General features: G+C 48.1%; 43 protein-coding genes (1 of these 43 running past the window's edge). 30 read left to right on the forward strand and 13 right to left on the reverse strand.

The window, feature by feature from the left end:
* Positions 1-159 precede the first annotated feature (159 nt).
* Positions 160-1,509, reverse strand: coding sequence for a CHAT domain-containing protein (locus ACJ2PR_RS16025; protein ID WP_446858553.1), 1,350 nt, complete (start codon positions 1,507-1,509; stop codon positions 160-162).
* Positions 1,510-1,774: 265 nt separating this feature from the next.
* Between ACJ2PR_RS16025 and ACJ2PR_RS16030 the strand changes: the two genes are divergently transcribed.
* From ACJ2PR_RS16030 to ACJ2PR_RS16040, 3 genes are all read left to right on the forward strand, one after another.
* A complete protein-coding gene (locus ACJ2PR_RS16030) occupies positions 1,775-3,238 on the forward strand; it encodes a protein kinase domain-containing protein (RefSeq protein WP_446877736.1) in 1,464 nt (487 codons plus the stop codon).
* Between the two features lie 281 nt (positions 3,239-3,519).
* Positions 3,520-4,224: a GUN4 domain-containing protein gene (locus tag ACJ2PR_RS16035; RefSeq protein WP_446877737.1), complete on the forward strand. Its 705-nt coding sequence runs from the start codon at positions 3,520-3,522 to the stop codon at positions 4,222-4,224.
* Between the two features lie 32 nt (positions 4,225-4,256).
* A complete protein-coding gene (locus ACJ2PR_RS16040) occupies positions 4,257-5,168 on the forward strand; it encodes a COP23 domain-containing protein (RefSeq protein ID WP_446877738.1) in 912 nt (303 codons plus the stop codon).
* Positions 5,169-5,187: 19 nt separating this feature from the next.
* Here the strand turns inward: ACJ2PR_RS16040 and ACJ2PR_RS16045 are convergent, their stop codons facing one another.
* Entirely contained in the window at positions 5,188-6,126 is a 939-nt protein-coding gene (locus tag ACJ2PR_RS16045) for a toll/interleukin-1 receptor domain-containing protein (protein WP_446877739.1), read from the reverse strand.
* 280 nt (positions 6,127-6,406) lie between these two features.
* Here ACJ2PR_RS16045 and ACJ2PR_RS16050 point away from each other — a divergent pair, with 280 nt between their 5' ends.
* From ACJ2PR_RS16050 to ftsE, 4 genes are all read left to right on the forward strand, one after another.
* A complete protein-coding gene (locus tag ACJ2PR_RS16050) occupies positions 6,407-8,167 on the forward strand; it encodes an FHA domain-containing protein (protein WP_446877740.1) in 1,761 nt (586 codons plus the stop codon).
* A 259-nt stretch (positions 8,168-8,426) separates the two neighbouring features.
* On the forward strand, positions 8,427-9,074 hold the full coding sequence (locus ACJ2PR_RS16055) for a hypothetical protein (protein ID WP_446858547.1): 648 nt from the start codon (positions 8,427-8,429) through the stop codon (positions 9,072-9,074).
* Between the two features lie 544 nt (positions 9,075-9,618).
* Positions 9,619-10,452, forward strand: coding sequence for a WecB/TagA/CpsF family glycosyltransferase (locus ACJ2PR_RS16060; protein WP_446877741.1), 834 nt, complete (start codon positions 9,619-9,621; stop codon positions 10,450-10,452).
* 4 nt (positions 10,453-10,456) lie between these two features.
* Positions 10,457-11,173, forward strand: a complete 717-nt coding sequence (gene ftsE / locus ACJ2PR_RS16065; RefSeq protein WP_446858545.1) for a cell division ATP-binding protein FtsE — start codon at positions 10,457-10,459, stop codon at positions 11,171-11,173.
* A gap of 26 nt (positions 11,174-11,199) precedes the next feature.
* On the opposite strand, the gene ACJ2PR_RS16070 is transcribed toward ftsE, so the two are convergent.
* Both ACJ2PR_RS16070 and ACJ2PR_RS16075 read right to left on the reverse strand, forming a co-directional pair.
* Positions 11,200-11,391 (reverse strand): DUF2949 domain-containing protein, encoded by a 192-nt coding sequence (locus tag ACJ2PR_RS16070; RefSeq protein WP_446858544.1) that lies wholly within the window; start codon positions 11,389-11,391, stop codon positions 11,200-11,202.
* Between the two features lie 383 nt (positions 11,392-11,774).
* On the reverse strand, positions 11,775-12,143 hold the full coding sequence (locus ACJ2PR_RS16075) for a VOC family protein (RefSeq protein WP_446877742.1): 369 nt from the start codon (positions 12,141-12,143) through the stop codon (positions 11,775-11,777).
* Between the two features lie 201 nt (positions 12,144-12,344).
* Here ACJ2PR_RS16075 and ACJ2PR_RS16080 point away from each other — a divergent pair, with 201 nt between their 5' ends.
* Positions 12,345-13,427 (forward strand): class I fructose-bisphosphate aldolase, encoded by a 1,083-nt coding sequence (locus ACJ2PR_RS16080; protein ID WP_446877743.1) that lies wholly within the window; start codon positions 12,345-12,347, stop codon positions 13,425-13,427.
* Positions 13,428-13,793: 366 nt separating this feature from the next.
* Positions 13,794-14,960 (forward strand): pyridoxal phosphate-dependent aminotransferase, encoded by a 1,167-nt coding sequence (locus ACJ2PR_RS16085; protein ID WP_446877744.1) that lies wholly within the window; start codon positions 13,794-13,796, stop codon positions 14,958-14,960.
* A 260-nt stretch (positions 14,961-15,220) separates the two neighbouring features.
* On the opposite strand, the gene ACJ2PR_RS16090 is transcribed toward ACJ2PR_RS16085, so the two are convergent.
* Entirely contained in the window at positions 15,221-15,496 is a 276-nt protein-coding gene (locus ACJ2PR_RS16090) for an acylphosphatase (protein ID WP_446858538.1), read from the reverse strand.
* Positions 15,497-15,601: 105 nt separating this feature from the next.
* Between ACJ2PR_RS16090 and ACJ2PR_RS16095 the strand changes: the two genes are divergently transcribed.
* Complete coding sequence (locus ACJ2PR_RS16095; protein WP_446877745.1) at positions 15,602-16,519, forward strand: cobalamin-binding protein; 918 nt, start codon at positions 15,602-15,604, stop codon at positions 16,517-16,519.
* A gap of 259 nt (positions 16,520-16,778) precedes the next feature.
* On the opposite strand, the gene ACJ2PR_RS16100 is transcribed toward ACJ2PR_RS16095, so the two are convergent.
* Positions 16,779-16,964, reverse strand: a complete 186-nt coding sequence (locus ACJ2PR_RS16100) for a hypothetical protein (RefSeq protein WP_446858920.1) — start codon at positions 16,962-16,964, stop codon at positions 16,779-16,781.
* A gap of 52 nt (positions 16,965-17,016) precedes the next feature.
* Here ACJ2PR_RS16100 and ACJ2PR_RS16105 point away from each other — a divergent pair, with 52 nt between their 5' ends.
* The 3 genes from ACJ2PR_RS16105 to bioF are packed head-to-tail and all read left to right on the forward strand — an operon-like array spanning position 17,017 to position 18,776.
* Positions 17,017-17,382: a DUF1823 family protein gene (locus ACJ2PR_RS16105; RefSeq protein WP_446858919.1), complete on the forward strand. Its 366-nt coding sequence runs from the start codon at positions 17,017-17,019 to the stop codon at positions 17,380-17,382.
* 21 nt (positions 17,383-17,403) lie between these two features.
* A complete protein-coding gene (locus tag ACJ2PR_RS16110) occupies positions 17,404-17,622 on the forward strand; it encodes a hypothetical protein (protein ID WP_446867736.1) in 219 nt (72 codons plus the stop codon).
* The gene (gene bioF / locus ACJ2PR_RS16115; RefSeq protein WP_446877746.1) at positions 17,619-18,776 is read left to right on the forward strand and encodes an 8-amino-7-oxononanoate synthase; all 1,158 of its coding nucleotides are present in this window, start codon (positions 17,619-17,621) and stop codon (positions 18,774-18,776) included. The genes ACJ2PR_RS16110 and bioF overlap by 4 nt, the downstream gene beginning before the upstream one ends.
* Positions 18,777-19,060: 284 nt before the next feature.
* Here bioF and ACJ2PR_RS16120 read toward each other — a convergent pair whose 3' ends face one another.
* The gene (locus ACJ2PR_RS16120) at positions 19,061-19,930 is read right to left on the reverse strand and encodes a hypothetical protein (protein WP_446877747.1); all 870 of its coding nucleotides are present in this window, start codon (positions 19,928-19,930) and stop codon (positions 19,061-19,063) included.
* 323 nt (positions 19,931-20,253) lie between these two features.
* Here ACJ2PR_RS16120 and ACJ2PR_RS16125 point away from each other — a divergent pair, with 323 nt between their 5' ends.
* Complete coding sequence (locus tag ACJ2PR_RS16125) at positions 20,254-20,523, forward strand: hypothetical protein (protein WP_446858914.1); 270 nt, start codon at positions 20,254-20,256, stop codon at positions 20,521-20,523.
* On the opposite strand, the gene ACJ2PR_RS16130 is transcribed toward ACJ2PR_RS16125, so the two are convergent.
* On the reverse strand, positions 20,520-21,026 hold the full coding sequence (locus ACJ2PR_RS16130) for an SAM-dependent methyltransferase (RefSeq protein WP_446877748.1): 507 nt from the start codon (positions 21,024-21,026) through the stop codon (positions 20,520-20,522). The genes ACJ2PR_RS16125 and ACJ2PR_RS16130 overlap by 4 nt on opposite strands.
* A 480-nt stretch (positions 21,027-21,506) precedes the next feature.
* On the opposite strand from ACJ2PR_RS16130, the gene recQ reads away from it, so the two are divergent.
* Both recQ and ACJ2PR_RS16140 read left to right on the forward strand, forming a co-directional pair.
* A complete protein-coding gene (gene recQ / locus ACJ2PR_RS16135; RefSeq protein WP_446877749.1) occupies positions 21,507-23,759 on the forward strand; it encodes a DNA helicase RecQ in 2,253 nt (750 codons plus the stop codon).
* Positions 23,760-24,255: 496 nt separating this feature from the next.
* Entirely contained in the window at positions 24,256-26,991 is a 2,736-nt protein-coding gene (locus tag ACJ2PR_RS16140) for a DUF3352 domain-containing protein (RefSeq protein ID WP_446877750.1), read from the forward strand.
* A 303-nt stretch (positions 26,992-27,294) separates the two neighbouring features.
* On the opposite strand, the gene ACJ2PR_RS16145 is transcribed toward ACJ2PR_RS16140, so the two are convergent.
* The 4 genes from ACJ2PR_RS16145 to ACJ2PR_RS16160 all read right to left on the reverse strand — a co-directional run bounded on the left by ACJ2PR_RS16145 (position 27,295) and on the right by ACJ2PR_RS16160 (position 31,524).
* Positions 27,295-27,987, reverse strand: coding sequence for a DevA family ABC transporter ATP-binding protein (locus tag ACJ2PR_RS16145; protein WP_446877751.1), 693 nt, complete (start codon positions 27,985-27,987; stop codon positions 27,295-27,297).
* Positions 27,988-28,005: 18 nt separating this feature from the next.
* Positions 28,006-29,178 carry an ABC transporter permease DevC gene (devC, locus tag ACJ2PR_RS16150; protein ID WP_446877752.1) on the reverse strand — a complete coding sequence of 391 codons (1,173 nt, stop codon included), beginning with the start codon at positions 29,176-29,178 and terminating at the stop codon, positions 28,006-28,008.
* A gap of 20 nt (positions 29,179-29,198) precedes the next feature.
* On the reverse strand, positions 29,199-30,305 hold the full coding sequence (locus tag ACJ2PR_RS16155; protein ID WP_446867744.1) for an efflux RND transporter periplasmic adaptor subunit: 1,107 nt from the start codon (positions 30,303-30,305) through the stop codon (positions 29,199-29,201).
* 139 nt (positions 30,306-30,444) lie between these two features.
* Complete coding sequence (locus ACJ2PR_RS16160) at positions 30,445-31,524, reverse strand: hypothetical protein (RefSeq protein ID WP_446877753.1); 1,080 nt, start codon at positions 31,522-31,524, stop codon at positions 30,445-30,447.
* Between the two features lie 388 nt (positions 31,525-31,912).
* On the opposite strand from ACJ2PR_RS16160, the gene ACJ2PR_RS16165 reads away from it, so the two are divergent.
* The 11 genes from ACJ2PR_RS16165 to ACJ2PR_RS16215 all read left to right on the forward strand — a co-directional run bounded on the left by ACJ2PR_RS16165 (position 31,913) and on the right by ACJ2PR_RS16215 (position 54,270).
* Positions 31,913-33,247 carry a ParB N-terminal domain-containing protein gene (locus ACJ2PR_RS16165; RefSeq protein ID WP_446877754.1) on the forward strand — a complete coding sequence of 445 codons (1,335 nt, stop codon included), beginning with the start codon at positions 31,913-31,915 and terminating at the stop codon, positions 33,245-33,247.
* 627 nt (positions 33,248-33,874) lie between these two features.
* On the forward strand, positions 33,875-34,162 hold the full coding sequence (locus ACJ2PR_RS16170) for a hypothetical protein (protein WP_446858905.1): 288 nt from the start codon (positions 33,875-33,877) through the stop codon (positions 34,160-34,162).
* Between the two features lie 305 nt (positions 34,163-34,467).
* A complete protein-coding gene (locus tag ACJ2PR_RS16175; RefSeq protein ID WP_446877755.1) occupies positions 34,468-39,372 on the forward strand; it encodes a beta-ketoacyl synthase N-terminal-like domain-containing protein in 4,905 nt (1,634 codons plus the stop codon).
* An 8-nt stretch (positions 39,373-39,380) separates the two neighbouring features.
* Complete coding sequence (locus tag ACJ2PR_RS16180) at positions 39,381-40,121, forward strand: hypothetical protein (protein WP_446877756.1); 741 nt, start codon at positions 39,381-39,383, stop codon at positions 40,119-40,121.
* A gap of 25 nt (positions 40,122-40,146) precedes the next feature.
* The gene (locus ACJ2PR_RS16185) at positions 40,147-41,886 is read left to right on the forward strand and encodes an SDR family NAD(P)-dependent oxidoreductase (RefSeq protein ID WP_446877757.1); all 1,740 of its coding nucleotides are present in this window, start codon (positions 40,147-40,149) and stop codon (positions 41,884-41,886) included.
* Between the two features lie 50 nt (positions 41,887-41,936).
* Complete coding sequence (locus tag ACJ2PR_RS16190) at positions 41,937-47,867, forward strand: PfaB family protein (protein ID WP_446877758.1); 5,931 nt, start codon at positions 41,937-41,939, stop codon at positions 47,865-47,867.
* Positions 47,868-48,004: 137 nt separating this feature from the next.
* On the forward strand, positions 48,005-49,648 hold the full coding sequence (locus ACJ2PR_RS16195; RefSeq protein WP_446877759.1) for a PfaD family polyunsaturated fatty acid/polyketide biosynthesis protein: 1,644 nt from the start codon (positions 48,005-48,007) through the stop codon (positions 49,646-49,648).
* A gap of 212 nt (positions 49,649-49,860) precedes the next feature.
* The gene (locus ACJ2PR_RS16200; protein WP_446877760.1) at positions 49,861-50,214 is read left to right on the forward strand and encodes a phosphopantetheine-binding protein; all 354 of its coding nucleotides are present in this window, start codon (positions 49,861-49,863) and stop codon (positions 50,212-50,214) included.
* Between the two features lie 27 nt (positions 50,215-50,241).
* On the forward strand, positions 50,242-51,624 hold the full coding sequence (locus tag ACJ2PR_RS16205) for a thioester reductase domain-containing protein (protein WP_446877761.1): 1,383 nt from the start codon (positions 50,242-50,244) through the stop codon (positions 51,622-51,624).
* Between the two features lie 28 nt (positions 51,625-51,652).
* Entirely contained in the window at positions 51,653-53,050 is a 1,398-nt protein-coding gene (locus tag ACJ2PR_RS16210; protein ID WP_446877762.1) for a phthiocerol/phthiodiolone dimycocerosyl transferase family protein, read from the forward strand.
* Positions 53,047-54,270 (forward strand): glycosyltransferase, encoded by a 1,224-nt coding sequence (locus ACJ2PR_RS16215; RefSeq protein ID WP_446877763.1) that lies wholly within the window; start codon positions 53,047-53,049, stop codon positions 54,268-54,270. Before ACJ2PR_RS16210 ends, ACJ2PR_RS16215 begins: the two co-directional genes overlap by 4 nt.
* A gap of 70 nt (positions 54,271-54,340) precedes the next feature.
* On the opposite strand, the gene ACJ2PR_RS16220 is transcribed toward ACJ2PR_RS16215, so the two are convergent.
* Entirely contained in the window at positions 54,341-54,739 is a 399-nt protein-coding gene (locus ACJ2PR_RS16220; RefSeq protein WP_446877764.1) for a hypothetical protein, read from the reverse strand.
* A 658-nt stretch (positions 54,740-55,397) separates the two neighbouring features.
* On the opposite strand from ACJ2PR_RS16220, the gene ACJ2PR_RS16225 reads away from it, so the two are divergent.
* The 3 genes from ACJ2PR_RS16225 to ACJ2PR_RS16235 form a co-directional block, all read left to right on the forward strand.
* Entirely contained in the window at positions 55,398-55,745 is a 348-nt protein-coding gene (locus tag ACJ2PR_RS16225; RefSeq protein ID WP_446877765.1) for a YsnF/AvaK domain-containing protein, read from the forward strand.
* 155 nt (positions 55,746-55,900) lie between these two features.
* The gene (locus ACJ2PR_RS16230) at positions 55,901-56,833 is read left to right on the forward strand and encodes an S-layer homology domain-containing protein (protein WP_446877766.1); all 933 of its coding nucleotides are present in this window, start codon (positions 55,901-55,903) and stop codon (positions 56,831-56,833) included.
* Between the two features lie 95 nt (positions 56,834-56,928).
* Positions 56,929-57,671 carry the 5' portion of a formate/nitrite transporter family protein gene (locus ACJ2PR_RS16235; protein ID WP_446877767.1) on the forward strand. The gene runs 118 nt beyond the window's last position, so only the first 743 of its 861 coding nucleotides appear in the window; it begins with the start codon at positions 56,929-56,931; the stop codon falls past the right edge of the window.

Genomic DNA, 57,671 nt, shown 5'->3' on the forward strand with positions numbered 1-57,671 from the left:
GGGGGCTGAAGCCGATTGAAACGAAGCGATTCCGGACTTGTGTGTACACGGTAGTCTTTATTAACGGGGGCAGAGAGAATCCCGGCATAACATCCCTTATCCCTCCTCGCGAAGCGGATTACCCCCAAAGGGGGAACAGATCATCGAAACTCGTCCCTCTCACCACGGATTCCCGATTACCGTAAACGCTGCCCAATAATAAGGGTGAGACAAATCGGTTGTCGCAAACCCTTCTAGCTCAGACGGCAACCTCACGCCTCTCGCTTGCATTGCCACACTCGTTTTTAGATTTACCCGCTTTTTCAACAAATCAAGTTGAGCCTGCCGCAAACCGTCGGCCTTGATCGGGGCCGTCTTGAGATGACGATAAAACTCACTCATCAAAACCAGCGTCCCCGCATCGCTGACTGACCAGAGACTGGCGATCGCCGCCTGCGCTCCCGACTGGACTGCAAACCCCGCAAACCCTAACTCTGCCCGCGGATCGCCCAATGCCGTTCGGCAAGCACTCAACACCAACAACTGCACGGCGGGAGCGCGCAAATTGAGAAACCTAACCTGATCAATTCTCAGTTGAGAATCCCAAAATTGGATATAAGACTCGTCTGCCTCGCCGGGCAAAAATTCTGCATGAGTGGCGAGATGAATGATGCCAAAGGGAGTCGCAGCGCGTTGGGCTTTGAGATTAGCCAGCGTAAAGTCTTGATTGAGCAGCGATTTACCTCGCCAAAGATTGCCCGTAATGGCAGAAAGCTCAACTGGTACAGCAGGCAGCGGCGCTTGATTTTTGAATTCTGATGCACCCATCGCCAAGATTTGAGTTCCTGCTAGGGAGGCGGCTCGACGATCGAGCAGATTAAACGCCGGAATAATCCCCAAACTGTACTTCTCAATCAGAAATTGTCGTCCATCATACAGGGCTGCTAAAGGCGCACTCCGCAGACCAGTTCCCAAACAGAAGATCAGGTGATCGATGCGCTGTGCCCTTAATTCGGACTCTAGTGGGGCAATCATCCAATTATAAAGTTGACGAGCCGCCGGAAGATAGTCACCCGGATCGCTCTCACGATTGACCACACCCAACCGAAACTCTTGCATCACTTGCAGCAACACTGTGCGATTGGCAGCCGAAACGCGACGATGAATGGGAGCCGCCCCCGGTGATACCAAAATTAACTCCAGAGCCGTCGGAGTCGGAATCATGTAAAAGAGCGCCGATCGTTTGCCCGTTTCACTCGAAAGTCTGCCTAATGTGCGAGCGATCGCGTCGGCTTCTAAAAGTTGGCTCGTCAATCGCCCTTGGTAATAATCTTCGTACTGCTGTTTCCAGCCTGTTTCTACGAGTCGAATGGCCGCTGGGATGTCTTTGCGATCGAGGGCCTGCTTTAATTCCTGTGGATTGGGACGAGGCGTAACTTTTTGCACCGCCCATCCCCGCAAGGGTGAATACAGCCCAATCAGCAAGCCGACCGTCACCAAAAACAACAGAATTCGCCTAAATACTTTCATTGCGTGTGTCCCTCTTTGTGAACAATTGTTCCACCGAGTCAAAGATTGGCTTTATCTCTTTTGCTCTATCTCTGATGAATCAGCTCCGCAGCCCTGTAATTCAGAAAAGAGAAAAATCACTTGAGCGTTGTACTCGCATGAGTCTTAATGATGGCTAAAATCGAATAGAGTGTTAAAGTTTAAGTACTTTTTCCTCCAAAAATTACAACGATTAAGTTGTGTATGTTATGAGAAGTTCAGAAAACGATGATCGATTAAGTCATCCATGATAGGTCAGGTATTAAGAGGACGGTACCGAATTATCGAAGAATTGGGACAGGGCAGCTTTGGCGAAACCTACATTGCTGAAGATCTTGACAACCGATTTAAACCTCGGTGTGTGGTTAAACACCTTAAACCTGCCAATCGTGATCCCGTTTTTCTAGAGTCTGCTAAACAACTATTTGACCGAGAAGCGGCAACACTGGCAGGACTGGGGAAGCAGGATCAAATTCCCCAATTATTAGCTTCCTTTGAGGAAAATCAAGAGTTTTATTTGGTACAGGAATTAATTGTTGGGCACCCATTAAGTGTTGAATTACCCGCAAATCATCGTTGGCAGGAAAGCAAAGTAATTCAGCTTTTAACTGAGGTTCTGAGTGTTTTGAAGATTGTGCATCAGCAGGGAGTGATTCATCGAGATATCAAGCCAGATAATTTGATGCGGCGGCAGTCCGATCGCAAGCTCGTGTTGATTGATTTTGGTGTCGTCAAAAAAGGCATTGTGGAAACGGGAAGCCAGGAACCAAAAAATCGAACGATTGTAGCCGGAACCTATGGTTATTTATCTGCTGAGCAAGAACGAGGTGATCCCAAGTTGAATAGTGATCTTTATGCCCTTGGCATGATTGCAATTCAAGCACTCACAGGAGTTCATCCCAAGGATTTGAAAACCGATTCCAAGACTGGAGAATTTGCTTGGCAACACCTGGCAACTGTTAGCCCAAAGCTGGCTAAAGTGCTGAATAAAATGGTGCGAGTCAATTACGCAGACCGTTATCAAACAGCAACTGAGGCATCAAAAGCGGTTCAAGAATTACAACCTAAACCTCTTAATTGGAGACTAATTAAGGTTGCAGGAGGGACAGTTGCAGCGAGTCTTCTAATGGTTGTTCTTGGAAACATTATCTCACTTCCTGGTGTCAACCCGCCTCCTACGGCATCTCCTTCGACAAGTCCAGGATCATCTGCACCAATAACTCCTCAACCATCAGGCGATCCCCAGAGGGTAAAAGAAGGCTACATCAATTTAGAGGAAGCTTTGAAAAAAAAAGATTTGAAAGAAGCGGATCAAATTACTTATGAACTGATGTTAGAGATTGCAGGTTCTCAATCCAAAAAGCAGGGACGGTTTGAAGAGAATGAGTGGAATAACTTTTCCTGCCCTGACCTTGGAAAGATCGATCAGCTTTGGCGTGACGCGACTCAGGGAACTCAAGGGTTCAGTGTGCAAAAGAAGATGCTAATTGAGGCAAAAGAAGTTCCACTGGATTATCAAGTCCGAGTAGGTTGGAAAGATGAAACAGAGAAGTGGTTAGTTAGACCAAAATATCAACCAGTTGAGCAGACTGTGGTTTACGAAAAAGAACCCGATTTCCAAAATCCTCCCCCTGGTCATCTACCTGCAAAGCTGGCTTGGTGGGATACAAGGGATCACAGATTTGAAAGAATCTATGCTTGTAAACTTTAAGAAATTCTTAAATTATACGATCGAGCGAAAAAGCTACGTATTACTACTCAGTAGTGTGGTATTGTCATGTTGCGTTCTGAAATTCGCAAGCTCCGAAGCATAAGTTGCAAAGTCTAGCCGATCAAGTTGTAGGGAAGTGAGGTATCAAAAAAGCAACTTTAGGAAGGTTAAGTTGGCTTCTTGATAGTCTTGTCTTGTCTCACCCATTGGCATGGTAGTTTCCCTCAACTAGCTATCCAGTTAAATAATTTGTACTGCTTCCTTAGACTGGTGGAAAAGTAATGAAATCAAGCATCGGTTTCTCGATTGTTTCTCTTGGAACGATAGCTTCAATTTGCTTGAGCAATGGTTTAGTTGCTCATGTAGAAGCACAGACAAGTAAAGGTGTTTTAACCTCACAACCCATTTTAGTTTCGCAGGCAGACAAGCCTAAGCCTACGGTTGAATCGAGTCCTATAGTTCAACCTACCCCTGAGTCCGCTCCCTCTAATCAGCCTTCTGACAAACCTTCTACTGAACAAGTTGATAACGATCCCTTTAAGGAATTGAAGCAAGCTTTAGAGCAGAAAGATTTCAAAGCAGCCGATCAAGCAACCTACAAACTAATGCTGGAGAGCGCAGGGCAAAAGTCAAAGGAGCAGGGTCGTTTTGATCAGCAAGAGTGGGAGCAGTTTCCTTGTAGTGATTTGCAAGCGATCGATAAACTCTGGGTTGATGCTACTGGGGGAACTCAAGGGTTTAGTGTACAAAAGAAAATGCTAATTGAGGCAAAAGAAGTTCCACTGGCTTATCAAGTCCGAGTGGGTTGGAGAGATGCGTCAGGAAAATGGTTAGTTACACCAAGGTACAGCGGTAGTAAAAAGACCGTTATTTACGACAAAGAGCCAAACTTTAAAAGCCCTCCTCCCGGACAGCTACCTGCAAAATTTGCTTGGTGGGATGCAAGAGACCGCAGATTTGAAAGAATCTATGCTTGCAAGTTGTAAAAGATTTCGCATAACTGAACTAGGGAAAAAAGATGAAGCTTTGGAACCATTATTTTCTTGTATTGTTAGGAACTTTAAGTTTCCTCAGTTTGACCAGTCAACAGAGTATGGCGGCGGAATTGCAATCTAGCAAGGACATTCTAACTTCGCAAGCTAGTCCTCAGACAACGACTGAACCCTCCATACCTGCTCAACCAGCCAGTACGGTACCTGAAATTCAGCAACCCGAACGAATTCCAGTATTACCAACTCCTGACTCAGAACTACTCTCTCAAAAAGCGCCAGTACTACCAACTCCCGACACGCCAGAACCTGTCTCCACACCAACAGTAGTGAGGCAACCTACCCAGCGACCTCAACCGATAAGTGTTGCATCTACATCATCGGAAGTGATCAGTGCGCCAGTTGAGGTTGCGTCAACTTATGAATCTAGTACCTCTGAGCCTAGTACCTCAGCAGAAGATGCCCCAGTTTCCGTTTCCCCTCCTGAAGATGCTCCCCGTACCCCTAGTACAATGAACCAGAGCCAGGGAACAAAGAAACTGAATAAATTGGGGCAGCTAACGTTTGTTTGTGGCAGCGACAACGGAACTCCTAAAACCATTGCTAAATTGAACAACCGTGAGTTGGGAGTAATCCTTTGGACTTCGACAGCATTTAATGCCAAGGGATTTGACCCCCAAACGCGATGCAAGCAAGTCTCTGCAAGATTTGAAGAATACAACAAAGCTAACCAGTTAGTCTACCTCACCAGTGGCAAGCTGAACGGACAGGTTGTTATCTGCGCTACGACTAAGGAGGCTGGTGGCTGCGGAGATATTTCACCTTATGACGGCTTACTATTTACCCTGCAACCTAAGAGCAATGGTCAAGAAGTACTAGAACAGCTATCTAATGCGTTGGCAATTGAGGACAATACACCCACAGAACCTTTGAAGGAGTGAATGTCTTGTGTGAAGTGACTTAGTTTTTGAGTAATTTTTGACCGATTACCCAAACTGTCACTTCACAGAACATTGCACCAAGGAACATTGCAAAAACTGTAACTTCTGTACCTGTGAGGGGATTACTTTTTTGATGGCCTGCAAATGCCCAAATTGTCCCTACGATCGCTCCTCCAACTGTGACTAACAGGAAAAAAGATTGTCGTTGAATGGAAGAGTTGCTACGCTGTAATGCAAGTCCTGTAACTAATCCATCAATGGCTCCGGCCAGAATACCAAGCATGGCAAATGTGAGGGTTATATTTTCAGCTTGCCCCCGACTGTTAGATGCCAAGACGATATTCCCAATCCCAAGCCAAAGCAGCCAATTAACACATTTCAACCCCAGCGATATCCAATCTATAACTTTTCTCTTAGGAGGCTTCGGTGGTCTTTCCAGCTCTGTTGAACGATCTGTTGGAAATGGTACACGCTCTGGGACTTGTCGCTGCTCAAATACTTTGCCTGGAAAGCTGGGTCTTAGTTGAGGTACTGGAAAGATGGGTTTTAGTTGAGGTTTCATACGACCGTCTTTCACGGCTGATAGCAGCCTTTGCTGTGCCTCTGCTTCATTACAGTCAAAGATGTCTATATGGACAATCTGCCTCAGTATTCCGGGTGGATTGCAGTCCTCAACTCTCACTGGAAGAAGCTTTCGCTCTTGGCTAGTTGGGTCTTGAGCAAAAGCGGCGGCCCACTCCGACTGTGGAAAAGGTTTTTGCAAATAGAGTAGTGATAGAACAGCAATCGTACGACTCGCTTCAGCCATTGCGCGCTGCATGTCTAGTACGAAATTGCCGCCTGGTCGAAAATCCCATGCCTGAATCACCACCAAGTATCCTGCTTCCTCTAAAGTCCAGGCAATCCATTCCGCCCAAGCTCTATCTTCGCCCGTGTAGCTGATGAAAAAATCTTTCATGGTATCGACAAATGCTCAAGCGTTATGGTTATTTTAGTACACCCTTCTAAGAACTACAGACTCTCTTCTGACTCGCTAACAGAAGGCAAAGATTGCTAGATTTTGATGGCAATCTCTGCTGAGTACAACTTAAAATTACTGGTGCATTTCTTAAATTTTGTTGAACAACATATAATACAGAGAAATTCTCAGTAGATGATGAAAAGAATAGCTCTAGTAGACGAAAAGTTACGAATTGCAAGCTCCGAAGGTTGCACCATCACAATTTGGAGATATCATCATGCCCAAGAAATTTCGTTTCCCGTTTGTTGCCCCAGTTCTTTTGTTAACGGCTTGTTCTCAATCACTTTTTACTCAAAAACCGCAACAACCAGATCTAAAACAGAAACTTCGAGAGTATTCTGAACCAGCAGTGGTTCGTGTAGCAGTAGCCTGCTTTGCCGAGTACTATTATTATCCTACAAAAAGGGAAAAGCCAGATAAACCTAATGAAGAAGTTAGAGGCGACTACCCTACAAACGAATCAGATGGTTATTACTTGGGAACGGGTTACTTTATCAACCCGGATGGATATCTTGTAACAAGTGCAGTTTTGGGGCAGTTTGCTCAACAATTTGATGATAGGGCAAAATGTAGAAGTAAATTGATAGATAGTATTCTTAAAGGCATTACAGTTCCAGACAAGGATAAGCAAAGGGAGCTTACTACTGGGGAGAGGGAAGACATTAAAAAATCTTTGATGGACAGGGGAGTAGCTGAACCAGGAAACGGAAAAGTAATTGAGCTAGAAGATGAAGCCATCCAATACTCTAGTGATGTTATTTTTTCGGGCGGAGAAAGACTTCCCTTTACCCTTAAATCAGTTAGCGGAACGGGAACGAAAAGCGAGAATGTTGCGCTCATCAAGGTTAATGTTACAAATGCACCTGCACTGAAGTTTGCTGACTCTGATCCAGCAGGACTTCAGGGTAGTGTATGGGTATTTGGCTATGCCCCAGATGCAGAGCTATTTGATCCAGACAAGGCCAGAGCTAACAGAAAAAAAACTGAATTGGAGTTTGTCAGAAACTTTTTAAATGAAAAAAGGCAACTGGATTCGAGTATTTCAGACAGATCTATTTCGAGTACACCAACCCAAGACAATATCACTACCCTACTGATTGATCAAAGATTGCAGTACGGTATGTTAGGCAGCCCAGTACTGAATGCGAATGGTGAAGTCCTTGGAATGGTAACTGGTGTTGGTAGTAGCTACACGACTGCCACTCCTGCACGCACAATTAAAGGGTTTATTAATGTTCCCAATAATCAGGGGGAAACTTCTCAAAAATATCGCAGTGCGCTAGATTCTTTCTGGAAAGGAGAATACTCGCAAGCGGATGCATTACTTAAACAAGTCCAATCTTTATTTCCACAGTACTCAAAGATTGCCACAAAGATTCAAAAGAATCAAGCAGAATCGGCTTTGCACCCAGACAACCCGCTATTACCTTGGATATTGCTAGCTGGGGTGGGTTTGCTGGGGATTCCGACGATCGCCTACCTTCTCTTACGTCGTCCGCCCCAATTACAGCTAGTCTCTCACCCGCCTGAAGCTGATTCTTTTGATCGTACCAACAACGATAACCGTCCCAAAACTCGTCCTGGCAATCCTGACCCAACCAAAGTAAATCTCAAACCATTTATTGAATTTAGCTACAAAGATCAAGACCTTCAGTTTTATTTAGGAGAAGAGGTCTACCATCTAGGACGAGATTCAGACTGGTCAAATTTTGAGATTCCCAACAGTTGGAGCTTAATCTCTCGACACCATGCCGTCCTTCGCAAAGAAGGATCAGACTACCGTCTCTACGATGGTGATCAAGAAACTCCTAGCGCTAATGGTAATTTCGTGAATGAAACCCGCGTCACAACCAGAGAGGGCTACCTATTACGTCATGGGACTCAAGTCAAAATAGGCCCCGATCGCAATCCAATTCTCCTCACCTACTTTAATCCCATGCACAAGCAAGCCGACCCTACACAAATTGCAAACGCATAACTTTTCGCAAATTCTATGCGGGATGAGTACTCAGTTTTGTGGAGCCGTCCCGCCTTTTCTGCGATGTCAAAGGGTGATTTAGAAGGGCACATAACGGTACTTATGGAATCCTGAAACTATAACATTCAAGAAATTGTTTTTGGGGGGCGTGATCTCTTTCAGTCACCTGCAAAAGACCGCTGCATAAACGTAAACCGATCGACGTGTAATCCTCTGGTCACGAAGTTTGACTTAGTTCAATTCATCTTAAGAGGTTTCCATGTCGTATCATCTACCCCCCATATTGAAAAGAAGCGCTGCCTTGACGACTAGCTTTTTGGCGATCGCTGCTACGACCCTAAGTTACCAGGTTCAGGCTCAAGAAGTGCCAGAGGTCAAGTTTCAGCTTTATCCAGTCCAGCAGTTTGTGAAGTGTATGGCGGCTGATCCCTACGTGACTCCAACTGTTGATGTGGCGGTGACACGGGGCAGTCGCAACGACACGATGAAAGTGACGCTCAAAGGCTTTAAGCCGGGTCTTCAATTTGATTTGTTTTCGCTTGAGAACAGTCTACAACTTGCCGACGGTAGTCTCGATCCCAACTTCAAAGGCTTTGGACTCGTCTGGTATCAGTCAGATCTGCGACCTGGCAATACGACAGTTAAGACAATTCTTTTGGATCAGATTTTTGGGTTTGATTCTGCGGTTGGTCTCAAACCGACCAAAACATTTCATCTAGGGTTCTGGTTCAACAATCCTGAAGACGCTAAGGACTGTGGATTTGACCCGTCTAAACCGACTCCCTTCAACGGCGAACAGAAAGCTGGCCCTCTAGCATTTATCACTCGTCCCGTTCTTCCGGCTGGTCTGGGGCCACTGTGTACCAAACCCAATACATCCACAGTTCCGGCAACCTGTGATCCTTAGTCAGGTCTGGATTGGATGGAATTTCTCGCTTCGGTTGTGAATCGGGTCAGCCCCCCAAATTCCCCACAAGTGAAGGACTTTGAAATGAACCGCTCTTGCCTTAAAGTCTCCCAGAATTGCTGCCGTGTACACACACGTCGATCGAACTGTCATTGCTGAGATCCTTCGCCCCCTAAATCCCCCAAAAATGGGGGACTTTGAGCCGTCGTCCTGGCTTTGAACTTTGGAAATCTTTCCTTGGTCAAAGTCCCCCAGAATGGGGGATTTAGGGGGCTGAAGCCGCCTGAAACGAAGCGACAACGACTTGTGTGTACACGGTAGCAGAATTGGGGGGTGGGGGCAGAAGATTTCAACACCGAAGCAAAATTTTTTTATTGAATTCACGTCTGAATTTACGTCGATCGCTCAAAGAATCCCTCGATCGTTGTGCTCTATTGATAGAAGCGATTCTCACCATCTTTTATCCTTCAACCACAAAGCGATCGTTCTACTCTGATCTTGGGCTATAATCCATTGCCTGAGAAGCCTGAGATGAGACACGATCGTGAGCAAAACCGTGAGCAAAACAATGTCAGCCGGACTATCGGTTTTGGGTCTGCCAATTCATTTAGTAGATGACTATCCAGGGTGGTTGGTCGATCGGCTACATCAACAAAAAGGCTGTCATGTGGTAACGCTCAACGCTGAGATGACCATGCAAGCCGAATACAATCCCCCGCTGGCCGAGATCATTCACCATGCAGAACTGGTCATCCCCGATGGGGCCGGTGTGGTGCTCTATCTCAAACTTCACGGCAAACAAGTCACCCGCTGCCCAGGTATTGAGCTATCAGAAGCTCTGCTTAAACAATCCGCCCGATTTAACACCGACCTTCAATCCCTCACTCCTCACTCCTCACGCCTCACGCCTCACCCCTCCCATTGGTCAGTCCTCTTTTATGGAGGCGCTCCGGGTGTCGCAGAGCAAGCGGCCCAAGTTCTACAAAAACAGATGCCAGGATTAGCGATCGTGGGCACTCAACACGGCTATCTCACCCCCGCAGAGGAGCCGATTTTTTTGGAAATGTTACAAACGCTGCAACCTCGTTTAATCTTTGTGGGGTTGGGCGTGCCACGTCAAGAATTGTGGATTGCTCAACATCGTCACCTCTGCCCCAATGCGGTCTGGGTTGGTGTGGGCGGCAGTTTTGATATCTGGGCTGGCACCAAATCGCGCGCCCCTGCCTGGTTAGCAGACAATCACCTGGAATGGCTCTATCGGCTCTATCAAGAACCCTGGCGCTGGCGACGAATGCTGGCTTTACCTAAGTTTGCTTGGCGAGCGATCGTCTATCGATTTACCCAAAAAAATCCGGTCAGCAAGAAACTGGAGCAATGATTTTATGACACAGGTTTTGAGCGATCGTCCCGTTAGCCAGACTCAGACGGCTGAGAGCATTATTCAATTACGCAATGTTAGCAAGCTTTATCGCAACGGCAGTCAAGCGCTAATCGAGGTCAATCTGACTGTGAAGCGGGGCGATTTTTTATTCATTACGGGCCCGTCTGGTTCTGGAAAGTCAACCTTGCTTAAACTTTTGTATGGAGAGGAGCGGGCTTCGCAAGGTGAAGTGATTGTGGATCAAGATTCGCTGACCAAACTGCGGGGCGATCGGCTTTCTCATTTGCGCCGCCGGATTGGGATTGTGTTTCAAGACTACAAGCTGATTCCACGGCGGACGGTGACGGAGAATATTTCGTTTGTTCTCTGGGCGCAGGGCTACACGCGCAAGGAAATTCATCGACGGCTACAGCCTGCTCTCAAAATGGTGGGGCTGACACACAAAGCGGAGTGTTTTCCTGAAGAGTTGTCGGGCGGAGAGCAGCAAAGGGTGAGTATTGCACGGGCGATCGTGGGCACACCTCCCATTCTTTTAGCCGACGAGCCAACCGGAAACCTTGACCCTGACAACTCGTGGCAGGTGATCAAAATTCTCAAAAAGCTCAATCAAATTGGGATTACAGTCATTGTCACGACTCATGACGAAAGTTTGATTCGGCTGTCAAACCATCCCGTCGTGCAAATTCGCAATGGGCGGATGTATTCGGTGAATTATTAGAGTGTAAAGTCGTCTGAGCCGTGAACTCAAAGCTTTTCTAACCAATCAAAAATCTGATCAAGCTGAGTTAGCGTGACCAAACCGTATTGCCACAAAATCATCGGCAGCACGGTCGTATTTTGCTGAGATTGGCGCAGAGCAAGGTCGATCGCGGGGGCAGGCAGTGCGAGTTCTTCTTTTAAGAATGTGACTAAATCAAGTCGTGTGGTTTGTTCCATAATTTTCCTTCACCCTTCTCAAAGACTATATTAAACGAGTATTAATCTATGTAACAATTTCTCACAAACTTCAAATCCTTCTCAGGATGTAGGTTCTAGAGATTAGAAGCGTTGAGTTTTATGAACTTCTTCGTCTCGGCTACAAATCCACGGACTCCTAAATCTTCCACGGCCTCCTAAATCTCCCCAAGCAGAAAACTTTGAACCAAAGCTCTTGTCTTAAAGTCCCCCAGAATTGGGGGGTTGGGGGGCAGAAGATTCAAACATCGAAGCGAAAAAACTTCTATCAAACTCACACAAAAGCAAGATTGATCTCTTCGAGTTACCTGCCAGGAGTCCAGCGTTCTCAATCCTTCCTATTAATTCAGTCTTGATTTCGGAATTTATGCAGGCTGAAAGAAGATCAAGCGATTGCCATCGGGATCGTAAGCATAGATTTCTTGCCCGTGGGCGGCGGTGATGACTTCTCCAAGGGGACAATTCAACTCAGATAAATGGGCGATCGCCACTTGCAAATCTTCAACCTCCAAACAAAAGCTGAGAATGGGAAAGGAGCGATCGGTTACTTCTGACAACAACAGTTCTTTAGGTCTGGGTTTGTAGATTCCGAGTCGTAAGCCTGCGATCGCAAACTCAGCGTAAGTGTTAGCAATCTGAGAAATCGGATCTTGATTCAAAAGAGAGCGGTAAAACTGAAGCGATCGCTCAAAATCTGTTGCCGCTAAAGTCACCCACGCCGATCGCACCTTCATCAAGACAACCCCAAACCGAATCTTTCTATCTTGGCTGTTTTCCTGACTAAAGACGCAAGCAAAATTCTACACAGACGCTAGATTAAAGAAGGCTTGAAGGGTTTGATTCATCCCTCCTCGCGGAGCGGATTACCCCCAAAGGGGGAACAGATCATCGAAGTTCTCCTTCATCCCTCATCCCTTCTATAGAGGTTTTGTGCAATGACCGCTACACTCTCTGCACCTCAGTCGATCGAGTCCTGGCTGGGTGATGAAGCCGAAGATTTGCTGACCCACAAGGCAAAAGTTTCTAAAGATTTACTGCATCTACCGGGCCCCGATTTTGTCGATCGCATTTTTAGTATCAGCGATCGTTCTCCCCAGGTGTTGCGAAGTCTCCAACAACTTTACTCGTTTGGACGGTTGGGCAATACTGGCTATCTCTCGATTTTGCCCGTTGATCAGGGGATTGAGCATTCTGCTGGGGCATCGTTTGCGCCCAATCCCATTTACTTTGACAGCGAGAGTATTATCAAACTGGCGATCGAGGCAGGCTGTAATGCAGTTGCGACGACGTTGGGCGTTTTGGGCAGTGTTTCTCGCAAATATGCTCACCGCATTCCCTTTATCACCAAGCTCAACCACAATGAGTTGCTGACGTATCCCAATCAGTTTGATCAGATTATGTTCGCTTCGGTCGAGCAAGCCTGGAATCTGGGATCAGTCGCAGTCGGCGCAACCATCTACTTTGGCTCACCCGAATCGACCCGCCAAATTCAAGAAGTCAGTCGAGCCTTTGCTCGCGCTCACGAACTGGGAATGGCAACCATTCTCTGGTGCTATCTGAGAAATCCAGCGTTTCAGCAAGACAAAGATTATCACCTAGCGGGTGATCTAACGGGTCAAGCGAACCATTTGGGCGTGACGATCGAAGCCGACATCATCAAACAAAAACTGCCCGAAGTGAACAATGGTTATGGCGCGATCGCCCAAGCAACGGGACACAGCTACGGCAAAACCAACGCCCGGATTTATTCTGACCTGACGACCGATCACCCGATCGACCTCACCCGCTACCAGGTGTTGAATTGTTACTCAGGACGGATGGGGCTGATCAATTCAGGGGGCGCATCGGGTAAGAATGACTTTGCGGAAGCGATTCGGACGGCTGTCGTCAACAAGCGAGCGGGTGGAACTGGCTTGATCTCAGGTCGCAAAACATTTCAGCGGCCAATGGAAGAAGGGATCAAGTTGTTTCATCAGATTCAAGATGTCTATCTCTCGCCAGATGTCACGATCGCCTAACAACGGGCGGCAGAGTTAAGCGTTTTGAGGTATACCTGATTACAGAATAAAATTCACGGGTCGCTTATCAGAGTATTGTTTTACTTTGATAAAAACAGACTGAGACTGACAGGAAATCGCTATGGATCAGGTTGATAAAAATGGGAAGGCATCCGGTAAAGTCATGAACTTCAGACTTAAAGCTGGCTCCTTCTCATTTTTTTTGCGATCGTGCCGTTTCCGTAGGTTTCAGTCTTGGACTACACTTCATAAAAGACCTCTTGCTTAGTCCAATTGGGGCTTGGTAAGGCTGGGCGAGTGCAGCGCCTTTGAGAATTTTTATTGAGACACCAGGACGCAAAACGCAGTAACTTTTTGAGGTTTGACATGAAATTGGCAGGACGTGTGGGGCAAGTTACGCCTTCCTTGACCTTAGCGATCGATGCAAAAGCAAAGGCCATGAAGCGTGACGGAATCGATGTTTGCAGTTTTAGCGCTGGAGAACCCGATTTTGATACGCCCGAACACATTAAATCGGCAGCAGAAGCCGCACTCAAACAGGGCAAAACACGCTACGGCCCGGCACCAGGAGAACCCCGACTGAGAGAAGCGATCGCCCACAAGCTACAAACCGACAATCACCTCAACTACCAGCCCGAAAACATCATTGTCACCAACGGCGGCAAACATTCGCTCTATAACCTGATGATGGCGCTGATCGAGGCGGGTGACGAAGTGATTATTCCTGCGCCCTTTTGGGTGAGCTATCCCGAAATGGTCAAGCTGGCTGGCGGGACTCCGGTAATCGTGCCCACGACGGCAGAAAGTCAATATAAAATCACGCCCGATCAGTTGCAAAATGCGATTACGTCTCAAACTCGGCTGCTGGTACTCAATTCGCCCTCAAATCCGACAGGCATTGTCTATACACCTGATGAAATTAGAGCGATCGCTCAAGTCGTCGTTGATAACGATATTCTTGTCGTCTCGGACGAAATTTACGAAAAGCTGCTGTATGACGGGGCAGAACATCTGAGCATTGGGGCGGCGAGTCGGGAGGTGTTCGATCGCACGATCATCAGTAGCGGATTTGCCAAAGCTTACTCAATGACAGGCTGGCGGGTTGGATATTTGGCGGCTCCCGTAGAACTCATTACCGCCGTGACCAAGATTCAGGGACACAGCACCTCAAATGTTTGTACGTTTGCTCAATATGGGGCGATCGCCGCGCTTGAAGGCTCCCAGGATTGTGTCGAACAGATGCGTCTCGCCTTTGCAGAACGCCGCCTCGCGATTTTAGGGCTGATCGATGCGATCCCTGGTTTGACCTGTGTAAAGCCTAATGGTGCCTTCTACGTATTCATCAACATCAGCAAGCTGGGACTATCTTCGCTTGAATTTTGTGATGGGTTATTAAGCGAACAGCAAGTCGCCGTGATTCCAGGAATTGCCTTTGCCGCCGATGACCACATTCGCTTGTCTTACGCAACTGACATGACGACGATCGAGCGAGGTCTAGAGCGATTGGCAACATTTGTCAAATCAAAATTCTAAGCAGGGATGAGGGAGAATTTCGATGATCTGTTCCCCTTTTGGGGTAATCCGCTTCGCGAGGAGGGATGAGTAGAAAGTGTGAGTTTGATGAAGTTTTTTCGCTTCGGTGTTCACATCTTCTACTCCCCAAGCTGCCAATTCTAAGGGACTTTAAGACAAGAGTTTTACTCAAAGTCCCTCACTCGTGGGGGATTTAGGGGGCTGCCGAATTTGTAACCGGAGCGCAGAATTCACTAAATTCGACATTTATTCAGCGTCACTCATCGTTTGATCGGGAAGCCTTGGAGATGTTCGGGTGATTCAGAATGGACTTCGAGATGCTGGACGATCGCCATTCTCGGCCCAGTTTCACACCACTTCAGCATCGCCTCAATGGTTTGTTTTTCGCCTTCAAAGACGGCCTCGACGCGCCCATCGGGGAGATTGCGAACCCAGCCGTTTAGCCCCAATTGAGTGGCTATCTTTTGAGTAGAAAAACGGTAGCCGACTCCCTGGACTTGCCCAGAAATGAAAACGTGCGATCGAATCAATTCCATCCCTTCTTTCCAAATTACGATAGATATAAATCTTCTGCTAAATCTTCTACTTTTCTCTGAGTTGATTCCTCTACACTAGACGTGGAGTGAGATGAGGGACAACGAATGAGACTAGTTTCTCTGATTCCAAGTGCGACTGAGATTGTAAACTTTTTGGGACTCAAGGATTATTTGGTGGGGCGATCGCATGAGTGTGACCATCCGCTAGATATTCAAAATCGGCCGATCTGTACGCAGCCAAAGTTTAATCCGCTTGGGACGAGCCGAGAGATCAACGATCGAGTTAACCACATTTTGCAAACGGCGCTGAGTGTCTATCAGATCGATACAGAAATGTTGCAGAACGTGCGACCGACGCATATTCTCACTCAGGCGCAGTGTGAAGTCTGTGCAGTCAGTCTGGCAGATGTCGAAAAGGCTGTCGCCAACCTGACTCAGAGTCATCCCCAGATTATCTCGCTCCAGCCCAACGTTTTGGCGGATGTGTGGGCAGATATTCAGCGGGTCGCCGATGCGTTGGAAGTGTCGGCAGATGAGGCAATCGCGTCCCTTCACCAGAGGATTGCTGCCTGCCAACAGTGGACTCAAGATTTGCCAGAAGATGAGCGTCCGACGGTGGCTTGTATTGAGTGGACTGAGCCGCTGATGGCTGCGGGAAATTGGGTGCCCGAGCTGGTGCAATTGGCCGGAGGGCGGCCGTTGTTTGGCGAAGTCGGCAAGCATTCTCCGTGGCTGGATTGGGATACTTTTTTGAAAGCCGATCCCGATGTGATCATTTTTATGCCCTGCGGATTAGACATTTTGCGAACTCAACAAGAAGCCGCAGTTTTGGCGCATCGTCCCGGATGGTCATCGCTCAAAGCCGCCCAAACCTATCAAGTTTATGTGACCGATGGTAATCAATACTTCAATCGATCGGGCCCTCGTCTCGTTGATTCGTTAGAGATTTTGGCAGAAATTTTGTATCCCAAACGGTTTAATTTTGGCTATCACTGGTCGGGGTGGAGACTGTTGGTGGAATGAAGAGAGGGAGGAGGGAAGAGGGAAGAGGGAAGAGGGAGGAGGGAGGAGGGATGAAATAATTATTGTGTGGGCGTTTTGGTTTTTTTGGAATTGGGTCTTTTGCTTCGTTTTTGAGCGCTTCTGCCCCCCAACCCCCCAATTTGGGGGACTTTAGGAGAAGAGTTTTGATTTAAAGATTTTGGTTTAGCTTTAGTTCAAAATCCCTACTTGGGGGAGATTTAGGGGGCTGAGGAATTTGTAATCGAAGGGAAGAATTTCATTAAATTCGTGTTTGTTTCCTATTAACGTGAATTCGATAGAGTTTTTTCGCTTCGGTATTTAACGCTTCTGCCCCCCAACCCCCCAAATCTGGGGGACTTTCGGACAGGATTTCTTGCTCAAAGTCCCCCAAACTTGGGGGATTTAGGGGGCTGCCTGGAGTGATCGCCACAGCGAGGGATTTCATCGAATTCACGTCCTATTAAAGTTTCGTTCTTCAACTAGTCAAAAAATATTCTATGGCTGCATTACCAGAATTGAATACAGAGACGATTTGGGCGATTTTGAATGATACGATCGATGACGACACCGTTAATCGTTTGGTGTGGCATTATTTGGGCTATCGCGATGTCGAAAAATGGGACACTTCTCAAGTCGATGTCGAATGGAAAACCGCCTATCCAGAACCGCCCAATTTTATTGAAAGTCGTCCGGCAACAGTGAAATTGACGCGATCGATTCCTCCCCAAAATAAGCAGCTTCTCAAAGAAAAACTTGGCTTTTCAGGTTACAAAGTGGATGAATTGATTCCTCGCAAAACGCGACGGGCGACGATGGCAAACTGGTTGTTGAGCTACATGCAGACGAATGGCGTTAGCATTTAAGCGGTTAATTTGGAGGTCAAAATGGCGATCGAACGTAGAATGTCTCGGCTGATGTTTCTCCCTGGCGAAGAGGTGCAGCTACGGCAAATGTGCTTTACGCCCGGCAAGCTATATCAACCCGGAAAGTATATTGCTGGCGAGCTGCCCGATGTCGCGTTTGATATGGGACTGGTCGATCGACTGCCCCCCGTGCGCGGCAAAAGTGAAGAAATTGAGCCTGAAAAACCGCCCGCAGCATGACTGATCCCTATGCCTGGATTGAGCAGTCTTTGGCAACCATTCATCGAGCAGGCTGGCATCGATCAACGCAAGCGATCGACAGTCTTCCGGGGGCGGTGATCGAGATTGAGGGGCGATCGTATCTCAACTTTGCCAGCAATGATTATTTAGGATTGGCAGGAGACGATCGCCTGATTCAAGCTGCGATTGACGCGACAAAAGAATGGGGCACAGGCAGCACAGGTTCTCGACTGGTGACGGGACATCGAACCTTACATCGTCAACTCGAACACGCGATCGCTAATCTCAAACAAACCGAAGATGCGCTGGTGTTTAGTTCTGGATATCTGGCAAACTTGGGCGCGATCGCCGCTCTGACAGGCAAACGAGATTTAATTTTGTCAGACCAATACAATCATTCGAGCTTGAGAAATGGCGCGATCGTCAGTGGTGCCACGATTCTCGATTTTGATCACGTTGACATGCAGAATTTAAGACATCACTTAGAGCGGCAGCGTTCTCAATTTCAACGTTGTTTGATTCTCACGGATACTATTTTTAGTATGGATGGTGATATTTGTCCGTTGCCCGAACTGTTGAATTTGGCAGACGAGTTTGATTGTATGGTGTTAGTCGATGAGGCGCACGCGACGGGGGTGATGGGTTCATCAGGGGCGGGCTGTGTCGAACAATTGGACTGTCGAGGACGATCGCTGATCCAAATGGGAACGCTCAGTAAAGCGATCGGAAGTCTAGGCGGATATATTACAGGATCGGCAACGCTAATTGACTTTCTTCGCAATCGTGCGCCAAGCTGGATTTATACCACTGGGTTATCACCCGCGGATACGGCGGCGGCGATAAGCGCGATCGAACTGGTGCAACAGGAGCCACAACGCAGAAAACAACTCTGGAACAACGTAGCGTTACTCAAAAAATTAATCTCTGATCAACCGCATCTAAAACTTTTGCCATCCAATTCTCAAATTCTCTGCATACAGTTGCCCGATGTCAAAACTGCGCTAAAAGCCGCCCAAACCCTGAAAGATTGTGGAATTTTTGCCCCAGCGATCCGTCCGCCAACGGTGCCCACTAGCCGCATTCGGATCACCCTTATGGCAACCCACACGTCTGATCAGATTCAGCAGTTGGCTTCTGCTTTGGAATTAATTTGATGTCAGGTTTGACAGATTTTTTCGCTTCGTTGCTTGACCCATTTATTCAGGGTCGATCTGATACCATTCCCCTGTGGTAATTGCTCAACCCCCTTGACGGATGGAGAGATTTGAGTGGGGTAAAGAAATCGACCAATCGCTCTAGTGAGCAAGCCTTACCGATGAGCGTCGTGTTTCGCCTTCCGTCGTCAATACAGGCAAACGGCAGGGCTTGTACGAATTGGGATATCTTTATTGTTTACTCTTTAGAACGTTTTAATTCAAGAAGAACAAAAGAAACTTACTCAAAACTCAATGCCCCAGATTCTAATCGTTTTATCTTCGCTGCCACTGATCAGAAGCGATCCTTTATGGTTGGCTCCGAGAGATTGATCTTCACTCACCGCCACTGCTGTTACAAGACTGGAATGTCCTTGCAAAAGACAGACTTCTCGCCCTTGTTGTAAATCCCAAATTTTGATGTTGCGTTGACTACTACTGATTAAATGTTTGCCATCTACCGTAACCGAAGTAATACCTTTAATTTGTTTTTCGGGCGGCTTTATCTTTTGTTCTGTTTTTAAACTCCAGGCTTTGATCAATTGATTTTTGCATTTAGCAATTAGTATATCTTGATCTGCATCTAGCAAAAGTGCATATACAGTCGTACCCGCATTTAGCGTAAACAACTCCTCTCGCGTATGCAAATCCCATCCCTTGATCACGCCATCTCGACTGGCAGTGACTAATATCTCTTGATCATCGCGATACCGAAAATGACGAGTCGAAAGTGCGATCGCCGTCACTCCTGCCTGATGCCCTGTCAAAATGTGAAGGCATTCAAATAGACGATAAAAACTGTAGTGCTGCAAAGCTTCTGTTGCCTGATAATCTGAGCGCGATCGCAGCAGCCAATACGCCACTTTTTGCACTCGTACTGACGAATCCTCAAGCGCCCCAATTAGCAACTTCAAGCTAATCTGATCTGGTTTTTGTAAGCTCCACTTTTGCAACTCCCACAGAGCCGCGATTCTCTGGTCTACATGGGGACTTGTCAATCTGCGCTCAATGCCTGCAAATCCGCCCAAAACCAGGCTGCCAAGCGGCGCGCTAGCGATCGCTTGACCTCCTAATACAGCATCATCTTTTTTAGGCTGATGGGATGCACTCGTCATGATGAATGGGTGAGCAGCAACCTTTAGTTTAGAGGATGTTAGAAAAAATTTTGGTGATGATATACAAACTCGCCAGCCTCTGGAGTCGAAACTTGGCAATCAACAAAATAATCTTAATTTGCGATCGACTGAAGTGATTTGCTTCCTAATCTTTGACAGAGAGGAACTGGAGTTGTGAGAGAACCTCATTAGTCTGCACCCAGAGAGTGAGACATTGACATCCCCAAACTTCTCTTTTTGTAGAGGTGCGATCGAGGGCTTTCACCTATTCTGATGCTATCGAGAAAAAGACCAACTTAACCCTCTACTTATCAGCAACTCTTATGATGAACCATCTCGGACAACCGATCGAACTTGCTCAACAAAGTGCAGGCTGGGTGGCCATCTGGTGGCACTGGGCAGGCTACAAAATTGAAATGGGATTTTTCCCAACTGCGACTCTGGCCTGGGATACCATCACTGATTTAATTCAGCGAGAAATTGCAGTGCGGGCGCTGTTGGAAGTCGTTGAAGAATGGCGAGAAAACACTCAGATTAGCGATCGAGAATATGAAACCAGCACCGAAGCTTTGATTCAATCTGTTCTCGTCTAAATTCTCCACAGATATAAGATTGCCGGATCTTCTGATTGCACTTCAACCACACGATCTGGCTGCCAGTCTCCCATATCAAAGTCGTGTGAGAGAATGCGCGTACCGGGAGAAAGTTGAGCCAGTAAGGTAGGACGAAGTTTTAGATTTAGATGCGGCAGTAAATATAGAATGACGATCGTCGCCTCACTAAAATCACTTTCAAATAGATCTTGTTGAAGAAAAGTGACGCGATCGCCAACACCCGATCGTTGGGCATTTTCAAATCCCTGACGAACGCGCTTAGGATCGATGTCAATGCCTACTCCTTGAGTGCCAAATCTTTGAGCCGCTGTGATCAAAATTCGACCGTCTCCACTGCCCAAGTCATAGAGAATATCGTCTGAAGTTACCTCCGCCAAAGTCAACATCGCTTCGACGACCTCGGAAGGCGTGGGCAAATAGCCAATATCAGGCTTCCATTTCACTCGCTTGGGAGTTGCTTCATTGTTTCCTTGACTGATCACATGACCCACCTGACACAGCTTTCATATTTTCGCACGCTGTTTTGAGTCCCTGGGCAAACAAAAATCCCAACTTTTACAAAAGACTTGTTCTCAGTTGCATCAGTTGCAGTTGAGGCTCAAGCTGCCTTTTTAAAACATCCTCTAAGAATGATTTCGCGAGTCTTAAGTTTGTCCAAGTCAACTCGATTAAGTTGCTGAAGAGTTTGAGAGAGGTGAGGGCGATATTCTTTTACGTACTGAGAAATTTCGTTCCAAAGTAGCAGTGCTGGAATTATACTTAAAAATTCTCAAATCCCCTGAAAGTCGCACGCCTTAGCAGAGCCAATCAACTCAGCCCCACCCAATCTAGATCAAAAGTATTACGATCGCCCCCGAAAAACCAAGAAACTGATACGATAATTCCTCTACCTGTTGGCTCCTTCTGGGGTCATCTGGTAACCTGTCGGGAATCATGACGATCGCGCATTACCAGTGAGTTTAATGTCAGCCAGTCCCTTTGCCACCACTGACTCGATTTCGTTAGAGCAGGCGCTCAAACATTACTTTGGTTACGATAGCTTTCGGCCGGGCCAGCGTCAGATTGTTGAGCAGGCTTTAGAAAATCGTGACCAGTTGGTGATCATGCCCACGGGCGGCGGCAAATCGCTGTGTTTTCAACTGCCTGCCCTGCTGCAACCGGGACTGATGATCGTCGTCTCGCCCCTGATTGCGCTGATGCAAGACCAGGTAGAACTGCTGCGCGATAATGGCATTGCTGCCACGTTTCTCAACAGCAGTCTGAATCCAGAAGAACTGCGATCGCGCGGTCGGGCCGTTCTCAATGGTCAGATCAAAATCCTCTACGTTGCACCAGAACGGTTACTGAGTGAAGATTATTTAAATTCCGTCTTGCCACACATGCGCGATCGCGTGGGAATTTCTGCCTTTGCGATCGATGAAGCTCACTGTGTTTCTGAGTGGGGGCATGACTTTCGACCTGAATATCGGCAGTTAAATTATTTGCGGCAGCGCTATCCTGACGTTCCGATTTTGGCTCTGACTGCAACCGCCACGCCACGGGTCAGAGACGACATTGTTAAACAATTGGAACTGCGATCGCCGATTGTTCATGTCGCCAGTTTCAATCGTCCCAACTTATACTACGATGTTCGTCCCAAAACCAAAAATTGCTATGCAGAACTCGTTCAACAGATTCGCCAAACGCCCGGTTCTGGAATCATTTATTGTCTCAGTCGCAAACGAGTCGAAGAAATTGCTGAGAAGCTGAGAAGAGACAAAATTTCTGCACTGCCTTACCACGCTGGACTAGACAATCAGACTCGGACTGATAACCAAACTCGCTTCATTCGAGATGACGTGAGAGTGATGGTGGCGACCGTGGCGTTTGGAATGGGAATCAACAAGCCAGACGTTAGATTTGTGATTCACTATGATCTACCGCGCAACATTGAAGGGTATTACCAGGAGTCAGGCCGAGCAGGACGAGATAATGAACCGTCGCACTGTACGCTTTACTTCGGGACGGGTGACATCAAAACGATCGAGTTCTTAATCAGTCAAAAAGTCGATCCAAATACGGGAATGCCGCTCGAAGATGAACAGCGCATCGCTACCCAACAAATGCGTCGAGTCATCAACTACGCCGAAGCGACCGAATGCCGCCGCACGATTCAACTCTCGTATTTTGGCGAAACTTTTCCCGGCAACTGTGGCAACTGTGACAACTGTCGATTTCCCAAACCGATCGAGGACTGGACGATCGAAGCCCAAAAGTTTCTCTCCTGCATTGCTCGCTTTGCTCAAAAAAATCAGCACTTTGGGTTAATGTACACGATCGACGTGCTGCGCGGCTCCAAAGAAAAGCGCATTCTCAGCAACGGACACGACCATCTTTCAACCTATGGCATCGGCAAAGATCGCACCGCCGAAGACTGGAAAATGCTGGGGCGATCGCTGATTCACCAGGGGCTGATCGACGAAGCCACCGACGGCTATTCCGTTCTCAAGCTCAACGACCTGAGTTGGCAAGTGCTGCGAAAACAAAGAACCGTAATGATTGCGGTTAGTCAGATTAAGCCGAGAGTCACCGTTACGCCGATCGCGCCCGTCAATACTGCTGAAGCCGAAGAACTCTACGATCGCCTGCAAAAACTCCGCAAGCGAATCGCTGATGAACAATCCGTTCCGCCTTATGTGGTGTTTTCCAATGCCAGTTTGCGACTGATGGCCCAGCAACAACCTCAAACACGCGGACAGTTTCTGCAAATTTCTGGCGTGGGCGATCGCAAGCTTTCTCAATACGGCGACGTGTTTTTGACGGAGATTCGCGACTTTCGATCAGAAAACGGCTTATCGATTCAGGCTGAAACCTTCTCTGCGCCTGCGGCTTCTCCACCTCCTCCAACGCCCTCAACGCCCTCAAACGAGGCCAGCTACACCCAGCTATACACACTCGAACTGCACCACAAAGGCATCAAGCCTGCCGACATTGCCGAACAGCGCAACATTCGCCTCTCTACCGTCACCACTCACCTCGCCGAACTGCTGGAAATGGGCTATTTGGTGGAACTTGATCAACTCGTCGCCTCAGACCGCAAGACTCGAATTTTGAAAGCGATCGAAAAAGTAGGCGATGATTCCCTAACGCAACTGCGCGATTATTTGGGCGAAGTGTATGGCTATGACGAGATTCGGCTGGTGCGGGCTTGGTGGCGACGGGAGAATGAGGGATGAGGGAGAACTTCGATGATCTGTTCCCCCTTTGGGGGTAATCCGCTGCGCGAGGAGGGAGGAAGGAAGAGGGAGGAGGGAGGAGGGAGGAGGGAGGAAATTCTAAATCCTTCACGAGTAATCTTGAACCGAAAATCCCGTCTGAAAGTCTCTCAGGCGTTGCTGATTGGAGGGATGACTCTGTGAGAGGTGTCCATCTTTTCGCCCCCTAAATCCCCAAAGGGGACTTTGAACCTTGGGTTTCCCGCCGCTTTGGGGCAATTTATCCCCTGATTCAGCAACGCCGTTCCTCAGAATTGGCAGCTTGGAGGCAGAAGGGCTAAACAACGAAAAAACTTTGTCGAACTGACGTTGTTTGAGGTGGACGGGGTTTGGGCAATCTTTGGGCATCGAAGTTTAAGTAAATCTCCTGGTAAACTTTCCGGTAACTGGTAGGAAAAGCCAGGTATCTATTCAAGACTGCTTCGACCATCTTTGCCCTTCAACCTTCACCTGAATTATGTTCTTGCGCCGAATTCTGTTGCCGACTCTTTCTGCTTTTGTGTTGATGCCTGGGGCAGTGCTTGCTCAAACGGCCACGCCGACTCCTGCGCCTGCTGCCTCTCCTGCTTTGCCAGCGTCCTCTGTAGCGAATCTGCTGCCGACTAATACACCGGGCGTTTTTTTGCTCAACACCAATGCAGAATCTTGGGAAGCACTGAGTCGGTTTGGCTTGTTTCCTAAAGATATGTCGTTTCCGGGACTGTTTTATCCGGTAGGGACGGGCATGAATTTTTATACCGACGTTCAGCCGTGGTTAGGAGATCAAGTTGCGATCGCCCTCCTGCCCGCCCATGAACAAAAAGCGCCCAACCAATCGCTAATCATCTCCTCAGTCAAAGACGCGACCAAAATTCCCAGATATTTAGAACGCCTCAAAGCCAGCAAAAAGAAAGCAGCGATCTCTTCGAGATACCCGCAAGGGGTCGAGCGTCGATACAAAGGCATCACCATTTTGGAATGGGAACCCGAAAAAGTCGCCCCCTGCGAACCTGCTCCAGCAGACGGAGAAACCGTAACCTTTGCGCCCCAAAAGACCAAACCTCTCAAAGCCCAAACCTCAAAACTCAAAGCCGACTGCTCATTAGATCAACCGCTCAGTCGGGCAATCAATTCGCTAACCGCCCCTCTTTTGACCAAACCTTTACCGCCTTTACCGCCCACGTCATCAGACAAAACCGCTCCTACCGAGGTTGCTCCCTATACGCCGCCAGGGTTTGCGATCGCCATTCTCCCTAATTTTGTGGTGACTGCGACGAATGGGGGAGCGATCGAACAACTCATTGATGCCCAAACCGAAGGCAAACTAGCCGATAATCCTGCCTTTCAACGGACGGCTCAAAAACCTCAGTTTCAAAAGGCGCTGATGACGGGATACGGCGACTACATGAAGCTTTTTGCCGCTTCTACACAATTTAATCAAGAGCAGTTCAAAAATTTGCCGCCGGGGTTCCCCATGCCCAAAATTGATCCCAATCAAATCGACATGTTGGCAAAATATTACGATACGGTAGACGGCTACCTTTGGGCAGAGTCAGACGGAATGCACATGGAGGTCGGCGTTCACTTTAAGGAACCTGTGCCCCAGGCGACGATCGACGCGATCGCAACTCCCAACCAGATTCTCGGACGATTGCCAGAGGTCAATTATGTCGTTGCCAACAGCAAAAATGTCGCGCTGTTTTGGCAGGTTTTGACAACGGGACTAGAAGCCGAACCTTCGTTAAAGAAAGGCTTAGAGCAGTTTCGGCAGTTGAGTCAGAAGAATTTGGGACTGGACGATCGCGACGTTTTTCCCTGGATGACGGGTGAGTATGTGACGTTTCTCTATCCGACTCGTCAGGGCTTTATTCCAGCAGTGTTTCCTAACGTGGATCTGGGGTTTGGCGTGATGGTGCAAACGAGCGATCGTCCTGCGGCTGAGGCGGCTTTCAAAAAGCTCGATCAGATCGCCAGAACGCGCATCGGCAAAGATATTGTCAACACTCGCAAACTTCAGGGGCAACCCGTCACCGTTTGGGAGGGCCCGCTCATGGGCAAACCGACCAGCTTTTTGTCGCACAGTTGGGTTGACGAAGACACAATTTTGCTATTGATGGGTGGCGGAGCCGTCACAGAATTCAGTCCCAAACCTGCGAGAACTTTACCTCAGTCCTCCAACTTTAAGGCGGCGATCGCTCCCTTCTCGGATGACAATCTGGGCTATTTCTACGTCAACGGAGGCGCAGTGATGTCGCTGGTGAACAATGCAATTTTGCCTGTATTTATGGGTCGCCAGAAGACAGGCAGCGTTCCCTTCATCGACGAACTCAAAGCAACATTGGGCAGCATTCGGAGTGTGAGTGGCGCAAGTTTTATTCGGTCAAACAAGATTCAATCAGATGGCTTTTTGGCTTTGGCAACGACGCGCACAACTTCGATCAGCGCCAGTGAACTGCTGGAATCGGGACAAAAGAAACTCGCCGAAAATGATTTTGGAGGCGCGATCGCTAATCTCACCCGTGTTCTCAACCTTGAGCCTCAAAATGCCCAGGCTTATCGCGATCGTGCCAGTGCCCGGTTACGATCTGCCGATGGTCAGGGAGCCGTTGAAGACTATTCGCAAGCCATTCGCCTCGATGCCAAAACTGCCGAAATCTACCAGGGACGAGCCAACGCTTATTCGTCTCTCTTTGATTATCAGAAGTCCCTTGCAGACTGGAATCAAGCAATCCAACTCCAGCGTGACGAGTCCGAATTTTATGTTTCACGAGCCGGAGTGCGCGGATTTTTGGAAGACTTTAAGGGCGCGATCGCCGATGCCGATCAAGCGATCCGTCTCGACCCTGAAAATAGCTTGGCTTACAACACTCGCTGTTATGCCCGCGCCCGTGGATTGGGTGACTTTAAGGGAGCGTTGCCCGACTGTGAGAAAGCGATCGTCCTTGATTCTGAATCACAGGATAATCTGGCGAGTCGCTGTTATGTTCGAGCCAACTTAGGCCACAAAAAAGCGCTAGAAGACTGCAATCTTGCCTTAGAACTGGATGCCGAAAACCCTTCTCTCTATGAAGATCGCGGACTGGCCCACGCCGCCCTCAAAGACCAACCATCCGCCCTGGAGGATCTTCAAAGAGCGGCTGAACTCTATCAAACGCAGGGCAACGTGACAGCACAGCAGCGAGTTGAGAAAGCGATTCAGAAGTTGAAGGGATGAGGGCTGCCCGACTGACAAAACTAAGAAGGTGGAATGCAAGAGAGGGCAGTGAACTTACGCTTCAAGGAGTCGTCGCGTTGTCGCTTGGAGGCAAAAGCAGGAGACGGGTCAGGTAAAAAGTCTCAGTAGATTGCAAATCATATTTTGGGCGATCGATCACCCTATCCGTCTAAGGAATGAGAATTGAATAATACCGAATTTTGTAGGGTATGTTGAGCGATAGAGAAACGCACCGCCAATGGTTGCAATTAGTGCGTTTCGCGTGGCTCAACACACCCTACGCAAGGGTCGGTTTTATTAAATCTAAGTCAATGCTTTGGTCATTAACTGACCATCTTCCAAGTGAATAATGCGATCGGCAATGTCTAATATTCGATTGTCGTGCGTCACCATTAACAAAGCGCAACCCTGCTCACGAGTTAGCCGATACATGAGATCTACAACATCGCGTCCGGTTTTACTATCGAGGGCGGCGGTTGGTTCGTCAGCTAAAATCAATTTGGGATGGTTGACTAAGGCGCGGGCGATCGCAACTCGTTGTTTTTGTCCACCCGAAAGAGTCTGAGGGTATTTATTCAACTGATCGCCTAGTTTGACAGCTTGCAGCATGGCTTCCGATCGCGATCTTGCTTCCCGTTTTGAAAAGTCGCGGCGAGTTTCAGCAGCCATCTGAACATTTTGTCGAGCAGTTAAAAAACTCAGCAGATTGTGTGCTTGAAAGATATAACCAATATGTTGACGAACTTGCACTAACTGAGATTGACTAGCTCCGCGTAGTTCTAATCCTAAAAAATTGAGGCTGCCTGACTGTATCGATCGCAGTCCACCAATTAAGGTCAGCAAAGTCGTTTTCCCTGAACCGGAGGGCCCTGTCAGGATGACAATTTCTCTAGGTCTAATCTTTAAGTTGATATCAAATAACACTTGCTTGCGTAATGACCTTGATCCCAAGTGATGATTCAAGTTTTCAATAGAAAGAATCGAGTCTGAATACATAGTCAATAGACCTGTTCATTAAAAGATATCTGCGGGGTCTGCCGATCGTAGTTTGTTGACGGCGATCGCACCAGAAATCAGGCACATGGTAAAAATCGAGGTTAATACACTAATTGCCTGGTTGGGTGTCATGATCACAGGAAGATGAGTTGCATTTTTTGCTAGATCATAGAGTTGCAAAGAAATGGCAAAGCCTGGAATAAATCCTAATGTCGCTAGAATAAAAGCCTGCTGAAAAACTGCCATGAATAAATAGTGATTGCTATAACCGATCGCTTTAATGGTTGCAAACTCAACTAGATGATTAGCAATATTGCTATAGAGAATCTGATAGACAATCACGACTCCTACAATGAATCCCATTGTCACCATCAAGGTAAACGTGAAGCCGATCGGGGTTCGTTCTGCCCAGTATTTCTTTTCTAGTTGACTATATCCATTCAGGTCAAAAATTCTTACATCATTAGGTAACCTCGCCTTCAATTTTTTCAAAACACGGTACTTATCCTGACCTGCTTTTAAGGTAACTACTCCCACATCAATTTCTTCGGGTGTTCGTTCTAAAAACATTTCCCCAAAGGTTAAATAAGGGACAATCAAGTTGCCATCTACGCCAAAAGACGGCCCCAACGTAAACAAACCTCGAACTTCTAAGGCTTTAGAAAAAGTCAATTCGTTGAACGGTGAAATCTCAATATCCACTGATTTATTTTGGTTAAACGTTTCAGCGATCGGGCCAAACTCAGGACGAGAAGCTCGATCAAAAAGAGCACGATCAGAGATTTTAAGTTGATCTAATTGCTCGTTGATTTCGGGAATTGTAAAAATAGGATTAGCGGGATCAACTCCAAACACAAATAGCGAATTTTTTTCACCCGTTTTAATATTTTTGAGCTTGCCAAATTGCAGGTAGAGTGAATTCACAGACTCTACTTCATCTAACGCTAATGCTTGATATAATCGTTCTCTAGGGAAGCTTTGTTGAGAGGTAAGTGACGCATATTGAGGACTAATTAAAAAGATATCGCCTCGCAGACTACGATGTACTTTAACCGCACTCTCATATAGCGCATCCTGAAAGCCAAGCTGCATGAACAATAGAATTGCCACAAACGCAACCCCCGCCAACGTGACCAAAAATCGAACTCTTTGTCTTGTGAGTTGTAGCCAAGCGATCGGAATAGACAGCATGGTTATTTTTTCCTCTCAAACTATTTCTTGAAAATTACCTGAACCTGCAAATTAGTTAGTCCTGAAACTCGCTGACTATCCTCTGGCGTTAACTCAACTTTGACCTCAATCACTCTACGATTTGTTTTGGCAAGTGGATTGATGCTAAACGTATCCTGTGACCCAACTCGTAGCCCAATTTCAGCAACCGTACCCTTAAGTTCTCCTGAGATCGCATCACTAGTAATCGTCGCTTGTTGACCAATTTTGATCTTTTTAATATCTGTTTCATACACTTCTGTCACTGCGTACATCGTGTCATTGTCAGCGATTTCAGCAATCCCCTCTGCGCCCACAATTTCTCCCGATCGTGCGTGAATTTTTAGTACTTGTCCATAGATAGGCGATCGAATATTGGTTAACTCTAAATCCGTTTCGGCCGCTTTGACCGCCGCGATCGCATTAGCCACTTCCGCCTCTGCCACATTTACATCCACTGGACGCACTTCTACGACACTGCCCAGGTTTGCTTTTGCCTGATTGAGTTGTGCCTGAAGGGTTTCTACTGCCAACTGTTTGCTATCTCGCACCGAAGCAGAAATCGCTCCTTCTGTAAACAAAGTCTGATTGCGTTGATACTCTAGTTGAGCATTGTTAACTTCTGCTTGCAGTCGATCGATCGCTGCTTTTTGAGCATTAATATCATCGGTTCTGGCCCCAGCTTTGACCCTAGCTAACTGAGCCTGAGCAATCTGAACTTGTTTTTGAGCCTTAACCAACGATGCCTCACGGCTTAAGCGAGTTGTCAAGGTTGCGACAATCTGACCTACCCGAACGGAATCACCTTCTTTGACAAACAGTTGATCAATGCGCGCCCCCTCCAATGAGTTGAATGCAGACAAGCGAGTAATTTCACCCTTTGGCTGCAAGCGTCCTAACGCAGCAACGGCCCTTATCGCAGGTTTGGCACTGGCTTTAACCACAGGTGCAGGAGTTTGTGTAACCGATCGCTTCTGAATGAGCAGATACCCACCGCTCGCCCCCACCGCCAGCATCACCGCAACAGCAAGGTTAAAGATCCACGATCGTTTGGGCTGGGTAAATGGACTAATTGGTTCAACATACTGTTCGACTTTTTTTTGTACCATTGTAGGGGCCTCAAGGGGAGGAAGGAGGGAGGAGGGAGAACTTGGCTTGGCAAGGAGGAGGAAAAAATGAGGTTTGAGTTCAGGGATGGTTGAGCAACTTGCTCTTGATTGTTGACACCTCACTCCTCACTCAAGAACTCTATTGAACTGGAAACAGCTTGTTGATCAAAGAAATTACGGTGGCGGTTTCATCGGAGCTGACGATCGCGCCCCTATCAAGACCAACGATCGTGCTGCTAAACCCATAATCGACGCGGGTCTTTTCGCTTTGAATGTCTACAACGATGCCACTTCCATAGTTCACTTTGGTGAAGCTGGGCTGGACGACGATTTCTCTGCCTTCCCAAGTGATTGTGGTGCTGCCATCGGTTCCTACTGTGACCCGACCTGGCCCTAGATCGATCGTCGAGCCAACTAAAACTGAGGTTGCTCTGCCCCGATCTTTAACCAGGGTGCCGCTTTCTGGGCTGACCACAACTTCCTGACCATCATTCCAGGAAACGACGGTATCGCCTCCCCGATCGACCACAACCTGACCGCTACTGTAGGGGCCATTCCAGGTGCTGACGGTGCCACCCGCAGGATTGACAATCACTCTGCCACTGCTGTCTGCTGAATTCCAAACAGTTGAGGTGCCTTTGCCCAAATCAACCTTCACTAAACCATCGCGATAAGGACGGCTCCAGGTGCTGTCATCGCTAACCCCATCCGAATCGACAATGACTTGACCACCACTATAAGGGCCGCTCCAGGTGCTAGTCGTGCTAGTCGTGCCATCGGGATTGACGACGACCTGACCCCTACTATAAGGGCCACTCCAACTGCTGGTGCCCCCACTCGTTGTCACCGCGCCATCCGCATCGACGACGACTTGACCCCTACTATAAGGGCCGCTCCAGGTGCTAGTCGTGCTAGTCGTGCCATCGGGATTGACGACGACCTGACCCCTACTATAAGGGCCGCTCCAACTGCTGGTGCTGTCATTCGTTCTAACCGTTCCATCCGCATTGACGACGACATGACCGCTGCTGTAAGGGCCGCTCCAGGTGCTGGTGGTGCTGCCGTCTGGATTGACCACGACTTGACCACTACTGTAAGGGCCATTCCAAGAAGAAATTGTGCTATTTGCCGGAACAATCGCCGTATTGAGCGGAGGAAGTAACGGAATCCAATTCAGTGAGGGCAGGGTCAATTGTCCAAAGGGTGAAAAAAGCGACATACAAAATCCTTAAAGAGGGACAACAAGAGCGTTTAAGGTTTTATAGAATGAATGCCCGATCGAGCATCAAGAGAATCAATCTAAGTACGATCACACCCGCTTGTAAGTACCAACACTGCGAAACAACTCTCCCTGGTCACACCAGAATGCAAGCTTTTTACTCAAGATTTTGGCCATCCTACCCAAAAAGGCTGCAAACACTGATACAGTGATGAGAGGAAATAAAGATTTGTTGCGCTGAAAAACTTAACCAACTCAGTCTTGAAGTAGCATTTTTGGCACAGCCCCAGGATAGGGGAATGTGAGATATGATACAGTCATCAAACAGTGAGCGAGAAGAGCGTTGGAATAGCCAATATCTAAAAGTTGAACACAAGATTCTAAACTTATGCCCACTATCGCAATTGATCAAGTCAGCGTTGGGCTTAACCGCCGACCTATCAAAGATGAGAAAGTTGCTGAACTGATGGAGTCCATCAAGGCGAATGGACTACTAAATCCTATTACTATAGACCAAAATTTCAACTTGGTCGCCGGACTTCACCGACTCACCGCTTGTAAGCTGATTGGGCTGACTCAAATTGAGTGTACCATCATTACCTGTGAAGATGCCAACCATAGTCGATTAGCAGAAATTGATGAAAACCTGATCCGCAGTGAGCTAAATGCCCTGGAGCGATCGGAGCTTTGGCTAGAGCGCGATCGCATCCTCGACAAAATGGGGCTAAGAGCCAAACCGGGACAAAATCAATATCGCTCAAAAGGGGGTGAAACCGTTTCACCTTTGCTCAAAACTACTCTAGAACTCGCGAAAGAAACAGGCTACACCGATCGTACCTTTCAGCACGGCAAACAGATCGCTCGGAGCATTGTTCCAGAAGTCAAAGAAATCTTGCGAACCACTGAGTTGGCTAGTAGCCCAACCGCCTTACTCAAAGTGGCCCGGGCCGGAAGCCAGGAGCGCCAGCAGGCAGAACAAGCCGAACAAGCCGCCCAGATCGCTCGTGACCAAAAGCAGCACGCAGAGAGCGAGAAACTGACCAAACTCGCTGCGGAGGCCAGGGCAAAACAAAAAGAGTTACAAATTGTAGCGCTGAAGGCGATCGCTGCCGAAAAAGAAGCCAAATCTATTGCCAAACAAAGTCAGCGACTGTCAAATTCAGACTTCTCTACAATCACGCCCAAAGTTCAGGCTGGGGACGAATGGAACCTGGATCGCCATTTTGTCTACTGCGGCGATACGACCAGTTCTCAGTTTGTCGAGTGCTTGCCCTCTAATGCAGCGCTTGCGATCGCGACCCTTTCGGCGAATTGGAACCACGATTATCTGATCGATGAAGCCAGGGTGGTAGTGGTGTTGCGCTCTGAGGGAACCGTTCACGATTTTTGTCATCAACATCAGATGCCCTTTCAGTTTGAGTGGATGCTGGACGACCTTTATGCGGCGGTCTTTTCTCGTCAGACGATCTCCAAACCCCAGGCAGCGATCGCCGTGCGCGGAGTTGAAGGAATCGTGGCTTATCTAATCAGTGCTTACGCCCAACCTGGGAATTTTGTGATTGCGCCATTTATGGGTCACGGTGAAGTGTTGATGGTCTGTGAGCGGATGGGGCGCATTTGTTTTGTGGGGGATCAGGAGCCAGACTGTATCGAGCGGGCGATCGCGAACTGGCAGTCTTTCACCGGAAAACAGGCAACCTTTGGAGGAGGGACTGAGCGGTGAGGGGTGGTTTTTGGCACACTGAGCGAAAAAGTGGAAGACTGAAACGGAAAAAGCCTCAAGACTCGCGACAACTACGCACCTCAGACCTCTTTTTCTAACTCCGGGGTATTGTGTTTTTTTGATGAAGATTCCGTTAATTTACTGGAAGTTTCCATACCGCCTGTGATAACCTTTCTGCAAATGAAATCGCATCTCTGACCTTCCACCGAAGTTAAGAGACCTGAGATTTCTACGCTCTGAATTGCTGGTCTTGAACGCTTCTGAATCCTGTCATTCTTCTTATGAAGTGGCAGAGTAAGTCCCGGATGGTATGACTCACACCGTTGGCAGTTCCTCAAGTCACGTAAACGGTATGGCTGGCAAAGGTCTGTACAGCCCACTTCTGACCCAACTGGCAAGGTAAAACAGATGGGTGATTCGCGTAAAGAACTTGGACACAAAGCTTAAATCTGGCTCCCGAAGGTAAGTCTTTTCAATTTCTTGACCAATAATGTAGGGTTGACTACTAAGTGACTACCGCTCCTACTCTAGATTTGATTTAAGCAGACACAAGCCCGAAAGATTGATTGTTTTGAGGCTTTGATTTCTCGTATCAAGTCTTGCTCTAATTTTGGGGGATCTATTACTATGGCGTTTATCAGAGTTGACAGTCTTGTCATCAACACTGCTTACATTGCTGCCGTTGACCTTGAAAGCCATACTTCCTCTGGAGAAGACAGTGTAGCGATTTTGATGGTGACTCCCAAGTTCCCGTTGGCTCGGAAGGAAGATATTTCTCATAGTCCTCACCATTACGAATGGCTTGAATTTACTGGCAAAAAGGCGGTGGCCTTGAGAACCTACTTTAGTAGTCTCAACAATGTCATTGATCTACTGCCCAGTTCTTATTATTCAGTTGCGTGTGTTAACTCATAGGTTTCTCGATCGACTAAAAGTTAGGGCAACACTAGCTTTCACTGATTAACCCAGTCATTATAGAGCGTGCATTTTTGGTAGGGCGGCTCACACTCCCTGCACTTCCCACCTGCTGTTGGTGGGCTAACTGTGTGTACTCTCAACAGTCAGGTTAATCACGACGTTAGTTGGTAAAGCGAATTGAATAACCTCTACCGATCGAGCGAGTTTATCTATTTTGGCAAAGCTTACGCTAGTGAGCTATTGATCTTCGATCGCGACGGTTATTTCGCAAGCATTCATCCATCACGAATAAGGGTTTGTCTATGTCTACTTCTAGGATTGACCCGATCTTGGCACAGCTACACAGCGAAGTTGGCAACTTTGAGAAGGCGCTATTAGAGCTAATAAAGAGTAAAAACAAAAAAAAAGCGAGGTCTGAAACATTGGTGGACATCAACAAGACCAATCGGCAGCTCAAAAGCACCCCGATCGCCATTATTGGCATGGCTTCTCTCTTTCCGGAGGCTAAAAACCTTCAGGAATATTGGGACAACATCATGCGCGAGGTGGACTGTATTACCGAAGTTCCGTCGTCTCGCTGGGATGTCGATGAGTTCTATGATCCCGACCCCAAGGCACAAGACAAAACCTACTGTAAGCGGGGCGGATTTATCCCAGATATTGACTTTAATCCGATGGAGTTTGGGCTACCTCCCAACATTCTGGAATTTACGGATGTGTCGCAGTTGGTGTCGCTGGTGATTGCCAAAAAAGCGATGGAAGATGCGGGCTATGGGGAGACTCGGCAGTTCGATCGCGATCAGGCTGGTGTGATTCTCGGTGCTGCTGTTGGACGGCCGCTGAGCGGCCCGTTAACTGCCCGAATGCAATACCCCGTCTGGGAAAAAGTTCTTAAAAACAGTGGTTTATCGGATGAAGACACGCGGCGGATTGTTCAAAAAATCAAACTCGCCTACCTCGACTGGGAAGAAAATTCGTTTCCGGGCATGTTGACCAACGTGATCGCGGGACGGATTGCCAATCGGCTTGATTTTGGAGGCACTAACTGCGCGATCGATGCCGCCTGTGCCAGTTCTCTCAGCGCTTTCAAGATGGCAGTCAGTGAATTGAGCGAACACCGCGCCAACTTGATGCTGACCGGGGGCATTGATATTGACAACTCGATCGTCACTTATCTCTGTTTTAGTAAAACGCCTGCGCTGTCCAAACGTCAGGAAAGCCGACCCTTTGATGCAGAGTCTGACGGAATGCTGGTTGGCGAAGGCGTGGGAATGCTGGTGCTGAAGCGATTGGAGGATGCCGAACGGGATGGCGATCGCATCTATGCCGTGATTCGAGGCATTGGTTCTTCTAGTGACGGACGCTACAAAAGCATTTATGCACCTCGCCCAGAAGGGCAAGCCAGAGCCTTGCGACGAGCCTACGAAGAAGCGGGATTTTCTCCAGCCACGGTGGGCTTGATCGAAGCGCATGGAACAGGCACCGCAGCAGGCGATCCGGCGGAGTTTTCGGCGCTAGATCAGGTGTTTCGAGAAGCCAATGCGGAGCAGCAATCGATCGCATTAGGAAGTGTCAAGTCACAGATCGGACATACCAAAGCTGCGGCGGGTGCGGCCAGTTTGATCAAAGCAGTACTGGCACTCCATCACAAAATCCTGCCTGCGACGATCAACATCACATCTCCCAATCCCAAGTTGAGCATTCAAACGTCTCCTTTTTACCTCAACACACGCACTCGACCGTGGATTCGCCCTGCTGGAGAGCCTCCCAGACGCGCAGGCGTGAGTTCTTTTGGCTTTGGCGGCACTAACTTTCACATCGTGCTGGAAGAATACCAAGCCGAACATCAACAGTCCTATCGATTGCACAGTACGATTCAGACGCTACTCTTGACGGCCGCGACTCCCGAAAAATTGTTGCAGCACTGTCAAACGATTTTGCAGACGCTGCAATCTGAGGGCGGCGATCGAGACTATTTGGCGATCGTAAACGCTTCTAAACACCTGACGCTTGAACAAAATGCCGCTCGATTAGGATTTGTGGCAGGGTCACGCAGCGAAGCCTGTAATCTGTTGCAAATCAGCATTGAGCAGTTGCAGAAAAACCTGACGATTTATGGATGGAACCATCCCCAAGGTATCTACTACCGCAAAAGCGGCATGGTAGGCAAAGTAGTGGCACTGTTTTCGGGGCAGGGATCGCAATATCTCGAAATGGGACGAGAACTCACGCTCAACTTTCCTACCTTGCGAGAAGGACTGGGCGAGATGGATCGGCTGATGATTCAAGATGGGCTAACCCCGTTGTCAGAAGTCGTGTTTCCTGCGCCCACCTTTGAGAGCCAATCGCAGCAAGATCAAGTGGCAGCCCTACAGCGAACGGACTACGCCCAACCCGCGATCGGTATCTTCAGCAGCGGACTCTACAAACTATTGCAGCAAGCCGGGTTCCAACCTGGTTTTGTGGCAGGACATAGCTTTGGAGAATTGACGGCACTGTGGGCAGCAGGCGTGTTGGGCGATGGAGATTACTACCGTCTAATCAAGGCAAGAGGGCAGGCGATGGCGACTCCCTTGGGAAATAGCGATGCGGGAGGAATGCTGGCGGTGAAGGGGGATGTCAGTCGCATTGAGGCGCTGATTCAACCGTTTCCCCAGGTGACGATCGCAAACTTGAATTCTCCTCAGCAGGTCGTTTTGGCGGGTGCCAGGGCAGAAATTGCTAAGGTGCAGTCGATTTTACAAGAACAGGGACTCTCTGCGATCGCGCTTCCCGTGGCGGCGGCGTTTCATACTCCCTTAGTTGCCCATGCTCAAAAGCCTTTTGCTCAAGCGGTTGAGTCGGTGACCTTTGCAAATCCTAAAATTCCGGTTTACACCAATGTGACGGGTAAGCAGTATCCCTCGGATGCGCCAACGATTCAAAAAATTCTCAAGGAGCATCTGATCAATAAGGTCTACTTCAGGCAGGAGATCGAAGCAATCTATGCAGATGGCGGTTTTTGCTTTGTGGAATTTGGCCCCAAAAATGTGCTGACCAATCTGGTGAAAGAGATTTTGGCAGACCAACCCCATGAAGCGATCGCTCTGAATGCAAACTGGCGCAAAGATAGCGATCGTCAATTACGTGAGGCGGCGGTGCAGTTGCGGGTTGTGGGGCTACCCTTGGGAGATTTTGACCCCTATCCGCTAGAGCGAATCACGCCTGAAGTCAGTCCCAGAGCCAAAGCGCTGAATGTGCGATTAACAGCGACCAACTACATCAGCGAAAAGACGAGAATGGCGTTTGACATGGCGCTGCAAGATGGGCATAAGGTGACATTGGCGATTCCAGAGGCGATCGTGATGGATCGATCCCTTGAAGTTGTCTCCACCACAGATTCCAGCCGCAAAGCTGATCTAAACTTAAAAAAAGTTTTGCAATCTACCAAACCCGCACCCAAAGAGCAGTCGCAAAACGGACATTCGACAAACGGACATTCGACGAACGGACATGCGCGCAATGAGCCGCCAAAAGATGAGCCGCTCAAAGAGCAGTCGCAAAATGGACATTCAGCCCAGACGATAAAAGCAGTAGCCCAAGAAGCGGTAACTCAAAAAGTGACTCAAAAAATGGTTGACTCTGTACCGCTCGATCACTCTGCTCCCCAGCATTCTCAGCCCAAAACGATGACTTCCAAGCCTGAACCTGTTTCCATTCAGCCACCTTCTGAACCCAAGGGACTCCCTATGTCAAACTTACCTTTGCACTACCAACGCATTTTAGAGAGTTTGGAGTCTAGTCTGACGGAATTTAGCCACCGCCAACAAGACATTTTGCAAGTACACGAACAGTATTTGCAGCAGCATATTGACTATGCCCAAGCTTTTCTCGATTTGACTCAGCAACAGAATGCTTTGTTTGGCAATTCAGACACTGTGACTCCCCAGGCTCAGACGACGGTAGCCGAAAGTCTGGAACGCAGTATGACGCAGTTTCATCAACATCATGGCGAGACGCTGCGGGTTCACGATCGTACGCTACAACATCAAGCAGACCACACTCGTAGTTTCTTTGAGGTTTTGCATTATCAGTATTCTGGACTGGTTTCTGGGGAAGTTGCATCAGAACAGCCTTCCAGACACAATGGGGCAAAGGTTCTAAAAGAAAAAGTAGCGGTGTTGTCAGATACCATCTCTGCAAGTTACTCACAAGAAATCGCGACACCTGCGAACATTACACCAAAGGCAGTTCCCCTGAGACAGCCGGAAGCGATCGCTCAACCTGTTGCCAAAAATGGTGCTCTCAAGGTTAGTGCGGCTGAGTCTTTCAAGGTTGTGACGACTGTTGAATCGCTTCAGCAAGACATTCCAAAGGTAGTCCAGCCTACAGTCGCTAAAGCGGAAGTTCCCAAAGTAGAAGTTCCCAAAGTCGAAGTTCCCAAAGTCGAAGTTCCCAAAGCTGAAGCTCCCAAAGTAGAAGTTCCCAAAGTCGAAGTTTTACAGCAGGTAGCGCCTGAGCCTAAAACAGATGAAATGGCTGCTCTGGTAGATGCGCTACTAGAGATTGTCAGCGAAAAGACAGGCTATCCGGCAGAAATGTTGGAGTTAGACCTGGACATGGAGGCTGATTTGGGGATTGACTCGATCAAGCGAGTCGAAATCATGGGCACGATGCAGCAGCAGTTTCCTGACTATCCGGTGGCCAACCCCGAAGACTTGGGCGAGTTGCGGACGCTGGGACAAATCATCGAACAAATGCGTCAGGTTGCTTTGGTTGCAGTGCCGACAACTACAAAATCAGATACAAAATCAGAGGACACTTCCCTACCAGCGATTAACAATCACACTGGAGTATTAGAAGTAGAGTCTGCCAAAGTAGTTGTGACCAAGGAGGTCGAGCCTACTGTTTCTGACCCCGATAACCCGACTTTAGACGATCTCTCGGCTCTGGTGGATGCGCTACTAGAAATTGTCAGCGAAAAGACAGGCTATCCGGCAGAAATGTTGGAGTTAGACCTGGACATGGAGGCTGATTTGGGGATTGACTCGATCAAGCGAGTCGAAATCATGGGCACGATGCAGCAGCAGTTTCCTGACTATCCGGTGGCCAACCCCGAAGACTTGGGCGAGTTGCGGACGCTAAGACAAATCGTTGAGCAGATGAAACAAACTGGGACGGAAAAAAAAACCATTCAGGCACCTATTTTAGCGAACAGTCCCGCCTGAGTTCACCGTTGCCCAACCATGCGATTCGTCGTCAGACTGTAAGACTGCAATTTTTGCCCGATCCCGATCGCCTCGATTTTGCCTTGCCCAAAGACCAGATTTGTTTGCTGACCGATGAGGGTTCCCCGATGACCGTGAAAGTCGCAAAGTCTCTCATCCAGCAAGGTTGGAAGGTCGTTGTCTTGAGCTTTCCACACGCTTTGGTGACCAAACCAACCATTGCAGAGGGAATCAATCGAGTCGTAATGGACGGCTGGAGCGAAGATCAGTTAAAGTGGCAACTCAACACGATCGCAGATACTTACGGCCCGATCGGTGCATTCATTCACCTAAATCCCAGTCTAGAGGACTATCAGAATGCTGGAATCCAGGCTCCCGAAGTTGACAAAGCGATCGTTCAGCAGGTCTTTTTAATCGCCAAACATCTCAAAAAATCGCTGACTCAACCACGGTCTGTTGGTCGCGCTTGTTTTCTAACAGTGGCTCGACTGGATGGCGCATTTGGTCTAAGTCAGCGGCTCAAGTTTAGTGCAATCAGTGCGGGATTGTTTGGACTCACCAAAACGCTAAATGCTGAATGGGAATCGGTGTTTTGTCGAGCGATCGACCTTAGCCCCCGTCTAGATTTTGGTCAATCCGCCCAGTGTATTCTTGCTGAGTTACATGATCCCGATCGGGGGATTGCTGAAGTCGCTTACGGAGAGCAAGGTAGAGCCACGCTGATTGCAGAAGTCAGCACAATGAGTTAACAACTAGCTTGGAGTCGGGGCACTTATGGTTAATGTGATTGCTCAAATCGATTCAGAATCCGTGTTTTTAGTCAGTGGTGGAGCAAGGGGCGTGACGGCTCAATGTGTACTCCGACTCGCTCAACAGTATCCGTGTAAGTGGATTTTATTGGGACGATCGTCGATCGCGACACCAGAGCCTACCTGGGCAGAGAATTGTTTTGACGAAGCTGAACTCAAAAAACGGGCAATGACCGCACTGCTCGAAAGTGGCGAGAAACCAACTCCCGTCAAAGTTCAGAAACAACTCACGGCACTGACTGCCCGACGCGACATTGAGGCTACCTTGCAACAACTAGCCCAGTTAAATCGATCCGCAGAATATCTCAGTGTAGATGTGACCGATCGACCCGCCCTGCAAGAAAAGTTGTCTGGTGTCGTAAATCGACTGGGACGAATTACAGGCATTGTTCACGGCGCTGGAAACCTTGCCGACAAGCTAATTGAGAACAAAACTGCACAGGATTTTGAGTTAGTCTATGCTGCCAAAGTTCAGGGACTAGAAAATCTATTAAGCTGCGTTTCTCCAAACCAACTTCAGCATCTCGTATTGTTCTCATCAGTAGCTGGATTTTACGGCAACGCAGGACAGTCAGACTATGCGATCGCCAACGAAATTCTCAACAAATCGGCTCATCTGATTCGACAACACCATCCTCAATGTCACGTTGTCTCAATCAATTGGGGCCCGTGGGATAGCGGCATGGTCACACCCGAACTCAAACAAGCCTTTGCCGCACGCCAAATAGAAGTCATTCCGCTAGAGGTCGGGGCACAACTGTTTGTGGAAGAGGTAACGGCTCACACAGCGGCTCAAGTTGTGATCGGGAGTCCTCTGACTCGACAGGCTAACCCTCTGGATACAGAACTCAAAACACATCGGATTCATCGTACCCTGACGAGCGATCGCAATCCTTTTTTACAGCATCACGTCATTGGGGGACATCCCGTTTTACCTGCGATGTGCGCGGCCGGTTGGATGATTAGCACCTGTGAACATCTTTATCCTGGCTACCATTTTTTTGGTCTGGAAACCTTCAAAGTTCTCAAAGGCATTGTGTTCGATCGGACTCAGCCAGAAGAGTTTATTGTCGATGTGCAAGAAGTTGCCAAACTCTATAACGAGATTCAGTTTGATGTGAGAATCTGGAGTGAGCCAGAACTCAAAAAGCTGAGATTTCACTACAGTGGTCAGGTGACACTGCGCCGGGAAGCCCTACCCGCACCCATCTACAATGCTTTCAACAATGAGTCTGGCAGCGTCATTTCTGGACAGTCTTATTATCAAGATAAAACGCTGTTTCATGGAGCCTCTTTTCAAGGAATTGAGCAGGTATTGAATATCACTTCAAAACACTTAATCATGCAGTGTTTTCTACCTGGAATTGCGGCAAAAGATCAAGGACAATTTCAAGCAGAAATGTTCAATCCTTACATTCAGGATGTAGGCATTCAAAGTATTTTGATTTGGTTGAGACACTTCCATCAAACCGGGGCGTTGCCGTTAGAAATTCAGCAGATTACTCAATTCAAACCGATCGCCTTTGAGCAGCGCTTTTACGCCGTGATGGAACTGCAACTCAAAACCGAAACCGAAATCGTAGCCAACATCACCGCATACGACCAGGAGAATGAAGTCTACGCCCGTCTGTCTGGAGTCAAAATGATTATCAGCGATCGCCTTAACCAGCTTTTTGAGCGATCGTCCTCGACCACAACCGTCTAGCCGCAAGTTGCCCATCCCTGAAAGCAGGGAATCGTATCAGGAGATTGATCATGGAGAAAATCGCGATTATTGGGCTATCTTGCCTTTTTCCCGATGCCAAAAGCCCTGCTGAGTTCTGGCAAAACTTAATCAATCAAACCGATTCTATTTCGCTTTCCACCGCAGAACAAATGGGCGTTGATCCTGCGATCTTTTACGATCCAGTCAAAGGAAAAACGGGAAAAACGGGTAAGTACTACTGCATGAAGGGTGGCTACATTAAGAATTTTGAGCTTGACCCCGCAGGCTATCACATTGCTCCCGAAATTCTTCAAAGCTTAGACAGCATTTATCAATGGTCGCTCTACATTGCCAAACAAGCTTTACAAGACAGCGGCTACTTAGAAAATGCTTCTGTTCTTGCTAAATGTGGCGTGATTTTAGGCAACCTTTCTTCACCGACGCGATTTTCTTATCGACTGATTGCCCCCATCTATCAACGCATCATTGCTTCAGCCGTTCAAGAACTCTTTAATCAACCTCAATTCAAGCTCAACAATCTGCCTTGTCCAGATCAGATGTCGATTTTGAATGGGCTAACGGCTGGGTATCCGTCGGCGATCGTAGCCCAGGCATTAGGACTTTCTGGCATTAACTTTTCACTGGATGCCGCCTGTGCGTCGTCACTCTATGCAGTTAAGTTGGCGTGTCACTACTTGTCCTCTGGCAAAGCTGATTTGATGTTAGCGGGAGCCGTAAGCTGCACTGATCCCTTCATGACGCATACGGCGTTTTCGCTATTTCAGGCTTACTCTGATGATGGCATCAGCCGCCCACTAGATCAGGATTCTGGTGGTTTGATGACGGGAGAAGGCGCGGGAATGCTGGCACTCAAACGCTATAGTGATGCGGTCAGAGATGGCGATCGTATCTATGCCACAATTCTCGGACTGGGACTCTCCAATGATGGCAGAGGCAAGCACTTTCTTAGCCCAAATCCCAGAGGTCAGGTACTAGCTTTTGAGCGGGCCTACGCGGCGGCAGACATTGATCCGCAGTCGATTCAGTATGTCGAATGTCATGGCACAGGTACGCCCCTAGGCGATCGTACCGAACTCAACTCAATGGATACCTTTTTTGGGCAATATGGCGGCAAGCCTAAAATCGGCTCCGTCAAATCCAACATTGGGCACCTACTTACGGCTGCGGGAATGCCCAGTATGCTCAAGGTGATTTTGAGTATGAATGAAGGAGTAATTCCGCCGACGCTCAATCTTCAGGAGCCACTGAGTTCTGTTAACAATGTGATCGCACCTGAACAGATCGTCAAATCCGTCACTCCCTGGAATAGCCAAACTCCGATAAAACGCGCTGCTGTCAGTGCTTTTGGCTTTGGGGGCACCAATTCTCACCTGGTACTAGAACACGGAACTTCTAATAAAGTTCTTCCTCCCACTAATCCAGTAGAACTGCCCAAACTCGCGATCGTTGGCATGGATGCGTTTTTTGGTCAGTGTCATAGTCTGGATGCCTTCGATCGCTGTATCTATGAGGGATCTCAGCAGTTTATTCCGCTACCCAGCGATCGCTGGCGGGGGTTTGAGAAACTACAATCGCTGATGACGGATGCTGACTTGCCCAATGCTGAACCCCCGATGGGAGCCTATATCAAAGAATTTGAACTTGACTATCTGCATTTTCGCATTCCTCCCGACGCAAACGATCAACCCATTCCTCAGCAGTTGTTGATTCTCAAAGTAGCCGACGATGCGCTTCGCGATGCTGGGCTAGAAGAAGGAGCTAATGTGGCGGTGATTGTGGCGATGTCTACTGAGCTTGCGTCTCACCAACATCGGGCCCGCTGTGATTGGCTCTGGCAGGGAGAAGAAGCATTGGCTAAAGTGGGCATTGTTCTACCTCCTGAGAAAAAAGAGGAGCTAGAAGAAATTCTCAAAGAAGGCTTTCAAAAGGGGCCGATGCAGGTGAATCAGTGCATTAGCTTTATTGGCAACATTATGGCCAGCCGGATTTCTACGGTCTGGGATTTCACAGGCCCGACGTTCACGGTCTCTGCTGAAGAGAATTCTGTGTTCAAAGCGTTAGAGGTTGCTCAAATGCTACTGTCTGATAATACGGTGGATGCTGTTCTAGTAGGAGCAGTTGACCTGACTGGTGGGGTTGAGAATGTTTTACTCAGAAGCCAGATTGCTCCCCTAAATACGGGAACAGCTACCCTGGGCTGCGATCGCGCCAGCAATGGTTGGATGGTCGGAGAAGGAGCCGGAGCCGTCGTCGTCAAGCGTCTGGACACTGCTCAGGACGATCGCGTTTATGCGGTAGTTGATGCGATTAGTCTAGTACAGGATGAGCCAACTCGCTCTAACAACTTACCTTTGTCGCCTCAGCCCCAAGCTGTTGATCAGTCCTGTCAGCAAGCATTTCAGCAAGCAGGCATTACGCCCGATGAAGTAGGCTATGTAGAAATGTTTGGCAGCGGGATTGCTGAAGAAGATGCAGCAGAAGTTGCGGGACTAACTCGTGCTTATCAATCGGCGGCTGAATTGAATTGTGCGATCGGCAGCGTCAAAGCCAACATTGGACACACCTTCTCAGCGTCTGGGATGGCAAGTCTGATCAAAACAGCACTCTGTCTCTATCACCGCTACATTCCCGCAACCCCTCGCTGGTCACGTCCCAAACAGCCAGAACTATGGCAGGGCAGTCCTTTCTATGTTGCTACAGATTCTCGGCCCTGGTCAGTGCCCGATCGCGCCCTCAAACGCACTGCCGCAATTAACGGATTGGGACTTGATCGCACCTATGCCCACGTAATTTTGTCAGAAGATCCCAACCAGTCCAGCCGAAGTAATCGGGTGCTAGAACAGCTTCCGTTTCGGCTATTTCCGATCGCAGGTGACGATCACGCCAGCATTCTGAATCAGCTAGCGGGTCTTGAGCAGATTTTGGATCAGTCTTCCTCCCTCGTCATTGCTTCTGGAAGAGCATTCGAGACATTTCGCGCTCAGTCTAGTCCTACTTACACGGCAGCGATCGTGGGGCATAGCAAAGAGGACATTCGGCGTGAGGTCGATCGGGCCCGAAGTGGAATTGCCAAAGCCTTTGAGCAGAATGGAGAGTGGAAAACACCGCTAGGCAGCTACTTCACCGCGAATCCCCTGGGTAAAGGGGGGCATGTTGCCTTTGTGTATCCGGGTGCATTTACGTCTTACATCGGTATGGGGCGAGAATCCTACCGATTATTTCCCAACTTATTCGACAAGCTGACTTTATTTGGGGAAACCAACCTTCAGCAACAGCAATCTCACCAATCTAATCAAGCCTTGTATCCCCGCAGTTTAGAAGCTTTGTCAGTGCGGCAACTAGAAGCGTTAGAACTCCAAATGATCGGAGACGCTAACAATATGCTGATGGCTGGTACGCTCTCGACGATGGCGGCGACGGCGATGCTCAAAGATCATTTTCAGGTGCAGCCCAAAATTGCTTTTGGTTACAGTCTGGGCGAAGTGAGCATGATGTTTTCGCTCAATGTTTGGACAAGTTCAGAATCTATTGCCCACGGTGCAGATGATTCTCCATTGTTTCAGACAAGGCTTTCTGGCCCTAAAAATGCTGTGCGCGACTATTGGGGATTGCCCCCCAGTCAGGAGGCCGCCAGCGACGATTTTTGGAGTACCTACGTTGTGATGACGAAGGCTGATCGTGTTCTGGAAGCCTTGAAGCAAACCGATCGCGTGTATCTAACCCACATCAATACTCCCAATGAAGTCGTTGTTGCTGGAGATGCTAAAAGCTGTCAGCAGATGATCGATCGCCTGGAGTGTGAATCTTTTCGGGCACCTGCTAACTATGTGCTGCACTGTGAACCCATGCGGTCTGAATACAATGAGTTTGCCAGGTGGATGGTGTTGCCTACGCAGAAGATTGAAGACGTAAATCTCTACACGGCTGCTACTTACAACAAGTCGATCTTAGACAGTCAGAAGATTGCCCACAATGTTGCTGAAGCGCTAACTCGACCTTTGAACTTTCCGCGTCTAGTTGATCGCGTCTATGCTGACGGAGCCAGAATTTTTATAGAAGTCGGCCCAGGGGGCACCTGCTCTCGTTGGATTCGAGAAACCCTGAAGCACAAGCCTCATACTACGATCCCCATTGTGACGAGAGGGGTTGAAGATGCGGTGTCGATCGTGCGACTACTAGCCAAGTTGGTGAGCCATCAAGTTCCCGTTGATTTGTCTTCTCTGTATCCTCCCATCGTCGATCGTAAGGCTCGATCGCTGATCAAAACTGTGACCTTGGGAGGTCAGGACATTCGAGCCGCTATTCTCACTGAGGAAAATCGGAAAATCTTTGCGGAGTACAGGTCGCCTGATTCTACTCAGAGCAGCCCCGCTAAGAGTCCACTCTTTCCTTATCGCAAGCCCAGCGACCCGCTACCCCAGACGATTCCCGCTCTAGAACGGCTTTATTCTTTGTCTTCAACCTCTCTCCGCCCTATGTCCAAGCTCTACCAAACGCTTAGAGAAAACCTCACACTCACAACTCAAACTCAGCGTACCTTCCTACAAACTCGCCAGGAATCACTACAGCAATTGAGTAGCCTGATCCAACTTCAAGTCAGTGCTTTGCAACAGATGATAGGCAGTCCAAACGACACAGGATATAGGACAGGAGACAGTGGACAGGAGACGGGAGACAAAGGACAACAGACAATAGACAGAAGACAAGCTTCCCCGCCTCGCCATACCCCTAAAGAACCTACTAAACTTACGCCTCCCCCTGCTCAGCCTGCAACTTCCTTCGATCGCCCCCTAATTTTTGACGAAGCCCAGGTATTAGAATTTGCAGAAGGTAAGCTGTCTAAAGTGTTTGGGTCAGAGTATGCGATCGTAGATACTTATCCTCGACGGGTGCGCCTCCCCATGCCGCCCTACTTGTTTATTAGTCGCGTTACCAAAATGCAGGCAAAGCGAGGCTGTTTTGAACCCTGCTTTATCGAAACTGAGTTTGACCTTCCTGATACAGCAGGCTATCCCGTTCCCTGTGCAATGTTTATCGAGGCCTGCCAGGGCAACATGATTTTGATCAGCTACTTGGGCATCGATTTTGAGATTAAAGGAGAACGGGTTTATCGCGCCCTGGACGGCATTGCTAGCTTTGTTGGAGACTTGCCCCAACCGGGTGAAACTATTCGCTGCTGTGTACAGATTACGTCGTTTGTGAGAAGTGGCGATACGCTGCTGTACTTCTTTGAGTTTGAAATCTTTGTGGGTGATCGCAAGTTTCTCGAAGCCCGTGGAGGCGCAGGATTCTTTACTGACGACGAACTGAAAAAAGGGCAAGGGGTAACCTTGAGCGATCGAGAAAAAGCCGCCCGTAACCAAATTCAAAAACAGTCCTTCAAGCCACTGTTGCCTTGTTCAAAAACCTACTTCGACAAGGCTGATCTGATTGGACTCAGTGAAGGCGATTTCTCTTGTTTTGGAGCCGACTACCATCCTCGCGGTCGCAATCCTGCCCTGAGATTTCCATTACCTTTGACGCAAATGGTCGATCGGATTGTAGCGATCGATCCCACGGGTGGAGCCTGGGGACTAGGACTCATTGTTGCCGAAAAAGACCTGAATCCAGAACACTGGTACTTCAACTGTCACTTTAAAGACGACTACTGTCTACCTGGTACGCTGATTGGAGAAGGCTGCTCTCAAGTTTCTGTCTTCTATGCTCTCTACCTGGGACTACAAACTCGCACCCAAAACGCCAAATTTGACCCCATCATGCACCTCACCCAATCTGGTCGCAGCCGTGGCCAAGTCACCCCCACCTCTGGCACCCTCACCTATCAGCTAGAAATCACCGAAATTGGTCTAGAACCCACCCCTTACCTGAAAGCCGATGCTTCCGTCATCTTCGAGGGTAAAACCATCTCATTCATCAAAAACCTAGGAACTCGCCTAGTCGAGCAAACCATTAGCGATTAAGTATTAGAGCGATTCACCTGGCAACGCCTGAAAACACACAATTGTAGTTCACCACCCAGCACATGCTTTGAACCACAAGTTTTGTGAGCGGTGCCATCCTACTAGACTTCATCCCTCATCCCTCACACCCCTCCCCCATGCTCACCCTCACCCCCAACGGTATCCACAGTTCCAAAGCGCTCACCCAACAGGCACAACCCTGGCAAGTAGCGTTTGATGACATTACCTTCGACCCGATCGACATTCAATCAAAACTACTAGACCTCGAACACCCCTCTCACATCGTCTGCATCAATGGGCAAATCGGCGTTACCCAAACTGGACATCTTGCCTACGGCAACGGCAACACAGCACAGGTCGATCGCCTCCTCACTTCCCCCGCTATGACCCTTCAACAGTTAGGCGATCCGAGCTTTCTCAGCTTTCATGGGGTTCGGTTTGCCTACACAACAGGCGCAATGGCGGGAGGGATTGCTTCTGAAGAATTAGTGATTGCTTTAGGCAGACAGCGAATTTTGGCATCTTTTGGCGCAGGTGGTGTTCCTCGGTCTCGAATTGAGGCCGCGATTAATCGAATTCAACTTGCGCTACCGATCGGGCCCTATGCCTTCAATCTCATCCACAGTCCCAGTGAGCCAGCCTTAGAACGCGGAGCCGTTGATCTGTTTCTCAAGTATCGAGTCAGAACAATAGAAGCCTCTGCCTTTCTCGATTTGACTCCCAATATTGTCTACTACCGGGCTGCTGGACTGACCCTAAATTCTGCCAATCAGATTCAGATCAAAAACAAAGTAATTGCCAAAGTGTCTCGTCGAGAAGTCGCCGCCAAATTTCTACAACCTGCTCCTCCTCACCTACTAAAGCCACTGGTCGAACAAGGCTTAATTACTGAACTACAAGCAACGCTAGCCGAACAAGTACCAATGGCAGACGACATCACTGTAGAAGCCGATTCAGGTGGACACACTGACAATCGATCGCTGGTTTGCCTACTCCCCGCCATTCTTAATCTAAGAGACGAAATTCAAGCACAGTGTGGCTACGAACAAGTCGTCAGAATCGGCGCGGCGGGCGGAATTGGCACTCCAGAATCAGCACTCGCGGCTTTTACGATGGGGGCTGCTTACGTCGTAACTGGATCAGTGAATCAGTCTTGCATTGAAGCGGCGGCTTCTCCCCACACCAAACAACTGTTAGCTCAGGCTGAAATGCCGGATGTGATGATGGCTCCCGCAGCCGATATGTTTGAGATGGGTGTCAAACTACAAGTATTAAAAAAAGGCACCCTGTTTCCAGTCCGAGCACAAAAGCTCTACGAGATTTACAACCGCTATCAGAGCATTGACGAGATTCCGATCGCCGATCAACAACAACTAGAAAAGCAAATCTTTCGCCGTAGTTTGGATGAAGTCTGGACAGGTACTGTGGAGTTTTTTAGCCAACGAGATCCCGACCAGATCACGCGCGCCGAGGACAACCCAAAACGTAAGATGGCACTAATTTTTCGCTGGTATCTAGGCTTATCGTCTCGCTGGTCAAACTCTGGTGAAAAAGGAAGAGAACTCGACTATCAAATCTGGTGCGGGCCTGCAATGGGAGCCTTCAATGACTGGGTAAAAGGATCGTATCTGGAAAATCCGGGCGATCGCCGAGTCGTCGATGTTGCCTTTCAAATCATGACTGGAGCCGCTTTCTTACATCGTCTACAAGGTCTAAAGGTTCAGGGACTACATTTTCCGGCTGTTTATAGTCGATATCGACCGAGGAGGGAGGAGGGATGAAAAAGCTGGATTGCTCTGCTTAACTGGGGACTATTAGAAAGATCAGCCTCCCTAACCGCCTTGGATCATTTGTGAGAAACGTTAAAGAACGGGTTCTTAGTCATTTGTTCTTAGCGTTACGACTGATTACTAACTACCAATCACCGAATTCTCACAGCTCAAATAGGATAGCTATCGTCACGATCACTTTTGTTAAATTTGGAGAAGTGCAAATGAACCAGTCTAGTGCTGACACAATCGCTCAACTCCCTAAGACCACAGACAATATTCAGTCCTGGTTTGTAGCGCAGATTGCCGAGCAGTTGGCGGTTGCTCCGGGTGAAATTGATGTTCGAGAAACCTTTGAGAACTATAGTTTAGACTCGGCTCAAGCATTAGCCGTCGCGGGTCGTGCCGAAAAGTTTCTGGGATTTCAACTTTCGCCTACTTTGTTGTGGCATTACCCCACGATCGCTGCCCTCTCAGAACGTCTTGCTGAAGAAGCTGCCTCTGATGCTGATCTATTAGCTGCGATCGACGACGAAACTCTGGCTCAAGCCCTGGCAGAAATTGAGCAGCAAACCTAGTAGCAAAGTTCTAGTACCACACTACCCATGACCAACCTCTCAACTCGTATCGAAAATCTTTCTCCAGAACAACGACAACGACTGGTACAGCGACTTCAAGAAAAAACGGGAACAACTCGTCGCATTGCTAGCCCGACAGCCGTGGATTTGGAAACTGAAGCAATTCTCGACTCAGCGATTTCTCCTCAAGGTAAGCCTGTTGAAACTACAATCCACCCACGATCGATTTTCTTCACCGGAGCAACTGGTTTTTTAGGAGCGTTTCTGCTGGTTGAACTGCTGAATCAAACTCATGCTACATTCTACTGTCTAGTCCGGGCAAACAGTCTGGAAGCAGGTAAACAGCGCATTCAACAGAATCTCAAAGAGTATGGTATCTGGCACGATCGCTTTAGTTCTCGAATCATTCCTGTTTTGGGTGATTTAGAACAGCCACAAATGGGCATTCCTGCTGAACTATGGGAAACGCTGTCGGCTGACATTGATGTAATCTATCACAATGCCGCTTCTCTCAATTTTGTCTTCCCCTACTCGGTGGTAAAGCCGATGAATGTTTTGGGAACGCAGGAAGTCCTTCGCCTGGCTTGTCAGACCAAAGTTAAACGGCTCCACTATGCCTCTACTTATGCAGTGTTTGAGTCTCCGGCATACGCTAGTAAAATCGTAGCTGAGGCAGATTCAGTTGACCACAGTGAAGGAATTGCCCTGGGCTATACCAAAACAAAATGGGTTGCTGAGAAGCTAGTTCAGTCTGCTCGATCGCGCGGTTTGCCTGTTTGTATTTATCGTTTGCCATTAATTTCTGGACACAGCAAGACGGGAGCCTGGAATCTGAAGGACTTCACCTGTCTAATGATCAAAGGCTGTGTTCAGATGAAATGCTGGCCGATATTAGATAGTTTGATTAGCATGTCTCCAGTAGACTACACGGCTCAAGCGATCGCTTACCTCTCCCAACAGCCAACATCTCTAGGACAAAATTTTCATCTAACTAACCCCAACCCAGTCCATGTGACTGAAGTACAGCAACAGAGTCGTTCTAAAGGTCTGTTTGAGTATCTTCCCTATGATCAGTGGCAGGCACGATTAGTTGAAGCCACGCGATCGCAAGACAACGCTCTATCAACCCTGAAACCGTTTTTCTTGGAACCGTGGACTGACGAACAACTCACCATTCCAGAGATGTATCAGCGGTCTAGAACACCGATTCTCGATTGTCAAGCAACGCTCAAAGCTTTGGCAGGAAGCTCGATTGTTTGCCCTCCCTTCGATCGTAAGCTGATGACTACTTACCTTTTCTACTTCGTTCAGAATAACTTTCTGAATGCTGAGACGCTGGGACGCTCCAGGTTTCTTGCACTAAAGCTCTTACTGCCTTTCCACCGACTCAAGCAATGGTTCCGTAGCTGAGATAACAACCATATTTCAACAGTTCACCATGCTGCCACTTGACACTCGAAGCGCGTTTAGCGCAAAGCGCAACTCTGAAGGAACTGAGTCCAGGCTTCTTGCTGCCAATGAGCAAATGATGGAAATGCTAAACCGTCAAGGCTCTGGCAGTCTAAATGTAATTACTATTAGCCAAATCAAGGGTTCACTTAGTCCCAGCTTGGTGAGACAAGCGATCGCTCACCTTCAACAACAACACCCCCGACTTAATTCTCGAATTGTTGGTTCCCTGGATAATCTAAGCTTCGATCACGGTGATTCAATGTTACCGTTACGAGTAGTGACTGGTGCACACAAACAGCAGTGGCAAGCGATCGCCTGCGAAGAGATCAACGAACCGATCGAGTCACAAAAAGGATTGTTGAGAGCCGTTTTAGTGGAATCTGCTCAACAAGTTGACTCCTGCCATTTGATCACAACCACTCATCACGCAATTTCAGATGGCTTATCCTGTGTTCGTCTGCATTCAGAGCTTTTAACTTATTGTCAGAAAGTCACAGAAGGCAAGCCGATCGAAGTCGTTAGAGCGCCTCTACTGCCTGCTCTGGAGTCATTTCTACCAGCCTGGACAAGGGGTTGGTTGGGCAGATTGAATGCAATTCTTTTTGGCTTGGGGTTGATAGTTCAGCGTCTCAAACATCGTCCAGAACATATTCCCTTAGAGGAGTCTACTTCCCTGAGCGATCGCACAACTGGGTTGATTTGTCGTCAGATAGATCACGCCCTGACTCAAAAGATTATCGACCACTGTCAGCAGAAGAAAACGACGGTTCACAGTGCTTTGGCGGCGGCGATGATGTTAGCGGCGGCTGAAAAGATCACGCCCGATCGCAACCGCCCGATTTGTGTCAATTGTCAGTCTGCGATCGACTTGAGAAGACGACTCAAAAACTGCGCTGACGACCGCCAACTCGGATTGTTTGTGACCTCGGTGATTACTTACCATACGATCGCTGCTAAAACATCTCTCTGGAACCTCGCCCAACAGGTTAAGCGCAACATACAATCTAATATTAAATGGGGACATATTTTTCGCTTTCCACTAACATCCAAATTCTTTACCGAGTACTATCTATCGCACCCTGACGAAGTTAATTCGACTGTCTTCTTGACAAATTTGGGTCAGATTACAGTTCCTAGACAATATGGTTCATTTGAGCTAGAAAATATTCACTTCACGGTTTCCAATATCTTCTACGCAGGATCGCTTTCCGCCAGTGTGTCTACCTATGCAGGCAAAATAAACTTAAACTTCATGTTTGCCCAACCGTCACTGAGTCAAGAAACTGTTGAGCAACTAGCTGACAGCACCCTGACCTATTTATCTGAAGCCTGTCAGCCTGTCCTTCCAAACCGTTTCAAAGCATCCATTAGTGAGCAGCTATGACCGAACTTGCCATTAGCGTCTTTTTTAGTTTAGTAATTCTAACTCTAATTCAAATTCTGTTCACTGTTCTATTCGTCCAACGCTTGAAGCCTGCTCGGTTAGGAGAGTTATCTGCTTCTAAAGTAACGGTAGTTCTTTGTTTGCGGGGAGTTGATCGCAGCTTATCTGACTGTCTAGAAGGCTTGCTTTACCAAGATTATCCCAACTATACGGTGCTGATCGTAGTAGAAAGTTCTACTGATCCGGTTTGGGAAGTGATTACGCCAATTATCAGCCAATCTACGATCGCTCAAGTACAGGTTCTCAACGAGCGGTTAGAAACTTGTAGTCTCAAGTGTAGCCAACTGCTTCAGGCGATCGCATCTCTCGATTCTGATTGTGAAGTTGTGGCACTGATTGAGGCTGATACGATTCCACATTCTACCTGGCTCCGAGAACTGGTGGCTCCTTTAGAGAACGATCGCATTGGAGCAACGACCGGAAACAGTTGGTATAGCCCTGAAGGTCAAATGGGGAATGCGTTCCGCTACTTATGGAATGCGTCTAATGTGGTGATGATGTATTTTAATCAGATTCCCTGGAGTGGGTCGATCGCTTTCAAAACTGATTTAATTGATCAAACTAACCTACTAGAAATCTGGAAACAGGCGCTTTCTGATGGGGTGCCTTTGCATCGTGTTTTACGACAACGAAAGCAACGCATTCAATTTGTGCCCTCAGTGATGATGATTCAGTCTCAAGCCTGTAAGTTCTCTAGCTTTTGGCGTTGGGCAACTCGTCAGATGGTGATGGTTCGGCTCTATCATTCAGCCTGGTGGGGCACTTTGATTGCCAGTGTGATTAATACTCTGGTGATTGGACGAGCTATAATTCTACTTGCGATCGCGGCGCTAACAGGTCAGTGGTCAGCCTTGATTTGGGTGGGGTCTGGGTTAGCATTCTACACGGTGATGATTGCGGTGTTGGTTAGCTTGTTGCAGCGGGGAGTTGTGCGGGCAAAGGGAGAACGAACTGGTATTTCTATGGGCGCGATCGCTCAATGTTCAATTGCCATTCCTTTTGCTCAGTTCGTTCAGACTGGAGTATTTGTAGCGGCTTTGCTGACGAAAACACTTAAATGGCAAGGGATCATCTATCAAATCAGTGCCCCAAAAAGCATTCAGATTCTCTTTCGTCAATCTGCTGCCCAACCTACAGAAGTAGAAGTTCCTTTTAGCTGACGCTAGTAGATTAAAATTCAGTCAATCAATCAGGAATCTCTACTCTGTGTTGGACAACTTCAAATTTTGGTCAGCGGGGGCTAACAGTTTGGCCTCGGCTCCAGGGATTGTTCCAGGTAGTAGTTGTGGTGCCGTCTGGGTGAGTTGTAACCTGGCCACTTCCCCAGGGATTGTTCCAGGTGGTGGTTGTGCTACCGTCTGGATTGGTGATAACCTGACCACTTCCCCAGGGATTGTTCCACGAGGAGGTCGTGGTGCCAGTGTTGGAGGAGCCGGAAGAACTGTTGTTTGGGTTCATAGTTTGAGGTGGATTAGCTTGTGGATTAACTTGGGATGTAACATTAGTCGCGGATTCATTAGTCCACTGTGAGGCAACAGGTTTAGAACTCGCATGAACGATCGTCGCTGCAACCAGTGCTAGAATGCCAAAGGCAATCAGAGGTAGAAGTCCGTGAGAGCGGTTGAGCATTATATCTCCTTAAGTAGGATACCAAATCAAGCTCAGTAAATTGGGCTAACTCAACGTTTTAGAGGGGTGAAGATTGAGAAAAGATTGTTTCGGGATGGGTCGATCGAGCCGAAAGTAGTCAGCGACACTAGCCGATAAGCATCATGCATTTATGATCGTATATTACCAGAAATTACTAAAAGCAGTCAGTTACAGACACTACTTTTTATGACTAATCATTTTCTCCATGATTACTATAGAAATCCTGTTTGAGTGGTGAGAACTCGGTGCTTAGGATCGTGAATTAAATAAGATCGTTTATTGCCAAGCTACTTCGCCCCCTTGGATCACCTGTAAGAGGAATGAGCGACAGCACCTGATTTCAGAGTTACAGCTAACAGTGACAATCGCATCTACGTCAGTGGCATGACCAAAGAACAAGTTGAAGAATTGCCAAACTACGATGAGTTGGACAAGATCGACTACAACTACGAAGAACAGGTGCGAAACGTTTATCGCCCGATTGGTCTGACACCTGGATTCGCGAAAGATCAAAGCAAGCAAAAAACCTCCAAAACGTCATCGCCTCGTAGTTCAGATACCTACCGCTACGAAGACGATGCAGACCTATATGATTTGAGCAATCACCAAGGACTGAAGCTCTACGAAGAACGCTTGATTGCCAGCAAAAAGCGTCAGAAAACGGGAGAAGTCTCGATCGGGCAAGCACGTCGAAACCACAACTGCACGAACCACGGTTCCTATCGAAAAGGAGCGAGTCGTTATCGATCGAACCACTCCAATTCAACCAACCACGATCGACCCTAGCGATGCGGCGTTCCGAGAAGGAGAAGTCGCTCACATGAATGTGTACGAAGAAACGCCTGACATTCGCAAAGAAGGCTTTGTACAGGAAGAAGTGCGAGTGCGAAAAGAAGTTGAACAAGACACCGTGACCGCAGAAGAACCGATTCGTCGTGAACAACTGGATGTTGATACACAAGGACAACTGATCGTTGAACATTAAAAGCAGACTTTCTGGGTAATCGGCGTAGGGGTTTGTGCGAATAAGTGCAAGCCTCTACCGTATCCGTTTTTAGGGTATTGACTTCATCCTACTGATGGAGGAATGCTTTACTAAGAGAAGCTAGTCTTCAAGCAACGAAACGTGAAAGCCATACCATGTTAAAACTGAAGTTAACTAACCAAGCAAAGATCGGAGCGATTACGATCGGAGTCTTAACAGCTACAATCGTACCCTTCGCCGCTTTGCTGTCGAATTCGGCTACGGCTCAGAACGCAAACTTTCCAGATACTTCAGACCACTGGGCGCAACCCTTCATTGCCCAGTTAGCTGAACGTAACATTATTACAGGATATCCAGACGGTACTTATCGTCCAAATCGCCCTGTTGAGCGAGATGAATTTGCCGCGATCGTTCGCAGTGCGTTTGATCAACCCAAAGAGCGAAGCATTGAGAGTGGCAGCACGTTTAAGGATGTGCCTCAAGGCTATTGGGCAGCCCCCGCAATCAAGGAGGCCTACGAAACGGGCTTTATCTCCAGCTATCCGGGCGGTTCGATTCGTCCGAGGCAGCCTGTGACTAAAGTCGAAGCGATCGCCTCACTAGCGCGAAATCTAGATTTGCAAAAGGCAGCACAAACGCCTCCGCAACCCATACCCCCTGTTGTCTCAAATCAATCAACTCGCCCCCGACAAGCTAGGCGACGAGGGCTGATGTTGCCAATGGCATCCACCATGCTTTTAGCGCCGCTGATCCGGCCTGTGGTCGCTGCTGCAAATCCTCAACCTAACACCGCAACACCAGTAACCCCAAACACCGCAAATCAACCTAAGACTCAATCGCCCTCTGCATTGGTGAACCAATACTATCAAGATGCAAACCGGATTCCAGCTAGTGCGATCGATGAGGTTGCAGCGGCAACGAGAGCAGGCATTGTCGTAAACCATCCGAATGTTAGAATTTTGAACCCCAATCAACCTGCGACTCGTGGAGAGATGGCGGCTTTAGTTTATCAAGCTCTGGTGAGTCAAGGTCGGGCTGAACCAATCCCTAATCAGCCTGCTGTTCAGTACGTTGTAAGGCCACGCTGACGGTAAGGCGCTCCTTGAGTTAAAGGCTCAGGATCAGGGATTGGATTACGATCGAGCATCAAGCGAGTTACGCATTGAAAGATAAAAGGAATACGATGAGCCAACTTCAAGAGCAGAGCAATCCACCCACGGAGGAGCGATTTGAGCAAGAAATTGGATTGAGTCCACAGGAGCGGCAGAGCATTATTGAACGTCTGCGTCCGAGTGCATTGATGATCCATGAAACGATTCGACTGGAAGGAGAATATCAACTGCGTCGCCCGACTTCTGCACTGGCTTGGTCTGCATTAGCAGCCGGATTATCAATGGGCTTTTCATTGGTGGCTCAGGGCTTACTGCGGGCAAATTTACCAGAGCAGTCTTGGAGTGCGATCGTGGCGAGTTTCGGTTACAGCGTTGGCTTTGTGATTGTGGTGATGGGTCGCCAGCAACTGTTTACAGAAAACACCTTGACAGCAATCTTGCCGCTTCTTTCTCAACCGAGTCGAGCGGCATTTTTGCAGGTTTTGCGACTGTGGTCGATTGTGTTGTTGAGCAATCTAACGGGTGCGGCGCTATTTGCGATCGTGATTGGAAACATCGATGTGTTTTCAACTGAGGTACAACATACCTTCACTGAGATTGGGTTAGAAGCTCTCAAAGGTGAACCACTAGAAATGTTATGCCAGGGAGTTTTTGCTGGATGGTTAATTGCGTTAATGGTTTGGCTGCTGCCATCGGCAGAAGCTTCTCAGTTCTGGGTGATTATCCTCATTACATTTTTAGTCGGATTAGCTGAGTTTCCACACAGCATTGCTGGATCGGTTGAAGTCCTTTACTTGGTCATGACTGGCACAGC

The sequence above is a fragment of the Phormidesmis sp. 146-33 genome (assembly GCF_052939515.1).

Bases quoted from the DNA above. Each gene is read 5' to 3' on its own strand.
- ACJ2PR_RS16155 (WP_446867744.1), bottom strand. From the start codon at position 30,305: ATGGTACAAAAAAAAGTCGAACAGTATGTTGAACCAATTAGTCCATTT.
- ACJ2PR_RS16200 (WP_446877760.1), top strand. From the start codon at position 49,861: ATGAACCAGTCTAGTGCTGACACAATCGCTCAACTCCCTAAGACCACA.
- ACJ2PR_RS16090 (WP_446858538.1), bottom strand. From the start codon at position 15,496: ATGGAATTGATTCGATCGCACGTTTTCATTTCTGGGCAAGTCCAGGGA.
- ACJ2PR_RS16040 (WP_446877738.1), top strand. From the start codon at position 4,257: ATGAAGCTTTGGAACCATTATTTTCTTGTATTGTTAGGAACTTTAAGT.
- ACJ2PR_RS16075 (WP_446877742.1), bottom strand. From the start codon at position 12,143: ATGAAGGTGCGATCGGCGTGGGTGACTTTAGCGGCAACAGATTTTGAG.
- ACJ2PR_RS16105 (WP_446858919.1), top strand. From the start codon at position 17,017: ATGGCTGCATTACCAGAATTGAATACAGAGACGATTTGGGCGATTTTG.
- ACJ2PR_RS16050 (WP_446877740.1), top strand. From the start codon at position 6,407: ATGCCCAAGAAATTTCGTTTCCCGTTTGTTGCCCCAGTTCTTTTGTTA.
- ACJ2PR_RS16125 (WP_446858914.1), top strand. From the start codon at position 20,254: ATGATGAACCATCTCGGACAACCGATCGAACTTGCTCAACAAAGTGCA.
- ACJ2PR_RS16215 (WP_446877763.1), top strand. From the start codon at position 53,047: ATGACCGAACTTGCCATTAGCGTCTTTTTTAGTTTAGTAATTCTAACT.
- recQ (WP_446877749.1), top strand. From the start codon at position 21,507: ATGTCAGCCAGTCCCTTTGCCACCACTGACTCGATTTCGTTAGAGCAG.
- ACJ2PR_RS16175 (WP_446877755.1), top strand. From the start codon at position 34,468: ATGTCTACTTCTAGGATTGACCCGATCTTGGCACAGCTACACAGCGAA.
- ACJ2PR_RS16120 (WP_446877747.1), bottom strand. From the start codon at position 19,930: ATGACGAGTGCATCCCATCAGCCTAAAAAAGATGATGCTGTATTAGGA.
- ACJ2PR_RS16025 (WP_446858553.1), bottom strand. From the start codon at position 1,509: ATGAAAGTATTTAGGCGAATTCTGTTGTTTTTGGTGACGGTCGGCTTG.
- ACJ2PR_RS16170 (WP_446858905.1), top strand. From the start codon at position 33,875: ATGGCGTTTATCAGAGTTGACAGTCTTGTCATCAACACTGCTTACATT.
- ACJ2PR_RS16145 (WP_446877751.1), bottom strand. From the start codon at position 27,987: ATGTATTCAGACTCGATTCTTTCTATTGAAAACTTGAATCATCACTTG.
- ACJ2PR_RS16085 (WP_446877744.1), top strand. From the start codon at position 13,794: ATGAAATTGGCAGGACGTGTGGGGCAAGTTACGCCTTCCTTGACCTTA.
- ACJ2PR_RS16205 (WP_446877761.1), top strand. From the start codon at position 50,242: ATGACCAACCTCTCAACTCGTATCGAAAATCTTTCTCCAGAACAACGA.
- ACJ2PR_RS16165 (WP_446877754.1), top strand. From the start codon at position 31,913: ATGCCCACTATCGCAATTGATCAAGTCAGCGTTGGGCTTAACCGCCGA.
- ACJ2PR_RS16185 (WP_446877757.1), top strand. From the start codon at position 40,147: ATGGTTAATGTGATTGCTCAAATCGATTCAGAATCCGTGTTTTTAGTC.
- bioF (WP_446877746.1), top strand. From the start codon at position 17,619: ATGACTGATCCCTATGCCTGGATTGAGCAGTCTTTGGCAACCATTCAT.
- ACJ2PR_RS16095 (WP_446877745.1), top strand. From the start codon at position 15,602: ATGAGACTAGTTTCTCTGATTCCAAGTGCGACTGAGATTGTAAACTTT.
- ACJ2PR_RS16210 (WP_446877762.1), top strand. From the start codon at position 51,653: ATGCTGCCACTTGACACTCGAAGCGCGTTTAGCGCAAAGCGCAACTCT.
- ACJ2PR_RS16160 (WP_446877753.1), bottom strand. From the start codon at position 31,524: ATGTCGCTTTTTTCACCCTTTGGACAATTGACCCTGCCCTCACTGAAT.
- devC (WP_446877752.1), bottom strand. From the start codon at position 29,178: ATGCTGTCTATTCCGATCGCTTGGCTACAACTCACAAGACAAAGAGTT.
- ACJ2PR_RS16035 (WP_446877737.1), top strand. From the start codon at position 3,520: ATGAAATCAAGCATCGGTTTCTCGATTGTTTCTCTTGGAACGATAGCT.
- ACJ2PR_RS16100 (WP_446858920.1), bottom strand. From the start codon at position 16,964: ATGAAATCCCTCGCTGTGGCGATCACTCCAGGCAGCCCCCTAAATCCC.
- ACJ2PR_RS16220 (WP_446877764.1), bottom strand. From the start codon at position 54,739: ATGCTCAACCGCTCTCACGGACTTCTACCTCTGATTGCCTTTGGCATT.
- ACJ2PR_RS16070 (WP_446858544.1), bottom strand. From the start codon at position 11,391: ATGGAACAAACCACACGACTTGATTTAGTCACATTCTTAAAAGAAGAA.
- ACJ2PR_RS16190 (WP_446877758.1), top strand. From the start codon at position 41,937: ATGGAGAAAATCGCGATTATTGGGCTATCTTGCCTTTTTCCCGATGCC.
- ACJ2PR_RS16195 (WP_446877759.1), top strand. From the start codon at position 48,005: ATGCTCACCCTCACCCCCAACGGTATCCACAGTTCCAAAGCGCTCACC.
- ACJ2PR_RS16140 (WP_446877750.1), top strand. From the start codon at position 24,256: ATGTTCTTGCGCCGAATTCTGTTGCCGACTCTTTCTGCTTTTGTGTTG.
- ACJ2PR_RS16230 (WP_446877766.1), top strand. From the start codon at position 55,901: ATGTTAAAACTGAAGTTAACTAACCAAGCAAAGATCGGAGCGATTACG.
- ftsE (WP_446858545.1), top strand. From the start codon at position 10,457: ATGACACAGGTTTTGAGCGATCGTCCCGTTAGCCAGACTCAGACGGCT.
- ACJ2PR_RS16110 (WP_446867736.1), top strand. From the start codon at position 17,404: ATGGCGATCGAACGTAGAATGTCTCGGCTGATGTTTCTCCCTGGCGAA.
- ACJ2PR_RS16055 (WP_446858547.1), top strand. From the start codon at position 8,427: ATGTCGTATCATCTACCCCCCATATTGAAAAGAAGCGCTGCCTTGACG.
- ACJ2PR_RS16030 (WP_446877736.1), top strand. From the start codon at position 1,775: ATGATAGGTCAGGTATTAAGAGGACGGTACCGAATTATCGAAGAATTG.
- ACJ2PR_RS16045 (WP_446877739.1), bottom strand. From the start codon at position 6,126: ATGAAAGATTTTTTCATCAGCTACACGGGCGAAGATAGAGCTTGGGCG.
- ACJ2PR_RS16080 (WP_446877743.1), top strand. From the start codon at position 12,345: ATGACCGCTACACTCTCTGCACCTCAGTCGATCGAGTCCTGGCTGGGT.